Raw genomic sequence first — 46,323 nt, 5'->3', positions numbered from 1 at the left:
CATTTGGTCGGATCAACGGCGGCCAAATGTTCACCGCCTCCAACATCAACGGCAGCGCAGTCAGGGTGGATGACCTCAAAACGTTTTTGGTTCTTGCGCGTCATGACAATTCCTCGCAGGATTGAATGACGCGGGCGGGGTACACGGTGGCGAGCGGATTCACTCTCTTATACGTGGTCACAGCTTGCTGTGCCGACAATGACTCCACGCCGATACCGTGCAGGCCACTCTCCCACTCGGGTGCTGACACACCAGTGCTGGTTACGGCCTTTGCCCCGCCCGCGTTCTTCAACCTTACGATGAACCAGTTTGATGCGCGACAGCGCTACATCGAAGAGGTGGCGGGTCCTCCCACAGTAGATCTGCGGCGTTTTTCAGGCAGGTGTAAAAAAGCCCCGGTTGTTGCCAGCCGGGGCTTTTTGCGTTTCAGGCGATTACAACGCCAGCGTCGGGTAGTCGATGTAACCCACCGGGCCTTTAGCGTAGAAGGTTTCCGGGTGCGGTTCGTTCAACGGCGCATCGGCCTTCAAACGCGCCGGCAGGTCCGGGTTGGCAATGAACGGCACGCCGAAGGCCACCGCATCGGCCTTGCCGGCCGCCAGCCAGGCGTTGGCGCTGTCTTTGGTGAAGCGTTCGTTGGCGATGTACGCGCCGCCGAAGGCTTTTTTCAGCTGTGGGCCGAGGCTGTCGCCGGCTTCTTTTTCACGGGAGCAGATAAACGCGATGCCACGCTTGCCCAGCTCGCTGGCGACGTAGGTGAAGGTTTCCGCCAGGTTATCGTCGCCCATGTCATGGGAGTCGGCGCGGGGGGCCAGGTGCACACCCACACGGCCGGCGCCCCAGACTTCGATGGCCGCGTCGGTCACTTCCAGCAGCAGGCGAGCGCGGTTTTCCAGGGAGCCGCCGTAGTTATCGGTGCGCTGGTTGGTGCTGCTTTGCAGGAACTGGTCGAGCAGGTAGCCGTTGGCGCCGTGGATCTCCACGCCGTCAAAGCCTGCCGCCTTGGCGTTCTCGGCACCGACGCGGTAAGCGTCAACGATGTCGGCGATTTCAGCGCTTTCCAGGGCGCGCGGCGTCGGGTAGTCGGCCAGCGGGCGAACCAGGCTGACGTGGCCTTTAGGCTGGATGGCACTCGGCGCCACCGGGGTTTCGCCGTTCAGGTACGACTCATGGGAGATACGGCCCACGTGCCACAGCTGCAGGAAGATCTTGCCGCCCGCGCCGTGGATGGCCTTGGTGACATTGGCCCAGCCGCGTACCTGGTCGTTGGACCAGATGCCGGGAGTGTCCGGGTAGCCAACGCCCAGCGGCGTCACGGAGGTGGCTTCGCTGAGGATCAGCCCGGCGGAAGCGCGTTGCACGTAGTACTCGGCCATCAGCGCATTGGGTACGCGGCCTTCATCGGCGCGGCAGCGGGTCAGCGGCGCCATGATGATGCGGTTGGACAATTGCAGGTCGCCCAGTGTGATCGGATCGAAAATAGTCGTCATGGGAAAACACCCTTCTCTTTAAGTGGATTGATCAGTTGGTCGCAGGGGCCAGGTCGGCATCGCCGCTCTGACGGAAAGTCATCAAGGTCACCAGCAGGGCCAGGATCGCCAGGGCCGCTGCCGCCAAAGGCACGCTGGTCAGGCCGAAACCGTGGGCAATCACGCTGCCGCCGACCCAGGCGCCGAGGGCGTTGCCGATGTTGAAGGCGCCGATATTCAAGGTGGACACCAGGTTCGGAGCGGCCTTGCCGAAGGTCACCACGTTGATCTGCAGCGCCGGTACGGCGGCAAACGAGGCGGTGGCCCACAGGAACAGGGTGATTTCCGTCGGGATCACCGCGACGCTCGTCCAGGTCAGCACCGTGGAGACCACTGCCATGCTGATAAACACGCCGATCAGGGTGGCCGCCAGGCGTTTATCCGCCAGCTTGCCGCCGATGATGTTGCCGACGGTCAGGCCCAGGCCGATCAGCAGCAGGGTCCAGGTCACGCCCTTGGGCGACACGCCGGTGACATCGCCGAGCAGCGGCGCGACGTACGTATAGAGGGTGAACATCGACGCGGAGAACAATGCCGTCATGGTCAGCGACAACCAGATGCCGGCGCCTTTAAGGGCTTTAAGTTCGGCGCGCATGTCGAGTTTTTCTTCGTCACGCTTGGCGGGCAGAAAGCGGATCAGGCCGATCAGCGCGATTACGCCGATCACCGTGACGGCAAAGAACGTGGAGCGCCAGCCGGTGGCCTGGCCCAGCGCGGTGCCCAGCGGCACGCCGAGCACGTTGGCCAGGGTCAAACCGGTGAACATCAACGCCACGGCCGAAGCCCGTTTGTTGGCCGGCACCAGGTTGGCCGCCACCACCGAACCGATACCGAAGAACGCACCGTGGCACAGCGCGGTGACCACACGGGCAAACATCAGCACGTTGTAGTCACTGGCCAGGGCGCAGAGCAGGTTGCCGACAATAAAGATGCCCATCAACGCTACCAGCGCGGCCTTGCGTGGCAGCCTGGCGGTGGCCAGTGCCATGAACGGCGCGCCGATGGCCACGCCCAGGGCGTAGCCGGTCACCAGCCAGCCGGCGCCGGGGATCGACACGCCCAAGTCCGCCGCCACATCGGGCAGCAAGCCCATGATGACGAACTCGGTGGTGCCGATGGCAAAGGCGCTGAGGGCCAGTATGAGTAGCGAGAGAGGCATGGGTATTTCCTTGTTACAGCGCTGCGTTTTCGTCAGCGCTGAGTTCGGTGATGAGCGCCGCGAGGAAGGCCTGGATGGTTGCCTCGTTGCGTTTGAAAAAGTGCCACTGCCCGGCCTTTTGGCTGCTGATCAACCCGGCGCGTTGCAAGGTGGCCAGGTGCGCCGATACGGTCGATTGGGACAAGCCGCAACGCTGGTCGATCTGCCCGGCACAAATGCCGTATTCATGGTTGTGCACCTGCTCGGGGAACTGCACCTTCGGGTCTTTCAGCCAGGTGAGGATGTCTCGTCGTACTGGGTGTGCCAGGGCTTTTATTATTTCGTCGAGGTCGATGGACATGGCGGTTGCTCGGTTTCGTACAGCGTTATATCGCGATGAGGCGAACTTTAAATCGGTCTATCCCGATATACCAATATGATTTTGATCTGAGGTCAGGCTATTTCGGTATATCGGGTTATAACGATACGTAATCGGCAGTGGTAGACTGCGCGGCATGAATTATCTCGCACATCTGCACCTGGGCGGCCAACTTCCTGCTCAATTGCTCGGCAGCCTGTATGGCGACTTTGTAAAAGGCCGCCTGCAAGGCCAGTTCAGCCCGCAAATCGAGTCGGCGATTCAGTTGCACCGCTCGATCGACCGCTTTACCGACAGCCACCCGTTGGTGGGTGAGGCGTTGTCACGCTTCAGCCTGACCCGCAAGCGCTACGCCGGGATTGTCCTCGATGTGTTTTTCGACCACTGCCTGGCGCGGGATTGGGCGCTGTACGCCGACCAGCCGCTGGAGCGCTTCACCGCGCAGGTGTACCGCGTGCTGGCGGCCGAGCCGCAGTTGCCGGGGCGGCTGGCGCAGATTGCACCCTATATGGCGGCGGATGATTGGTTGGGCTCGTACCGCGAGTTTGCGGTGATGGAGCAGGTGCTGCGCGGGATTTCGCGGCGGCTCACCCAGCCACAGGAGCTGGGGTATGCGATGCAGGAGTTGCGGAAGTTGTATGAGCCGTTGAGCGAAGACTTCCGGGTGTTCTACCCCGAATTGCAGAAATTCGCACAAGCCCAACTGATGAGTGGGATCTAAATGTGGGAGCGGGCTTGCTCGCGAATGCGGTGTATCAGTCAGCCTATTTGTTGCTGACAGACTGCATTCGCGAGCAAGCCCGCTCCCACATTTTTTGACCGTGCCCGCTTTAGGCAGCAAACGCCGGTCGCACCGCCACGTGCTCAGTTTCCGGCACCGGCCCAAACAACGCCTTCTGCACCGCCTGCTGCGCCTGATACGCCAGCGCCGCACGTTCCTGCCCGGCACAGGCAATCGGCTGGAGCACATGAATCTCCACATCACCCTGGTCATGACTAAACAGACGCATCAGGTGCGAGAGCAAATCGTCATCGCCAATAAACGGCGCCAGCGCATCCACCTGCCCATCACGCAAATAACGAATCGCCACCGGTTGCAGCGACACATCCGCATCAATCGCACTGGCCAGCAAGCGCCCGTGGAACGTACGCAGGCTGCGCCCGTCGGTGGTGGTGCCTTCGGGGAACATCAGCAGCGGGTGCTGTTGCTCCAGGTGCCGGGTCATCTGCTTGCGGATCAACTGGCTGTCGCCCGAGCCACGGCGAATAAACAAGCTGCCGGCCTTGGCCGCCAACCAGCCGGCCACCGGCCAGGTGCGCACTTCGGCCTTGGACAAAAACGACATCGGCGCCATCGCGCCGAGCAGCGGAATGTCGGTCCAGGACACGTGATTGCTCACCCACAGCATCGGCCGCGTCGGCAGTTCACCGTGTACCGTCACGCGAAAGGGCAGGGCGTTGGTCAGCCGTGCCATAAAAAACCGCGACCAACGCTGGCGCCGCACCATTGAGTTGGCAATGCGCAAACGCTCGAACACACCAAACACACTGGCCATGCTCAACCCCAGCGCCACCACCAGCAGCACCCGGGCAATGCGCCCGTATATGCGCAGGCGGCCCATCACATGGCCGCCTTGAAGTGGCGGGCGTAGCGCGGGCACAACTCATCGCGCTTGAGCAGGATGAACACGTCGGCCACCTGGAAATCCTCATCCCAGCACGGCTCGCCGCAGATTTTCGCACCCAGGCGCATATAAGCCTTGAGCAACGGCGGCATTTCCGCGATCACGTTGGACGGCAGGTCCAGCGCCGGCAGTGGTTTTTTCGGTTCGGCGCGCAGGTGCTCGTTGCACAGGTAGCGTTCGCGCAGGCGCTGCATGATCGCGTGGGCCTGGATGCCGCCGTCGTGCATCGGGATGCTCGCGCAACCCATCAGGTAGCTGTAGCCGCCCTGGTTGAGCACTTCGGCCAACTCGCCCCATAGCACCGCGATGGTGCCGCCGTTGCGATAGGCCGGGTCGACGCAGGTGCGGCCGATCTCCAGGATCGGGCCTTGCAAGTGCAGCAAGCCGTGCAGGCTGAATTCTTCTTCGCTGTAGAACCGGCCCAAGGTGCTGGCGGCCTGGTGGTCGAGCAAACGGGTGGTGGCCACCAGTCGACCGCTGTTCAAATCCCGCACGCCGATGTGGCTGCAGTGAACATCATAGTCATCCATGTCCAGACCCTGTTCCGCGCCTTTCAGCTTGGCGTTGAACTCGCCGCTGAACACGTTGAAACGCAGGGCCTGGGCTTCCTGCAAAGCCTTGGCGCCAACCAGGCGTTCGGCTTGCAGGCGGCGTTCATTGCCGGTGTCGCTGATGCGGGCGATCTGAGTCATGGCGAATCTCCGAGTGCCGGCCACGTACCGGCCGGTCGACTTGTTTGTCCAAACTCAGGCTATGTAGGCTCGGTGTCAGCTCCATGAAGTTATGGTGACGCTTGGATGACAGGCGTTCCTGTCGCAAATCTGTCATGCGCCTGGGCTAGGCTCGCGGGCTTGAATGCCCCCTTGAGTTTGCGTCCATGGTCCGAGGCTTGTTGTGCGTTGCCCTGCTGTTAGTCACCGCTGCCGCCCACGCCGACACCTGGCCGGACAAGGAATGGGCCAAGGACGCGCCCCTCGAAGGCGCGGCGGTCGATGCACTGAATGCCTACGCTTTTCCACCGCGTGACGACGCCACTCGTAAAGGCATCCGCACCGATGCGCTGCTGGTGATCCGCGATGGCGTGATTGTGTACGAGCGCTACGGCGCGCCCACCACCGGCAGCACCCCGCACCTGACCTGGTCGGTGAGCAAAAGCCTGATGGCCACCGTGCTCGGCGTGGCCTATGGCGAAAACCGCTTCAAACTGACTGACCCGGCCGCACGTTTTTACCCGCCGATGAAGCAGCACCCCAAAGTGACCATGGCCGACCTGCTGCACTGGGGCTCGGGCCTGGACTGGCAGGAAGACTACGAATACGCCCCGCTGAAATCCTCGGTGGTGGCGATGCTTTATACCCGTGGCCGCAGCGACATGGCCGAGTTTGCCGCCGCCACCGAGGCCGCCGCCGGACCGGGCCAGGCCTTTCGTTATTCCAGTGGCGACAGCAATATTTTGTCCGCCGCCCTTAAAGGCATGCTCGGCCACAAGGCCTATATGAGTTACCCGTGGGACGCGCTGTTCAAGCCGCTGGGCATTCACAACGCCACCTGGGAAACCGATGCCGACGAAACCTTCGTCGCCTCGTCCTACGCCTACCTGACGGCTCGCGACTTGGCGCGGGTCGGCCTGCTGATGGCGCGCGACGGTCGTTGGGGAGAGCAGCAATTACTGCCTGAAGAGTGGGTGGCCTTCAACCGCCAGCCGTTCGACAAATACCAGGCCGGCCAGGACGAAGCCGTCCCCGGCGGGCAATGGTGGCTCAACCTCGAGGTTCAAGGCGCCCCGAGACCCTGGCCCGATGCGCCCGCCGACACCTTCGCCGCCCTCGGCCACTGGGGCCAGGCGCTGTTCGTGCTGCCCGACGAACACCTGGTGATTGTGCGTTATGGCGATGACCGTGACGGCACTTACCGCCATAACGAACTGCTCAAACGCGTGCTGGCGGCGGTGCAACCATGATCCGACGTCATCCGTTTATCAGCGTGTTTTTGCTGCTGTTACTCGCCCTGCCGGGCTGGGTGTGGCACGAACGCGTCAACCTGCAAGCCTTCCCCGACATCATCGCGGCGTACACGGCCAAGGAGTATTGCTCGTGCCGGTATGTGGAGAACAACCCGGCGGACTATTGCCTGGGGTATGTGAAGCAGTACGTGCCGACCAGCGCGTTCACCGACTCGCCGGAACGCAGTGAAGTCACGGCAAGCGGCTTAGGGCGCACGCACACGGCGCGGTGGCTGGGTGATCGCCAAGGCTGCCGCCTCAACCCCTGACACACCAAGGATTTTCTGTGGGAGCTGGCTTGCCTGCGATGACGGCGGCACAGGCGACAGTGATGTTGACTGACCGGCCGCTATCGCAGGCAAGCCAGCTCCCACATGGGATTTGTGCTGATCATTCACTGTTGCCGGGGCGGGCTACGGATTTAACCTCAGCCTCGTACCCTCGGCCTGGTTTGTGCTGCTTTTGCCGGGCGGTAAGCAACTGCACTTTGAAGAGGGCCTGGTGGAGCATGTGATGGACTACGACGTGGAACAGAACATCTACGGCGTACCGGATTACCTGGGCGGGATGCATGCGTTGTTGCTCAACGAATCGGCCACCTTGTTTCGGCGCCGGTATTACAACAACGGCGCGCACGCGGGGTTCATTTTCTACACCAATGACCCCAACCTGTCGGAAGCGGATGAAGAGCGGATGCAAAGCCAGATTGGTGCGAGCAAGGGGGTGGGAAATTTTCGCTCGTTGTTTGTGAACATTCCGGGGGGAGGGGATAAGGCGATTCAAATCATCCCGGTGGGGGATATCGCGACCAAGGATGAGTTTGAGCGGATCAAGAACATCACGCGTAATGACGTGATTGCAGCCTGGCGGATGAACCCGGCGTTGGCGGGGTGCATGCCGGAGAATGCGGCGGGGTTTGGGGATGTGGAGAAGATTGACCGGGTGTATATGAATAATGAGATACGGCCGATTCAGCAGTTGTTTATACAGGTGAATGAGTGGCTGAGAAATGATCGAAGGATCGGCTGGTAACGCTATGTGGATTGACACTAATGCTGGAGTTGACGGGGCCGCAACAGCCCCGTAGTTTTTTTATAAGCTAGCCTTCATAAGATCTTCTATTTTTTGCTTTGATGCCAAGCCAACGTGTTGCGCAGCTATGGCCCCATTTTTTAAAACTAACACTGTGGGACTTGAACGTATTCCGTATTTTTGTGACGTCGCGGGAGAGTCACCAATGTCAAGGTTGCCCACTTTGAATCTCCCATCATATTCTTCGGCAATTTGATCAATAATTGGACCGAGAGCCTTGCTAGGCCCGCACCAAGTGGCCGTGAAGCTAACTAAAGCAGGGAGGGGTGAATTGATTATATCGCTGTGAAACGTCAAGTCGGAAAGTTGGAGTGTGTACTTGGTCATTTTGGTTCTCTCTTGTAGTTTGCTTTTGTCGGCGTAGATTTAATCTCTGCTTTCGAGATTATGGGTGTTAGCCATTTTGAATGCTGACGTCACAAATTTTCTACTGTGAAAATTGGTAGTTTTTTATAGGTTATAGAGATAATTAATATAGCGAATAGTTTTCCTGAGGCTTGGCAGATGGTGCCGAGCTCGCTTTCACGACACGAGGTTTTTTGGCGCTGGATGATTAAACTAGGCCTGCCTTGATGATTATGCCAAAACTAACCATGACCAATAAAAGGCCAATCATGCACCACTGCAAAATCGCCAGCTTGCGCTTGAGATTTGGAGGGAAGCTTTCCAAATCGTTGGCGCTCAGCTGTCCTTTTTTGAGTTGAAAGCTCGGAAATGTCACGAGTCCGGCAATGCCCCCTATCAGCAGCAATTTACTCCAAGGGCCACCTTGGTTAGGCGACGCCCAACTCGCGGTCGCCGGACTGTTTTTCAGGTGTTCCAGCATCAGGTCTGCCTTCGTATGGGCCAAATGCAGACAGGCACCAATCCAGAGAAAAATACCGACAAAATCAGCCAGAATAATGCTCAACAGCACTTTGTCGCCTAAACCTAAACTCATTTGACGACCTCATAAATTTTTTCCCCGGCCCACTCGCCAGCAGTTCCCCCCAGCGTGCCCCCCGCAGCAGACCCCACCCCAACGGCGACCAGAGCACACGCCAAGGTAGCAGTGCCGCCCGTGGGGACGCCCAGTGCAACGCACAGGCCGGTCGCCACGGAACTGGACATTGCCGCCCCTGCGATTGCACCACCCCCTAATGCGCCGAAAAAGTTACCCGTCTCGGTAAATTTGACCTTCTCGCAGGCGTCAGCATTGCCGGCGGAACAGACGTTTTGCACCTTCATGTATGCAGCACCGCCACCGACCCCCGTGCCAATCCAACCGCCATACTTGATGACCTTTGCGGCCCTCGTTATCCCGTGAATGTGGGTGGCATACCCAGGTATCTGCCCAGGTGCACCCGCCTGTGTCCATTGATGCACGAGGCTTCGGCTGGAGATACCTAACGCCGATTTGAGGTTTGGGTGATCGGGCAAGCCGATGCCTTTGCGCACGAGGGATGACAGCTGCGTATCGAGTTGGGTAAGCAGGCGTTTGCGTTCGCTGAAAAACTCGGCTGAGCGTAGATGCCCATCCTTAAGGAACGCGTTTTGATGCAATGCCTCGATGCCCCGAAGGGTACTTTTAAGGTTTTCGAGGTTCCTGGCAAACATAGCCTCGCCAGCGCCAATGGCGGTCGAACCCAGGGCCAGGAAGCTTTGAATTTCCTCACGATGGCGCTGCATGAAGTCCGCCTCATCTTTACTGAGGGGCGCCAACGCCTTGTTGGTTTGGGCTGCGGCTGCCATCAGTTGGGCGTCTTCACGGGTACATCTAAAGTTGTTCGGATCGCTCAGCACGATCATTGAACCCGCTTTAACGTCGCTGAGATTTGGGTTCAGCGATTGAAACTTTTCAAGCACGGCACTGCTGGGTAATGGGAAAAGTGTGGTCTTTAACTGATCAACCGTTGTGCTTTTCGGCACGATGTAAAAGCCCGGCTCTTGGGGGTGAGGCCTTGATGACGGCGGGCTGGTCGGTAAGGGCAGTGGTTCACTCACTTGGCGCTTATGCAAGCCGCCTCTGCGCCCTTTACCCGTGGTGTGTGAGTACGTTCCCGAGGGGGCTTTGCTTAATGGGCTGAAAGGGTTTTGCATCACCAGCAATAGATCGCCGCGTTCCACTGCTCTTAGCGTTCTCTCACGGGTCCAAGCTTTGCCGTTCGAACGAACATGCAGGCCGTGCATGAGAAAAAATGAAGCACTCATAAAAGCGCTCCTCACACGGGATGCAGCAAAAAAGGCGATTCGACTTGGCTAAGCCGTATTCCTAATTGCTCGCGGTCATTCCGTTGAATCAAACGCATGGCTATCGTCCTGAATTGGTTGAGCCGCATAACGGCGTCCCTATCGATGGGGAAATAGAGAGTAACCATCGTTAGCCAGCGCCAAATTTCAGGGGTATTGCCCGTTATTTCAAAAGTGTTTAAACACCCTGCGGCCCCTTTGATTTTCAGGGTTCGGAGGCTGGATTTAGAAAACTGTTGAAACAGATCGGCGTCGGACGGGGGAGAGATGGGAAGCGCAATGATGAACAGACGCCCGATCGGTCATGCCGGGCGCCAGGCAACGCTATTTACTGCGGGGTTGGGCTGTCTGGCTGCAAGGCCAGGAGCAGGTCATCAATGATCGCCTTGCCCATGTCACACAGGTAGTGCGAGGCAAACGCGAACTTCTCCGCCTTGGGGTCCATGGCGGCTTCAAGCGAGAGCATTTTTGCGTAGTAGAGAACGTGCGCTGCGTGTTCCAGGGCTTCCTGAATCGGCACGCCGGCGTTGACGCGGAACAGCTTTAAATGGGCTTTTTCCTCGCCACAATCTGCGAAGGTTTGGGCGCCAATGGTTTTTGCTGAGGTGGGGGTGCTCATTGCTGACCTCCCACACGATGGGGGGCGGCATTGGTACGTAGGGCACTACGGTAATCAAGCATGGTGTGAAACCTCTGTGATGACCAACTGAGACGGCCACACATCGATTCCAGGCGATGGGTGGCAGCCGTGCGCAGGCTGGAAACCGAGACAGAGACAACTCGGCAGACACGAATGTCTCCCGCACACGGCCGCCAAAAAGCACAAACCGCAGGCACAAAAAAAGCGCCTGCTGATTGCTTGACGACGCTGCGTGCGTCTCGGTGACGGGTTTCCAGGCCCGGTCGCTGATGAGCAGCGACGAGAGGAGGTTAACGCGATGGTTCTTCGGCGGCAACAAAAAATCTAGATACATCTCCTTAAATTATATCTGGCTACAGATAGTAGTTAGTGTTTCTAGTCGAAAGGTTCGGCGAAACCCTAGCTAGCTTATCTCTGCTTCAACTACATAAGCAGGGACCTGCTTTTTATACTCCTTGAAGTCAGTATCAACCTTAAACACGTATGTATCACAAATATGAGTCCTGCTGATTAGAATTAACCTTGCGCCCTTTGCAAACAAAATTTCTTTTTCGTGCGAATGATCTACATCTGTTCCGTAGAGATAGGCTTTAGTGAAAGGGGATACTACCCGCAAAACAATTAAGTCCATTCGACCTGCATCGTAGGCTTTACCTTTCCACTCGGCACTTCGTCGTGCTATTTGAGGGCAGAAAGTAGTCGAAAATGGGCGGTCGGTTATAAACTCATCATGCTCTGTTGGCCAGCATCCCCCGTGAATAAGGGTTTGGTCGTTCGCTAGGAAAACTCCATATTGCTCAATTTCCGATGCGACATCGTTCGCGCTATAAGTTGGATAGTTAGACTTGTAGTCCTTCAGCGCAGGAGGAGTTGAAGTTGGCATTAGGCTCCTAAGTTGTTCCATTGCGCTACTTTTCGATAATGCATTGTCAATAAAGTTTTCCAAACAGTTGTCGGTTAAATGCTCGGCCATATGTTCCGCTGCTTGGTATGTCGACGTGATAGTTTTCAAAAGCTTTGTTTTAATTGGTCCGCCAAAGTAGCCGTGTTGCGTCAAGTGAGCGATATGCTCTTCCTGCGTACGCTCCCGCGTTTCCCATCTTTCAAAGGCAGGCGAAAAAACATCAATAACATTAAGGGTGTCGTGATTTTTACTATTCATCATTAATCCGTACTGTATATGGTGTTAGTGGCGAGTCCTCTTGGACTACATCCTACTGGGTTCTATTCGTTGTTTCGCTCGATGAAATTTGCACTCTTTAAAAAAAGTTTGAGTGGAGGGGTCTTAGTCAATTCGACTGCTTCTTGCTGAGTTAGTCCGAGATGCATAAGTAGTCTTAAGGCGAACAATACGCGCAGACGAAGAATCAAAGATACGAGGTGCGCGCCCTTCACTGCTTTTTTTGCCCCGGCCAGATCATAGTGTGCTTGGTAGTTTCGGGTTCGGACTGTACCCTGAACTATCGCGTCAGCATTATTTTTGCCTTCAAAAACTTCTACTATGTCGTCAATAAGTAGATGCAGCCTTTCCCCAAATGAGAGCTCATAACCAAAGTTAAGCCTCTCCCTTAGCCACGTTCGTTCCACTTCCGGACACGCGGCTAAAATGGGTGCTATCTTTCTTTTGTAATCTTCATTTGACCATTTTTTGATATTCGATGTTCGGCGATGAAAGGCTTCAAGTGCTTGTGCCATAGACAGAAATTTGCTATCGATATAAGCGTGAGTATCGTCCTGAACCGAGAAGTAATGGTGAAGGGCTGGGCCTAAATTTTCATATTCTCTTAACCATAGAGACAGAAGGTCACCTAGACGTGATGAAATACTTGAGAAACTTAGAAGCATCTCGTCTGACCGGAGAGGCTTTTGTACTGAGTTGTTCAGGCTTTGAAAGTAAATTTCCGACCATTGGTGTATCTCGTTTACTTCTGGATCATCGATTTTCGCTTTTAGAGAGTGAATTGCTACAGGTTTGCCGATTGCGAAAGAGAGAAAACGAGTTATTCGATGTGAAAGCGATTTAAAGAAATCCAAATTTTGAGATTCGATGGGCGTTATCTCGATGTACGCCTGCTGATACAATTCCATAGTCGGATATTTTGTTCCGCCTGGAACTCTAGTTATTATGTCAATGATAAATTTTGTACCATCGGATAGCTCGTACTCGATAGGATCAGGCCGTTGTAATTTAATGCTCCACTCGTCAAAGGAACTGCCAATTGAGATTTTGAAGGCCGATTTTCCAAGCCACTCGCTAAGATTGTTTATGCAAAATTGAAATGAGCTAAATTTTGCTGGTTCGGATAGGCCCACGCCAACAAGTGCGAGTTGCGAAGATATTATCGACTTCGAAGCTGTGCCTGGAAGCGAAAGGCTTGATTGTCGATATTCGCATTGTTCCAGGGTTAAATATCCGCCCTCGACTTGGCCGATTAGCCGTCCAATAACCCTTTCATCAAATGTAGTAAACGCGCGCTCATTCGCCGTAATCTCGAGTGATATGAGGCCGCCATTTGAAATCGTTAGTATGCCTGGATACTGTCTATCAACGTTATCGGGCGTAAAGAAGAATCCATTTTTTACTACGTTAGCGGCTAAGTACATTTTCAATTCCTTTTGCTGGATGCTAGCACTTTGCCGCCATTTGTCTCGGTTTGTCTAGTGGACGATTGTGATACGGCCTATCTCGCAGCGGCTATCTGCGAAATGATAAAGTACTATGTACTTTTTTAGCCTGTCGGAGGGCTGATGCGGGTTTATTGCAAAGTCTGTGGCGAGAAAGGGCGAATCGCTTCGCGCGACGAGTTATCCCTCGAATTTGCCCGCCTCTACTCCCAATGCAGCTCCCCCCACTGCGGCCACACCTAGGTAGCCAACCTTACTTTCTCCCATACCCTTAGCCCCTCCGCCCAGGCAGTCGACCGCTTACTGTTCGACCGCCTGCGCAGCTTGTCCAAGGTCCAACAACGCGACCTGTTCGATCAGTTGGGCATGGCGTCCTCCACGTAATCACGCAACCTGGCCTCAGCTTGTTCAAAGCGTTCCAGCTGAGCAACGCCATACTCAAACAGCGCCAATTTCGCCCGCTGCGGCAGCTGCAGGTCACCTCCCAGCAGGTAGACCAACAGGGCAAAGCTGTCGCCGCATTTTTCGAATTCTTCGCGCAATTTCGAGTGCAGACTTTGGAATTCAACACAACGGTTTTTCCTTTTTCGGTGTAGTTGGCCAAGGAATATTGCTCGTGCCGGTATATGGAGAACAACCCGGCGGACTATTGCCTGGGGTATGTGAAGCAGTATGTGCCGACCAGTGCGTTCACTGACTCGCCGGAACGCAGTGAAGTCACGGCAAGCGATTTAGGGCGCACGCATACGGCGCGGTTGCTGGGTGATCGCCAAGGCTGCCGCCTCAACCCCTGACACACCGGAGATTTTCTGTGGGAGCTGGCTGACAATGTTTGAAGGCACCCACATGCCCCCTGTGGCGAGCCTGCTCGCCACAGGAGAAATTGGCTGCCTTCAAAAGTTGTGTAGATACCTATGGCTATCGCAGGCAAGCCAGCTCCCACATTGGATTTGTGCTGATCATGGGAATTGAGGAACTTCAGGCAGGCGCCCGATGCACTGCACCGGGCGCGAACGACTTACTGCGGGGTTGGGCTGCCAGGCTGCAAGGCCAGCAGCAGGTCATCGATGATGGCTTTACCCATTTCACCCAGGTAATGCGAGGCGAATGCAAACTTCTCCGCTTTGGGGTCCATGGCAGCTTCAAGGGCGAGCATTTTTGCGTAATAGAGCACGTGGGATGCGTGTTCGAGGGCTTCTACGAGCGGAACCCCGGCGTTGACGCGGAAGATTTTCAGGTGGCTTTTGTTTTCTCCGCAGTCTGCGAAGGTGGCGGCGCCGATGGTTTCGGCTGAGGGTATTTCGTACGGCATATGCTTGCTCCTTTGGTACAACCAAAAAGAGCTGCCAGTCACGATTCCAAGCATGAGGGTGGCAGCTGTACGCAGGTTGGAATCCGAGAAGAAGCGACTCGGCAGGCACAAGGCCTCCCACGCACAGCCGCCATAAAGCACAAACAGCGGGCACAAAAAAGCGCCGACTGATTGTATGACGACGCTGTAGCGTCTTCTTTCTCGGGATTCCACGCCCGGTCACTGATGAGCAGCGACGGAGACGAGGTTAACCCTATGCACGCGCCGTCGCAACCGGTGGCCAATAGCTGTCCGCAATCTGCGTTGTGTAGCGAGGGAGCTTGTCGGATCGCCGTACCGTCCCGACTGCGTAGCAGTCACCGGCTTTTAGGGGCGCTTCGCACCCCAGCGCAAGCAAGCTTGCTCGCCACAGGGTTATGCGCAGCGGCAGAAGTGTCTATTGTTGTCTTGAAATTTGCCGGGTGCCGCGTTTCCAGTGCGCGCGCCTGTAGTAACCTTGCCCGCGGCCGACCCCACTCACGTCGGCCGTTAACAGGCGTAAAAAGGAGACTTATGACGCAGGGGCGCAAGGCCGAAAACTACTTCAGGAAGATAAGAACGCGAATGCGCCTGGAGAAAAACTATTATTTAAAAAGCTTTGTTATTGCGCTGTTTATTTTTTGCTTGACCGTCTCCGTATTCAAATCAAGCGATAAGGCCGCCCTCTATATCTTGATCTGTGGGGTTAATGCGTTGTTGTTCCCACTGGCCAGGCGTGCAGTCGAAAACGTTGTCTTTCGTTTTACTGGAAAAGAATTTTGGGCGACACATCCTCTACGGGCCGCCGCATCTTATGGTGGTCACGTACTGCTGTGGATGTGTTATTTCGTTTTTGCCATTCCGCTTGGCGCGTGCTATGGGCTTTGGTTGTGGCTGAAAAAATAGTGCCTATTCGCGTGGCCTCTGCTTTCTGAGAGTGGAACCTATATTTGTTGGGCCCCTCGTTTTGGGGCGCAGCGCGCCCCGGCGCAAGCAAGCTTTTTACCGTGAGTTTTACTGTTTTCCGAGCCTTATCACGCGGTCATCCAGTGCTTTAAAGCAACTTAATGTTGCAGACTTACCCATTCCGACGGCCTTGAATGCAAGCTGCAGGGCGCGCAGTGCGGATTCTGCGGGGGGGCGTGTAGGGTATTTTCAGCACAAAACAAACGTGCTGGCCCAAGTATTGTGGATGGAGTGAACGCCCTCGTCATGTAGTAATCTCGAAGACGGTCGGAGGCCCTGAAGGCCAGCCTCAGGCTTAAAGGATGCGTTTGGCTCTCGCTCAAATAGTCGGTAAAGGTTGGTAGGTATGGAAAACAAGTATTATTTTAAAGATCTAATATTTGGTTTGGTTATGTTTTTCATCTGTGCGTTTATTTCCAGAGCAGACGATAATGCTGCGGTTGTTTTTATAGTCGCAGGCGCAAATGCACTATTGTTTCCTTTTGCAAAGCGCGCAGTAGAAAATATAGTTTTTCGTTATATTCGCAAGGGTTTTTGGAGTTCGGGGCCAGTATTGACTGGGGCTGCAAATGGTGGTTATACGCTGGTGTATGGGTTTTATTTTGCATTTGCGATTCCCGTTGGTTTGCTTTTTTTAATAATTTTGTACGTTAAAAAAAGGCCGCTATGTAGTCGGCCTAATGTGTAACTTGTGTGATGAGATAGTTTCTGTTCTGTGCGCTTGCGTTGTTAATGTATAATGTTGGTGGCATAGAGCGTTGAATTGTAATCGAACGTTTGAGTGGTAGGGATATGGAAAGAAACTATTATCTTAAAAGTTTTTTTGTTGGGTTGACGCTGTTCGCCGTATGTGTGTATGTTTTTAAATCAGACGAAAATGCTGTCATTTATTTTTCAGTATCAGCTGTGAATGCCCTTTTGTTCCCGTTTTCCAAGCATTTAGTAGAAAATATAGTCTTTCACTGTACCGGAAAAGATTTTTGGGGTTCAGATTCAATGACAGCGGCCGCTAGAGGGGGGGGTTATACACTGTTATGGATGTTTTATTTTTTGTTTGCTATCCCTTTGGGGCTATTTTATATGATGTGGTTGTGCATAAAGAAATGACGCTGCCATAGTGGCAGCGCATTTTTACAACCCTACGATGAATGAATTTATATTTTCAATTAACTGGTCGTCAATGGCTGCTCCTGTGGCCGCAACCAAAAATGCAAATAATAAGATGCCCAGTGGGGTTACAGCGATAAATCCAAACGTAATAGTAACCAAGTAGGTTGCTGCCATGCCTAGAGCAATGGCTTCTGCCTTTACAAAGAAGGGCTTCCAGTTATCTGATTTCATAGCTTTTTGAAACTCAATAAAGCTATCTTTAGCATTCATGATATGCCCAACGTAGCCCAAGCTTTTTCCGAATTTGGCTGCGGCTTTACCAATCGCTTCAAAGTCCATTGAGTCAATGTAGTTGGCTGCGGCGGCTCTGTCTTTGGCACTGAATTTTTTGTTTAATTCGTTTTTGTATTTGTCGAATGCTTTAAGCGCGTCGCCCGCGGAGCGGATCTTTTTTCCTTTAGCGCTTTCTGCTAATTCTTCTGCCAGTTTAGATGCGCTGTCGCCAAATTTTTTACCAACCTCTGCATAAAAATCGGCTGTAAATTTAATGGCGGTTTCAATGTCGGTGGGCTTTGCAGCAGCTTCGGCAGCAATACGCGCCTCTTCGACGAGGGCGCTCAATTGGGCCTTTTGCTTGTTCGCCAGTTCAGCTAAATCATTAAGTCGTTTTATCTCATAAGCTGCCTTTAGCGATTTTTGCCAATCTTCAAAGCTTTTTTTGGAGTCGGCGATACGGTAGGCCAGTCGCGCGGCGGCTTCTGTAATAAACGCATTGATGGGCTGATCGAAAAAATCACGTTTATAAAAACTGTTTGCTACTGCTTGAAGTGAAATGGTCTCCAGAGCTGTTTGTGAAATAATCGTATCCATAGACCCGATTTCACTCCACAGGTTAGCGACACGGTCATCTGCTTTTACATCACTCTTGCGCTTGTCTTCTTCAATTTTTCTTTGAAGTTCATCGGGTATCAGTTGACGTTTCGCTGCGTAATCAGCTTCTTGCGCAGCGACCGCGTTATTAATCGGTACTTTGTAGTTTTCACTGACTTCTTTGCGGGCATTCGCCGCGACCTTTCTTCCTATCTTGCTGTTGCTAAAATCATCACCGTAGCCACCGCCGCCCACTGGGCCAGTGCCAAAGACCGTTGGTTCATAAGCTCTGATTTCAGTCAAGCCGAGATAGATCGTAATACGATCGCTCATAACGACGCTCCTTTTTTCATATTTGCCGGAATGGTGTTTTGTCGCCTGAGCACCGTATCTGTAGGCCGTCGGTTCGCACTGGACAAGCTGTTTAGTAAGGCGCCTGAACTGTCACGAGAGGTCTTCGCTATAACGATATGAGCGTTTTTTGAGGTGTTCATAATTTATATCCTTATATTAGGCTCTGTGCGTATTTTTCTTTCTGTTTGGAGTGGCTTAGATTTTTAGGTTTTATGAAGTGTTGCGGTTTGAATTTTGGTTAGCTAGTAAGGGTGTTTGTGGTAAAGAACAGTAAGTGCGTTCGGTTTATTTAAACAATAAACATTATGCTAGGGCGTATATCTTGTTACATAAATTAAGGTTCGATTTGAAGCTGTTGTTTCCTGGCTACCAGTAGGGTTGGGCGGTTGCAATATCTGTTGAGTTAACAGCGTTAGCTACCGTTTAACTGCACAGCAGTTATCAGCTTTTTTGGGGGGGCTTCGCACCCCGGCGCAAGCAAGCTCGCTCGCCACAGCAGCAGGTTCCACCCAGTGGAACCACCTTTGATTGTCCTCGCGCCCACATCGCGCTTAGCTGTCGATGTGCCGCCAACAAGAACGGGACCACCCGACTGTGAGGAGAATCACCATGCGCCCACACCAGCACATTCTGGATTGGCTCAGCGACGTCGCCAGCGACTTGCACGCTATGCGCCACGATATTCACGCTCACCCGGAACTCGGCTTTGAAGAGAACCGCACCAGTGCGCTCGTCGCGCACTCCTTGAGGGATTGGGGCTACGAGGTGCACACCGGCATCGGCAAAACCGGTGTGGTCGGCGTGCTGCGCAAGGGCAGCAGCTCGCGCACGCTGGGGATTCGCGCCGATATGGACGCCTTGCCCATCATCGAAAATACCGGCGCGGCCTACACCAGCCAGCACGCTGGTTGCATGCACGCCTGCGGGCATGACGGCCACACCACCATGTTGCTCGGCGCCGCGCGTTACTTGGCGGCGACGCGGCAATTCGACGGCACCTTGAACCTGATTTTTCAACCCGCCGAAGAAGGCCAGGGCGGCGCCGAGGCGATGCTGGCCGGTGGTTTGCTCGAGCGCTTCCCGTGCGACGCTCTGTTCGGCATGCACAATATGCCGGGCTTGCCGGCGGGGCATCTGGGCTTGCGCGTCGGGCCGATGATGGCCTCGCAGGATTTACTCACTGTGACGCTGGAAGGCGTCGGCGGCCACGGTTCCATGCCGCATCTGACGGTGGACCCGCTGGTGGCGGCGGCGAGTATGGTCATGGCCTTGCAGACGGTGGTGGCGCGCAATATCGACACCCAGGAAGCCGCCGTGGTCACCGTCGGTGCGCTGCAAGCGGGGCAGGCCGCCAACGTGATTCCTCAGCAAGCGCTGCTGCGTCTGAGCCTGCGCGCACTGAACCCCAAGGTCAGGGAACAGATGCTCGAGCGCGTCAACGCCATCATCCAGACCCAAGCCGCGAGCTTCGGCTGCACGGTGCAGGTTGAACATCGGCCGGCCTACCCGGTGCTGGTCAACCACGCCGAAGAAACCGAGTTTGCGCGCCAGGTCGGCGTGGCCTTGCTCGGTGCCGACGCGGTAGACGGCAACACCCGCACCTTGATGGGCAGTGAAGACTTTGCCTGGATGCTGCAACGCTGCCCCGGCAGTTACCTGTTTATCGGCAACGGCGTGTCGCGGCCGATGGTGCACAACCCCGCCTATGACTTTAACGACGACATCCTGCTGACCGGCGCCGCCTACTGGGGCGCGCTGGCCGAGAGCTGGCTCAAGCCTGCCTGACGACCTTCCTTTTTCTGCCGTTGGACCCTTGCCCTTATCGGTTGAATGGAGTGTTCCTCATGCAGACTGCACACGCAGGCGTATCGCGCACCCGCCAGGTGGTGGCGGCCGTGATCGGCAATGCGCTGGAATGGTATGACTTTATTGTTTACGGCTTTCTGGCCAGCATCATCGCCCGGCAATTCTTTCCGTCGCAGGATGAGTACGCCTCGCTGCTGATGGCCCTGGCCACCTTCGGCGTGGGCTTTTTCATGCGCCCGGTGGGCGGCATTCTGCTGGGCATCTATGCCGACCGCAAAGGCCGCAAGGCCGCGATGCAGTTGATTATCCGGCTGATGACCGTGTCTATCGCGTTGATCGCCTTCGCACCCAATTACGCCGCCATCGGCATGGGCGCGCCGCTGCTGATTGTGGTGGCGCGCATGCTTCAGGGCTTTGCCACCGGTGGTGAGTACGCGAGCGCCACGGCGTTTCTGGTGGAAAGCGCGCCGGCTCATCGCAAGGGCTTGTATGGCTCCTGGCAGTTGGTGGGGCAGTGCCTGGCGGTGTTCGGCGGTGCGGCGATGGTGGCGCTGGTCACGCACTTCTTTTCGCCCGAAACCCTCGACCTGTGGGGCTGGCGTGTGCCGTTTGTGCTGGGCTTGCTGATCGGCCCGGTGGGCTTGTGGATTCGCCGGCACCTGGAAGACCCGGAAGAATTTATCCAGGCACGCAAGCAGGCCACCGGCCCGGCGCCGAGCCTGATGGACGTGCTGCGCGAGCATCGGCGCAGCATCCTCGTCTCCATGGGCTTGGCCTGTGGCGCGACAGTGTCGTTCTATGTGGTGCTGGTGAACATGCCGACCTTCGCGCACAAGAGCCTTGGCCTGCCGTTGGACCAGGTGCTGATGGTGCAGATGTTCGCGGTGGCGCTGATGACCGTGGTGATTCCGCTGTCCGGCATGCTCTCGGACCGCCTGGGGCGGCGGCCGGTGTTGATGGCCTTCACCCTGGCGTTTTTCGTGATGGTGTACCCGTTGTATGTGTGGGTGGCCGCAGCGCCGTCCATCGAGCGCTTGCTGGTGATGCAAGTGCTGCTGTGCACGGCCATCGGCGGTTTTTTCGGCCCGGCACCGACGGCGCTGGCCGAGCAGTTTCCGATTGGGGTGAGGTCAACGGGTGTGTCGGTGGCCTATAACGTCGCCGTCATGGTGTTCGGCGGTTTCGCACCGTTGATCGTGACCTGGCTGACCAAAGTGCTCGGTACGCCAGTGGCGCCATCGTTTTATGTACTGTTCGCTTGCGTGCTGACGTTGATGGGCACTTACTGCATGCACGAAGCCCCACGGGCGAAGAAACCGCTGCCCTTTTCCAACGAGGTGAAGCCTTGAGCAGTATTGATTGGGATGCCACGCAGCTGTCGCAAGCGATCCATGCGCGACAGGTTTCGTGTGAAGAAGTGATGGGCGAGTACCTGGCGCAGATCCAGCGTTTTAACCCGAGTGTGAATGCGCTGGTGTCGCTGCGCGATGCTGATGAAGTGCTGGCCGAAGCCCGCGCTTGTGATCGCGAACTGGGCCAGGGCAAGTCCCGTGGCTGGATGCACGGCATGCCCCAGGCGATCAAGGATTTGGCGGCCACCAAGGGCTTGCGCACCACCTTGGGCTCGCCGTTGTTCGCCGAACATGTGCCCACCGAAGATGCCATCAGCGTGGCGCGGGTGCGGGCCAGCGGCGCAATTATTATCGGCAAGACCAACGTGCCGGAGTTCGGCCTCGGCTCGCAGACCTACAACACGCTGTTCGGCACCACCGGCAATGCCTATGACCCAAGCCGGGTGGCCGGCGGCAGCAGCGGCGGCGCGGCGGTGGCGCTGGCGTTGCGCATGCTGCCGGTGGCCGATGGCAGCGACATGATGGGCTCGCTGCGCAACCCGGCGGCGTTCAATAACGTGTTTGGTTTGCGCCCTTCACAGGGGCGTGTGCCCCACGGGCCGGCGCCGGAATTGTTTGTGCAGCAATTGGGCACCGAAGGCCCAATGGGCCGCAGCGTCACGGATGTGGCGAAGTTATTGGGCATTCAGGCCGGTTACGACCCACGGGTGCCGCTGTCATCCAGGGACGATCCGTCGGTGTTCGGCCAGCCGTTGCAGCGCGATTTTAAAGGTACGCGCCTGGGCTGGTTGGGGGATTACAACGGCTACCTGCCGATGGACGACGGTGTGATGAGCCTGTGCGAATCGGCCCTTGGCGATTTTGCTGCGCTGGGCTGCGAGGTGGAAAGCTGCCAGCCGGCGTTTTCCCTGGCGCGTCTATGGCGCTGCTGGCTGGTGCATCGCCATTGGTTGGTACACGGTAACCTCGGTGCGGCCTACGCCAACCCGCAAAAACGCGCGTTGCTTAAACCCGAAGCGCAATGGGAAGTGGAGGGCGGCCTGGGCTTGAGTGCGCAGCAGGTGTACCAGGCGTCGGTGGACCGCAGCGAGTGGTATCGTGCCTTGGCCAAACTGTTTGAACGTTACGATTTCCTGCTGTTGCCCACCGCCCAAGTGTTCCCTTTTGATGCACAACAGGCGTGGCCGCGCCGTGTGGGTGGGCGCGAAATGGACACTTATCACCGCTGGATGGAGGTGGTGATCGGCCCTACGTTGGCAGGCTTGCCGAGCATGAGTATTCCGGTGGGCTTCAATCCTCAAGGCTTGCCCATGGGCCTGCAGATTATCGGCCCGGCCCAGGCGGACCGGGCTGTCTTGCAGCTGGCTTATGCCCATGAACAGCTGACGCACTGGGTAAAGCGTCGCCCGCCTGCGTGCCTTGAATCGACGAGTTGATCTGCGATCGGGCCTGTATCTTGCTGTGAAAAATGATCATCCACCGGCAACAGGGAGATCGAACATGGAGACAGGCACGGTACGGTCGGTTGAGCGCGCACTCGCCATCGTCGAATTGCTCGGTGAGCACCAGGCCTTGGGGCTGGAAGAGCTGCATTACCTCACGCGGTTGCCCAAGGCTACGGTGTCGCGCATGTTGCTGGCCCTGCAGGAACGAGGCTGGGTCTATCGCGGCCTCAGCGACCGCCGTTACCGCCTGCGCGCCCAACGTTTGTTCGGCGACACCCAGCAACGTTTCAAGCGCCAGGTGGTGGAAAGCGCCGCGCCCTGGCTGCTGGAACTCAGTGAACGCACCGGGCTGGTGGTGGATCTGTCCTGCTTTGATGGCGAGCGCCTGGAGGTCATGGAAAGTGCGATCCCCAGTGTGTTGCGCAAGTTGTACCCCAATAACTGCCAGATCGTCGGCCAGCACGCCAGCCTGTTTCACTCGGCGATGGGCAAGGCGTGCCTGACGCAATTGCCGGTTGAGGAGGTGCAGCGTCTGGCGGGCCGCGATCATGTCGCTGCGGATGAGCAGGTGCATACCTGCGAGCAAACCCAGCACCAGGGTTTTGGCCAGCGCACTGAAGGCTATTGGGAATACCCGGTGCGCCTGCCGTTTCTGATTCGCGCGGTGGCCTTGCCGGTGCAGGCCAATGGGCGGCTGGTGGGCAGTATGGCGTTGCACTGGCCGATGCATCAGGCGCCGGTGGAGCGCGTATTGAACCTGCACATGGCCAGCCTCGAAGCGACGGTGCGCGATGTGCAGCGGGCGTTGATCTAAAGGCATCCACCGAACCCTGTGGGAGCTGGCTTGCCTGCGATAGCGGCAGGTCAGTCACCATTGCTGTTGCCTGTGCCGCCGTCATCGCAGGCAAGCCCGCTCCCACATTGGATTTGCGCGGTTCATGAGATTGCGCTTAAGGTTCGTGCAGGTTTTTTGCCCCCCGAGTTTCTATGTTCAATGTCAAACCTCTGGCCTTCGTCCTGCTGACGGCGGCCGCCTTGCCGGCCCACGCTGACTGGTACCTGGATAACGAATCCTCGCGCCTGTCGTTCGTCACTACCAAGAACACCGAGATTGCCGAGGTGCATCGCTTCCTGGTGTTGCACGGCAAGGTCGACAGCAAAGGCGCGGCGCAGCTTGAGGTCGAGATGGAGTCGATCAACAGCGGCATTCCGCTGCGCGATGAGCGCATGCGCAATGATCTGTTCCAGATCAAGCCGTTCCCCGAAGCGCAGATCAGCGCGCAGATTAATCTGCAACCGATCAATGACCTGGCCCCCGGCGCGCAAATCGAGTTGCGCCTGCCGTTGTCGGTGACCCTGCGCGGCAAGACCCAGACCTACAGCGCCGAATTGCTTGCCACGCGCCTGGACGACCGGCGCTTCCAGGTGGTGACCCTGGAACCTGTGGTGCTGCATGCCGAGGATTTTGATTTGGTGCCGGGTGTGGCGGCACTGCGCAAGGCGGCCGGCTTGGCGTCGATCAGTTTGTCGGTGCCGGTCGGTGCGGTGCTGATTTTCACGGCGCGCTGACATGAGCGGCGCAGTGTTCCCGTGGCGCAGCGCCAACCGTTTCGAGTTGCTGATCGACGGCCCGAGTTTCTTCCCGCAGATGCTGGTGGGTATTGCCCGGGCCGAGCGCCAGGTCGATCTGGAGTTGTACCTGGTGGAAGCGGGTGCCTGCGCTGAAGCCCTGGTGCAAGCGTTGGTGCAAGCCGCCGAGCGCGGCGTGCAGGTGCGCTGCCTGTTTGATGATTACGGCAGCCTGGCCTTCACGCTGGGCCTGCGTAAGCGCCTCACCGACGCGGGCGTGCAACTGCGCTTCTACAATCGCCTGAGCTGGCGCCGTTGGATGCGTAACCTGTACCGCGATCATCGCAAACTGTTACTGATCGATCAGGGCATCGCCGTGGTCGGCGGCACGGGCGTTACCGATGAGTTCTGGACGCCAGGGCAAGACACCGCCGACTGGCATGAAGTGATGGTGCAGATCAGCGGCCCGCTGGTGCTGGACTGGCAGGCGTTGTTCGACCGGCAATGGCACGCCAACGCGGCGCGCCGCGAATGGAAACCCGCCACCCATTTCGGTTTGCCGCGCTTGCCCAAGGTGCCGGCCACCGGGCCTGGCCTGGGGCGCGTGGCGTATGCCGACGCCCGTCAGCACCGCGATATCCTGCAGTCGCTGATCCGCGCGCTGAACAGCAGCAAGACGCGCATCTGGCTGGCCACCCCGTATTTTCTACCGACCTGGAGCGTGCGCCGTGCCTTGCGCCGCGCAGCCGGGCGTGGCGTGGATGTGCGTTTGTTGCTGACCGGCCCGCGCACCGATCACCCTTCAGTGCGCTACGCCGGGCACCGTTATTACCCACGGTTGTTGCGCGCAGGTGTGCAGATTTTTGAATACCAGCCGTGCTTTTTGCACCTGAAAATGGTGCTGGTGGACGACTGGGTGAGCGTCGGCTCGTGCAATTTCGACCACTGGAATTTGCGCTTCAACCTGGAGGCCAACCTCGAGGCGCTGGACCCTGAGTTGACGGCAGCGGTGGCGGGCAGTTTCGAGCGTGATTTTGCCAAGAGCCAGGCGGTGAGCCTGGAGGCGTGGAAGGCGCGGCCGTTGTGGCGGCGGGTGAAGCAGCGGGTGTGGGGCTGGATTGATCGGTTGGTGGTTAACCTGCTGGATCGACGCGGCTGACACGTGATCATTCCCACGCTCGGCGTGGGAATGCCTCTTGTGACGCTCCGCGTCACGCTGTGGGACGCGGAGCGTCCCGAGTTGCATTCCCACGCGGAGCGTGGGAACGATCATCAGAGCAGTTCGAACGTCTGCTGCTGCACATCCTGGGAATCCAACCCGATCTGTACATTGAACTCACCCGGTTCCGCCGCGAACTTGAGCTGGGTGTTATAGAACTTCAAGTCTTCTTCGGTGATGGTGAAGTGCAGCGTGCGTTCTTCACCGGCCTTGAGCATGACCTTCTGGAAGTTCTTCAGCTCTTTGACCGGGCGGATCATCGAGCCGGCCACGTCCTGGATATACAACTGCACCACGGTTTCGCCATCGACCTTGCCGGTGTTCTTCACAGTGACGCTGGCGTCGAGCTTGCCGGTCTTGTTCAGGGTGGTGGACGACAGCGCCATGTCCGACAGGCTGAACGTGGTGTAGCTCAGGCCATAACCGAACGGGAACAGCGGCCCGGTGACGTCATCGAAGTACTGCGAGGTGTAGTTGCCCGGCTTGCCTGGGGTGAACGGCCGGCCGATGCTCAGGTGGTTGTAGTAAGTCGGAATCTGCCCCACCGAGCGTGGGAAGGTGATCGGCAGCTTGCCTGATGGGTTGTAGTCACCGAACAGCACATCCGCGATGGCGTTGCCGCCTTCGGTGCCGGCGAACCAGGTTTCCAGGATCGCGTCAGCCTCTTTGTTTTCATCCACAATCGACAGCGGGCGGCCGTTCATCAGCACCAAGACCAGTGGTTTGCCGGTGGCTTTGAGCGCCTTGATCAGGTCGCGCTGGCTTTGCGGGATGTTCAGGTCGGTGCGGCTGGAAGACTCGTGGGACATGCCCCGGGACTCGCCCACGGCGGCGACCACTACGTCGGCTGCCTTGGCGGCCTTGACCGCTTCGTCGATCATTACCTGGGCTGGGCGGGTGTCATCCACCACTTCCGGTGCATCGAAATTGAGGAAGTTGAGGTAGTCGACCACGGCCTTGTCATTGGTGATGTTGGCGCCACGGGCGTAGATGATTTTGCCTTTGTCGCCGATCACGTGGTTCATGCCGTCCAGCAGCGTGACGGATTGTTCAGGCTTACCGGCAGCGGCCCAACTGCCCATCATGTCGATCGGGGCCTTGGCCAGCGGGCCGACCAGCGCGATGGTCGCGGATTTTTTCAGCGGCAGGGTGTTGTTGTGGTTTTTCAGCAAGACCTGGCTGCGGCGGGCGATATCGCGGGCATCGCTGCGGTGCAGGCGGCTGTCGGCATAGGTGTCGGCCGGGTCGTCCTCGGCCTTGCCGATGCGCAGGTACGGGTCTTTGAACAGGCCCATGTCGTACTTGGCGCCGAGCACTTCGCGCACCGCATTGTCGATGTCGCTTTGCTCGATTTCGCCGGACTTGAGCAACCCAGGCAATTCCTTGCCATACAGCGAGTCGTTCATGCTCATGTCGATGCCGGCCTTGATCGCCAGCTTGGCGGCTTCACGCCCGTCCTTGGCCACGCCGTGCTTGATCAGCTCGAAGATCGCGCCATGGTCGCTCACCGCCAAACCTTTGAAGCCCCAGTCCTTGCGCAGCAGGTCGTTCATCAGCCAGGTGTTGGCGGTGGCCGGCACGCCGTTGATCGAATTGAGCGCCACCATCACGCCGCCGGAACCGGCCTTGATCGCCGCGTGGTACGGCGGCAGGTAATCCTGGTACATCTTGACCGGGCTCATGTCGACCACGTTGTAGTCACGACCGCCTTCCACCGCGCCATACAGGGCGAAGTGCTTGACGCTGGCCATGATGCTGTCGGCATTTGCCGGGCTTACGCCCTGGAACGCCTTGACCATCACTTCGGCAATGCGCGAGACCAGGTAGGTGTCTTCACCAAAACCTTCGGAGGTGCGGCCCCAGCGTGGGTCGCGGGAAATGTCGACCATCGGCGCAAAGGTGATGTCGAGGCTGTCGGCGGCGGCTTCCTGGGCGGCGATGCGCCCGGAGCGGCCGATGGCGTCCATGTCCCAGCTGGAGGCCAGGGCCAGGCTGATCGGGAAAATCGTGCGGTGGCCGTGGATCACGTCGTAGGCGAAGAACATCGGGATCTTCAACCGGCTGCGCATGGCCGCGTCCTGCATCGGACGGTTTTCCGGGCGGGTGATCGAGTTGAACGTGCCGCCGATGCGCCCGGCGGCGATTTCCTTGCGGATCAGCTCCCGGGGCATTTCCGGGCCGATGCTGATCAGGCGCAATTGGCCGATCTTTTCATCCAGGGTCATCTGCTTGAGCAGGTCGCTGACGAAGGCGTCCTTGTCTTTAAGCGCAGCAGGCTTTGTTTCTGCCCATACGGGGTGACTGGCCAGAGTGGCAACAAGGCCGAGCAAACACAGCTTTTTCATGAATATCCTTTTCGGCTACTGCACAGCGAAAATGCGCTGGTCTGCCAAAATGTGGGGGAACCTATGTTGTTGTTCGAGTGTTATTGCAGTAAATGCACGACACTTGTGAACTCTTATTCGCGCTGGGCATCTTTTTAGCTGATTGGCTCGACGCAATCCAGTGATGGCGGATTATGCCCCAAGCGCGCGGTGTATAGGGTTAGTCGTCACATTCCATTCAGATTGGGCAGGAGAAACACTATGCAAGCAGCACAACATTACCGCTGGGGCTTCAAGGCCGCGGCTTTGCTATTGATCAGCACAGTGCTGAGCGGTTGCGGCATCAACACCATTCCGACCCTGGACGAACAGGCCAAGGCGGCCTGGGGCCAGGTGCAGAACCAGTACCAACGCCGCGCCGACCTGATTCCCAACCTGGTGGAAGTGGTCAAGGGCTATGCGGCCCATGAGCAAGACACCCTCACCGCCGTGATCGAAGCGCGGGCCAAGGCCACCTCGATTCAGGTGGATGCCAGCACCCTCGACAACCCCGAGAAACTCAAGCAGTTCCAGCAAGCCCAGGATGGCCTGAGCGGTGCGCTTAGCCGTTTGATGGTGGTGTCCGAGCGCTACCCGGACCTGAAAGCCAACCAGAACTTCCTGGCGTTGCAGTCTCAGCTTGAAGGCACCGAAAACCGTATCGCCGTGGCCCGTCGCGACTTTATCCAGGCAGTACAGGCTTACAACACCGAGATCCGCACCTTCCCGGGTCGCCTGTGGCACAGCGTGATGTACAGCGACTTGCCGATCCGCGCCACGTTTGAGGCCACCAGTGCCGACGCCGATAAAGCGCCGCAAGTGAAGTTCAAATAAGGCGTCTTTGAGGTGTCGATGCGTTTATTACGGATAGGCTTGGCGCTGTGGCTGCTGGCCTGCGTGGGCGCGGCCCAGGCGGCGCTGACCTTCCCGGCCTTGACCGGGCGGGTGGTGGACACCGCGCAGATGATCGACCCGGCGGTACGTGCGCAGCTGACCCGGCAATTGCAGGCGCTGGAGCAAACCTCGGGCGACCAGATCGTGGTGGTCACCGTGCCCGACCTGCAAGGTGTGCCCATTGAGGACTACGGTTATCAATTGGGCCGCCAGTGGGGCATCGGCCAGAAGGGCAAGGACAATGGCGCGCTGTTGATCGTCGCCCGTGATGAGCGCAAATTGCGCATCGAAGTCGGTTATGGCCTTGAAGGCGTGCTGACCGATGCGCAGTCGTGGGTGATCATCAACCAGGTGATCGCGCCCAGGTTCAAGGCCGGCAATTACAGCCAGGGCATCAGCGACGGCGTTGCGGCCATGATTCAGGTGGTGGGCGGCGAGCCGCTGGCGGTGCCGGCCCATGTGGCGGATGCGAGTTTTGCCAAGGATAATCCGGGGCTTTCCATCGGCCTGTTCATCCTGCTGATCGGCGTGTTGTGGCTGTGCAATCGGCTGGGGCTGCCCGTGGGGGCGATCCTGCTGGCGATTCTCAGCAGCAGTGGACGCGGCGGTGGCGGGGGAGGCGGCGGTGGCGGTGGCTTCAGAGGCGGCGGCGGTGGTTTTGGCGGCGGTGGTGCCTCAGGTGGCTGGTAATGACAATAACTAGAACAGAGCATGCATAACCATGGCATTACTGACTGAACACGAGCAGCGCCAAGTCGCCGAAGCGATTGCCCGCGTCGAAAAAACCACCGACGCCGAACTGGTCACCGTGCTGGCCGCGCGCGCGGATGATTACGCCTATATCCCGCTGCTGTGGGCCAGCCTGATCGCCTTGGTGGTGCCTGGCATCGTGCACTACCTGTCGGGCTACCTGACCATGTACACCTTGCTGTTGGCGCAATGGGCGACCTTCATTGTGCTGTGCCTGGTGTTTCGCCTGCCCAAGGTTACCACCCGCCTGATTCCGCGTTCGGTACGGCATTGGCGCGCATCGAACCTGGCGCGGCGGCAGTTCCTGGAGCAAAACCTGCACCACACACTGGGCAGTACCGGCGTGCTGATTTTTGTCAGCGAGGCGGAGCGGTATGTGGAGATCCTGGTGGACGACGGTATTTCCAAACACCTGGATGACGGCAGTTGGGATGAGATCGTCAAGGCGTTCACCCAGCAGGTGAAGCAGGGGCAGACGCTGGCGGGGTTTATTGCCTGCATCGAAGCGTGTGGTGAATTGCTGAAGGTGCATGTGCCGGTGACGCAGACGCGTAATGAGCTGCCTAACCGCCTGATCGTGCTGGAGTAACGCCAAGCACCGCAAATCTAAATGTGGGAGCGGCGGTGCGACGATTCGACTTGCTCCTACATGGGTTCTGTGCAGCCCACGGGATTTGACCGTTGATCAAATAACCCCGTGCCCTAAACCTTCATCCCCCCTAAAATGCCCGGCATTCTTTGCCCGAGGCGTTTTTGTTCATGTCCGTCACTGCTCAACCTGCCAGCCCTGCGCCGGATCATCACGCCCAGTTCATCGAACTGCTGAGCGCAAGCCTCGCGCAGAACGCGTTTATCAAGCTGGTGCTGGCCAAGTACGTCGGCGAAGAGGCCGAGTTGCAGCGGCTGATCATCAAGCAGGTCGTGGTCAAGGAGCAGGCGTGCCTGTCCTTTGTCTATCGCTACAAGACCCGCGACATCACCAAGAACTTGCCGCTGGCCGACGGCGTGGCGGCGATTGCTGCGCTGCTGCCGGCGTCGTTCAAGAATGCGCACCTGTTGTCGCTGACCGACGAAGCCCAGCTGGAATACAGCAAAAAGAACAAAAGCTCGCTGTTCAAAAGCAAGCCGCAGCAATTGCGCGAGGCGCCTTCGGCTGAGCATAACCGCGAGAAAAACCGCTTTCTTGACCTGAGCCGGCCCTTCCTTGCGGACCTGGGCGTCACCGACGCCAAACAGGCGCTGATCCCGTCGATGTCGCGCAAGTGGAAGCAGATCAACAAGTTCATCGAAGTGTTCAGCCATGCGCTGACCTCCTCGCCGTTGAAGCTCGACCAGCCGGTGCGCGTGGCGGATTTCGGTTCGGGCAAGGGCTACCTCACGTTCGCCATCCACGATTACCTGCGCAACACCCTCAAGGCCGAGGGCGAAGTGACGGGCGTGGAATTGCGTGAAGACATGGTGACCCTGTGCAACACCGCCGCCGCGCGCCTGGAGCATCCGGGGCTGGTGTTCAAATGCGGTGATGTGCGCAGTGTGGCGCCCAGCGAACTGGAGGTGATGATCGCGCTGCATGCCTGCGATATCGCCACCGACTACGCGATCCACACGGGCATCCGTTCCGGCGCGTCGATCATCATGTGTTCGCCGTGCTGCCACAAACAGATCCGCCTGCAGATCCAGAGCCCGGTGCTGCTCAAGCCGATGCTGCAATACGGCCTGCACCTGGGCCAGCAGGCGGAAATGGTCACCGACAGCTTGCGTGCGCTGTTCCTGGAGGCCTGTGGCTACGAGACCAAGGTGTTCGAGTTCATTTCGTTGGAACACACCAACAAGAACAAGATGATTCTGGCGGTCAAGCGCACCGAGCCCGTGGACAATGCGCAACTGTTGGAAAAGATTCAGGAATTGAAGGCGTTCTACCACATCAGCGAACACTGCCTGGAAACCCTGCTGCGTGCGGATGGTTATTTAGGCTGAAAACAGGACCAAAATGTGGGAGCGGGCTTGCTCGCGAAAGCGGAGTGTCAGCCAACCTATCAAGTGACTGATGCACCGCCTTCGCGAGCAAGCCCGCTCCCACATTTAGATCGCATTCATCTTTGAGGTCGGCGCAGGCTGCACCGCCGTCTTGCGCCCGAGCATTACCGTAATGATCACGCCACATGCAAACACCCAGGTAATCGGCTCGATATGTTCACCAAAAAACAACGCCGAAAACGCGATGGTGAAGAAGATCTGCAACAGCTGAATCTGGCTGACCCGCGCAATGCCGCCCATGGCCAACCCGGCGTACCAGGCGAAGAACCCCAAAAACTGCGAGAACAGCGACACATACCCAAACGCCCACCAGGTGCGCGTGGAAATCGCGCCCTGGTGCTGCGCTGCCAAGTACCACACCGGGCCGACCAATACGGGCGTCGACAGCACCAGCGCCCAGCAGATCACTTGCCAGCCGCCCATCTCCTTGGCCAACCGGCCGCCTTCGGCATACCCCAGGCCGCCCACGGCAATCGCACCGAGCATCAGCAAATCGCCGGCTTGAATGCTGCCGGCGCCGGTGATCAACGCGTAACCCAACACCAGCGCGCTGCCCAGCGCCGCGCACGCCCAGAAGGCTTTTGACGGCCGCTCATGGGACAGCCACGCCGCGTACAGTGCCACGCACAGCGGTTGCAGGCCGTTGACCAACGCACCATGGGACGCCGGCAAGGTTTGCATGGCCCAGGCCGAGAGCACTGGGAAGCCCAGGATCACACCGAGGATGACCAGGCTCAGCCCGCGCACCTGGCGCCAGGTTGGCCAGCGCTCACGGCGCCACAGTAACAGCGCCGCTGCCGGGATCGCCGCGAACAAGGCGCGGCCAAGGCCGTTGAGCAAGGGGTGGATCTCTTGCACCACAATGCGAGTGAAGGGCAATGTCAGGCTGAAGATAACGACGCCCAGCAGGCCGAGGGCCATACCGGTGTTTTCGCGCGAGCTCATGAGTGGGGACCCGAATCTGGAGGGCTTCAAGGGAAGCCCATCTAGCCACAACCCCCGCTGATTAAGGGCCTACAGCTGGTCGCAGATTTATCCGTACAGTTCCAATCGCTCTGCAGGCAGTGCCGCCGCCATCGCGTCACCCTGGTCTATTAGAAGAACCGCGTAATGCTGACCTTCGCATCGCGACCCTTGGTGTAGGCACGATCACCGCTCAAGGCCGGGCGGAAGTTGTTGTTGAAGAGGTTGTCCACGGTGAAGTTCACCTCGGTGCCTTTGAGGTAGGCCTGTTGCGGCTTCCATTTGGCGAACAGGCCTTGGGTGTTGTAGGCCTTGTTGCCGTATTGGTCGTAGAACAGGTCACCCACACTGCTGCCCGGGCCGCCGGAGTATTTGTCACTCGGCAAGCGATCGGTGGCGCCAATGAACTGGCCCATCCAGCCCACCTGGGCATCCCAGGCCGGAATATGGGTGCCTAATACCAGCACCCATTTGGTCGGTGGAATATCACGTGCCGGCACATCCGGGCCCCATGGGTTGGTGTAGGCGCCTTCGTGTTCACCCTTGGCGTAGGCGAACGACACCGAGCCGAACAGGTAGGTGGAGTTGTAGAAGGATTCGAGCTCAAAACCCTTGATGGTCAGGCCGCCGATATTGCGGTAGTTGGGCATCGCCCCCGGCGGGCACGCATTGGCAATGGTGCCGCCGTTGACGGCCTGGTTCTGGCAACCCACGCCGGTGGCCTTGAAGATTTCGTCTTCGACTTTGTTGTGGAACAGGGTGGCGCGTACTTGCAGGTTATCGTTCCGGGCGATCAGGTTGTCGAAGCTGGTGACGCTACCCAGGGTGATCGAGGTGATGCGCTCCGGGTCGAGGTCGACACTGGTGGCGGTGCGGCTGCCCAGGCCTTGTACTTCATATTGCTCGTCGATCACCGGCGCACGCCAGGTCTTGCTCCAGTTGGCGAACAGGCCCAGGTTCGGCGTGACGTTCCAGAACAGCGCCAGGCGCGGCGACCAGCCGGTGTAGGTGCGGTCGCTGTAGTCATGGCCGTAGGACGGGTCCGGGTTGTTGTAGTACGGCGCGTCATTGCCTTCGCCACGGTTACGCACATGGTCGTAGCGCAGCGACGGGGTGATGGTCACGTCGCCCACGGTGACTGCGTCTTGGACGAAGAAACTGTTGGTGTCGACCTTGCCGTGGGGCATGAAGCCCGGCTGGAAGCGCCCGTAGTTGTAGCGCGCAGTGTTGTAGGTGGTGCCGGGCATCCACATCTCGGTTTCGCGGATGTGCTTGCGGATCTGCCCGCCGACGGTCAGCGCATGCTGCAAGGGGCCGGTGTCAAACAGGCTGACGTTGCGGATGTCGAGGTTCTTGTCGGTGTAGGCGGTGTCCATCTTGCGCCCGCCGGAGGCCAGTTGGAAAAACGCGGTGGCGTCGCGTTCGTCGGTCTGGTCGGTGTTGGACTGGGAATATTTGACGGTCAGGTCGATCAGCGGGTTATTCACCGGCGTGTATTCGTACTTGCCCGACCAGGTGGTGTCGGTGGTGTCACGCTGGGCTAAAAAACGCTTCAGCGCGTTTTCGTAACCGTAGCGGTCGATGTTGGCCTGAGTCGGCGGCGTCGGGTAGCTGGCGGCGGAGAATGGCGTCCAGCGGTTGCTGTGGGAGCGTGAGTAAGACAGACCAACGCTGTGCTCCTCGGTGAAGTGGGCGTTGACCTTGAACAGTTTGCCGTCCACATCCTGGGCGCTGTTGGGCAGGCGCTGAGGGTTGACCGGGTATTCGTTGTTGTCGTTGGGCAGTTTGCCGGCCACCTTCATGTCGCCGCCATCGCGCTGGGTCAGGTAGGCCAGCGCGTCGAAACGGCCGTCGTCGGTGCGGCCGTACACGGCACTGCTGTAGATCTGTTCGTGGTCGTTGCTGGAGTAGCCGTATTTGAGCATCGCGCCGCTGTTGCGACCGTCCTGCAACAGGTCCGGGGCATCCTTGGTGGTCATGTTGACCGTGCCGCCAAAGCCGCCGTTGCCGGTGAATGGCGAGTTGGGGCCTTTCTCGACCTCGATGCTCTTGATCAGCTCCGGCTCGATAAACACGGTGCCTTGCTGGTAGCGCTCAAAGCCGGTCTTGGTGGCGCCGTCGACGGTCATCGGCACGTCTTCGGCGTCGCCGAAACCACGGATATTGATGGTCTGGCCACCGGGCTTGAGCGAGCCGCCCTGGCTTACGCCGGGCAAGGTCTGCAACAGGCTGGGGATGTTGTTGGACTGGTAGCGGTCAATGTCGGCCTGGGTCATGGTCGAGCGGTTGACGGTGCTGGAGTCGACTTCGTTACCGGTGCCGATCACGCTGAGGGCATCGAGCTGGATGGCGCCGCTGTGGGTGGTCTTGCCCTCGTCGGGGCGCACCACGTAGGTGTTGCCGACTTTGATCAGGGTGAACTCGCCGTTTTTCAGCAAGCTGCGAATCGCCACTTCCGGGCTGAACTCGCCGTTGAGCGCCGGCGCCTGCACATGCTTGAGCAGTGTTTCATCGAACAACAGCTGGATTTTCGCCTGCTGCGCCACAAAGCTCAGGGACGTGGCCAGCGATTGGGCGGGCAGTTGCAGCGTGAGCGACTCGGCCTGGGCGCTGAGGCTCAAGGCCATGCAGGTGGCAATAAGGGTCGGTCGAAGCAACAGGTGCGAAGCGTGGCAAGGCGCGCGAAACATGAAATCCCCCGGGGTGGCTAAATAGCCAAAAAGGTGTGCGTATCCAACACAGTCGGGAGGAAGACGGGGCAGCTGCAAAAAACCACACATGCGAATGCAAAATATTCTCAAGTGTGATTTTTGCAGGCCTTACTTGAGTGGTTCGATGCGGACGATGCCATCGGCCGAGGCCACGGTTTTAACCGGCAGCAGGGCGGGCAGGGCGTTGAGCAGGGCGTCCGGGTCATTCACATCCAGATTGCCCGAGACCTTCAGTTGCGCCACGGCTTTGTTGACCTGCAAGGGCGCTTGAGGCCGGTAGAGGCTCAGTTCATCGATCAGGCTGGCCAATTCTCGATTGCGAAACGACAGGTGCCCGCTGCGCCAATCGGCCACTTCTTCGGTGGTGAGTGTCTGCTGCTGCACGGTGCCCTTGGCGTAGTTGTACGCGGCACGTTGCTGGGCGCCGAGCACCGCCACCGGGCTTTTGGCGTCCGGCTCGAAGGCAACCTGGCCGTGGGCGACGCTGACCACCAGTTGTTGCTGGCTGCGCCGCACGTCAAACCCGGTGCCGACCACCCGCACATTCGCCTCGCCGGCTTGCACGTAGAGCGGGCGCTCTTTGTCGGCGGCAACTTCGATAAACACCTGGCCCTTGTCCAGATGCAGGATGCGTTGATACGCGCTGAAATCCACGCGCAGATGGGTGTTGGCATTCACATACAGCGTGCTGCCGTCGGGCAGGGCGAGGGTGCGCATGCCTTTGACGTGCCCGGCAATCTGGCTGTGATAGAGCTCGCGGGGCGCGCCGATAGTCGTCGTCAGCACGGCGCACACCAGCGCGGCGGCCACGGCCAGGGCCGGGCGCATTATCGAGGGTTTGCGCTGGGGCAGCGGTACGGGTTTGTTCAGTTGCTGCAACTGGGCGAGGTCGTCCCACAGCTGTTCGAATTCGGCATAGGCGCGGGCGTGGGCGGGCGTTGCCTGCCAGGCGGCAAAGGCTTTGCGCTCGGCCCGTGCGGCGCCATTGCGGTTGCGGGCAAACCAGCTGGCGGCTTGGGCATCGATGGAGTCGCTCGCCTCGATGTCCAGGGCGTCGATGTCGCTCAGGCGGTTCATTCTGGCTGCTCCGTGCCGGGTTCTGGTTGAAGGCGTCGCTTGCAATGCAGCAGGGCAAAAGCAATGTGCTTTTCTACCATGCTGGTGGAAATGCCCATGCGCTCGGCGATCTGCGCCTGGCTCAGGCCTTCGAAGCGGTGCAGCATAAGGGCTTCTCGCCTGCGGGGCGAGAGTTCGGCGAGGACTTCTTTCAACTGTTCCAGGCGTTGCAGGCGCTGCGCAGCGGCCATGGGGTCGTTTTGCGCGTCGGTGACCGGCTCCGTGTCAGCGTCGGCCGCGTCGGAATGGGCGCTCTGGCGTACCTTCTGCTTACGCCAGTGATCGCGCAGCAGGTTGCGCGCCATCTGAAACAGAAACGCCCGTGGCTGCTCGACCTTGGCGCGGTCGCGGTAGTTGAGCCATTGGGTGAAGACATCCTGGGTCATGTCTGCCGCGTCGCTGGCGTTGTCCGTGCGTTTGCGCAGGAAATGCAGGATATCTGCATAAAACCCGCGAAAGGCATCGGCCGACAACGGGTCGGGCTTGGGACGAGACATGGATATCCTTCTTGACGAAGCACGACGTAGAAAAGTCGCGAATGATATCGAGAACTATTGTCATTTGTCTCTATGTAACGGGTTTACCCAATCAAAAAAGTGGGAGCGAGCAAGCCCGCTCCCACATGGATTGTGGCTCTAGCTCAATAGTGTCTTCAGCTGTTCGATTCCTGCCTCACCCAGCGGGAATACCGGCAAGCGCGGATCGCCCACCTCAAGGCCGGTCAGCCGCAACCCGGCCTTGATCGTCGCGGGCAAACCACCTTTGAGGATGAACTCCAGCAACGGCAACTGGCGATAGAACAGCTCCCGCGCTTTATTCAGGTCATTGGCCAGCACCGCGTTATACAAATCCAGGTTCAACTGCGGGATCAGGTTCGGCGCGGCCGTGCACCAACCCTTGGCACCCGCCGCGAAGGCTTCCAGCGCCAGTGGGTTGCAGCCGTTGTAGAACGGCACGTCGCTGTGACGGCGCAACTGATGCATGCGCTGAATATCGCCGGTGCTTTCCTTGACCATGGTCACGTTCGCCACCTGCTTGACGATGCGCAGGATCAAGTCCACCGACATGTCCGTGCCACTGGTGGCCGGGTTGTTGTAAAGCATGATCGGCACGCCGATGCTGTCGCCAATTGCGGCGTAGTGGGCAAGAATTTCCGCCTCGCTGAGTTTCCAGTACGAGGCCGGCAGCACCATCACCACATCGGCGCCATTGGCTTCGGCATAACGGGCGCGACGCACGGCTTTGGCGGTGGTCAGGTCAGACACGCTGACAACAGTGGGTACGCGCCTGGCGATTTTCGCAAGGCTGTAGGCGCTGACCTCATCCCACTCCGCATCGCTCAAATACGCGCCTTCGCCGGTGCTGCCCAAGGGCGCGATGGCGTGTACGCCGCTGTCGATCAGGCGGTCGATGGAGCGGCCGAGGGCGTCGAGGTCAATGCGCTGGCCGTCGGCGCTGAACGGGGTAATGGTGTAGCCGATGATGCCGTGAATAGTGGGATTGGACATGGGAAGTCTCCGCGTGAAAAAGGGCAATCAGTTCAGGCAATCGGCGTGTTTGCGCAGGTTCTGCCGGGCGTAGTAGTTGAAGGCGGCGCCATGACGCTTGGGCTTGGAGATCCAGTCGTGGGCCTCGCGACCCAATTCCGGCAGAATCGGCTTGATGCTGCCCGCCGACATCGCCAGCAACTGCAACCTGGCCGCCCGCTCAATCAACTGCGCGATGACGCAGGCTTGCTCGATGCTCGCGCCGGTGGACAATTGGCCGTGGTGCGAGAGCAGAATCGCGCGCTTGTCGCCCAAAGCTGCTGTGATGATTTCGCCTTCTTCATTGCCCACCGGCACGCCCGGCCAGGCCTCCAGGAAGGCGCAGTCTTCGTACAGCGGGCACAGGTCCATATGCGACACCTGCAGCGGCACTTCAAGCATCGACAGCGCGGCAATATGCGTGGGGTGCGTATGGATGATGCAATTCACATCCGGCCGCCCACGGTAGACCCAGGTGTGAAAACGGTTGGCCGGGTTGGGGATGCCATGCCCTTCGAGTACTTCCAGATCTTCGTTGACCAGCAACAGATTACTGGCCGTGATTTCATCGAAACCCAGGCCCAGTTGCTGAGTGTAATAGGTGCCAGGCGTGGGCCCGCGTGCGGTGATCTGCCCGGCCAGGCCGGAGTCGTGGCCGTGTTCGAACAGGATGCGGCAAGTGAGCGCCAGCTTTTGCCGGTCGGTCCACGTATTATCCGCCAGGCTGTTTTGCATCTGGATCAGTGCTTGCTTGACCAGTTGGTCTTTGGGAAGTGCTAATGTCTTGGCCATATCGGTGTCCTTTGGGTTAGAGCAAATGACACTAAAGATGCTATATGACACTTTGTGTCGTTAGCAAGCATGATTCTGCCTTTTCTGCAGGGATTAACCGCAGCACATGTCTATTCGTTTGAAATTATTGAGAAAAAAACTTGGCGTAACCCTGGAGTCCCTGGCCGAAAAATCCGGGATGACCAAGAGTTATCTGTCCAAGGTCGAGCGTGGGCTCAACACGCCGTCGATTGCCGCCGCACTGAAACTGGCCAAGGCGTTGAACGTGAAGGTCGAAGAACTGTTCAGCGAAGATAACGTCCGCCTAGACAGCTACAGCCTGGTGCGCAGCCACGAACGCCCCGACACCGCGCCGGGTTATGCCGTGCTGGCCCATCAGGTCAGCGAGCGCAGCCTGCTGCCATTCATCATCTACCCGCCGGCGGAATTCACCGACAAGACCTTCAAGGAACATCTGGGTGAGGAGTTTCTGTTTGTGCACGAAGGCCAGGTGGAAGTGGACTTCATGAACGAGCGGGTGATTCTGGAGCGGGGCGATGCGCTGCACTTCAATGCACAGAAACCTCACCGGATTCGTTCGGTGGGGGAGGTGCAGGCGCAGTTGTTGGTGGTGGTGCACAGCGGCGACGAGTGACCCTGATTGCTATTTGAAATGCAGCCTAAATGTGGGAGCGAGCAAGCCCGCTCCCACATTGGATCTTCTTTGTTTAGAGAATCAGCGTTCGACCGGCACGGACAACGCGGCACTACCCAACGGATGCGTACGCGCCGCAAAGAACTTCAGCTCCACGCCACTGCCCTCGAACAACTGCGAGTAACGGCGCTTCTGCTGGCGGATAAACCCGTCACTGCGCCCCGACACCGAGATTGCCAATGTCGTCAGCTTGGCCTGGCGAAGCGCATCCACCAGGTGCTGATCCTGCGGCCCCAGGTCATGACCGAAGATGCACAGCGCGCCATCATGACTCAGCAACTGCTCGTAGCAGAACGACAAGTAGTCCGAGCTGCGAATGGTCTTGAGCTTCTCCTCCACCTTGCCTTCGCTGACAAACAGCGGCACGTCGTCCAGGGTCTTGATCGTATTGTTGATCGCAAAGCTGCTGAGCAAGGTGCTGTCGGTGGTTGGCAATTTGCGCGCGGTGCCGTCGAGGTTGCGCACCAGGTGCAGGCCGCCGTGCAGGTAGAGGATGCGTGTGGCTTGGGTGCGGGTGTTGCGCAGGTCGAAGCTGGCGTCGGCGCTGCGAAACAGGTCATCGATGCCCGGCGTGTGCAGGATCGCCCAGTAGTTGAGCAGGTCGTAATTGCTGGTGAACACCGTGGCGTAGTGCTTCAACTCAGTGTTGATCGTCGCCAGGGTTGAGGGCTGCACCAGGCGCCACGGAATGTGCACGGCGTGGATGGTGTTGATCAGCGCTTCCTTGATCGCGTAGTAGCGGTTGCGCGGCGCCGCCGAGCTGACCGCCAGCGCCTTGTTGACCCGGCTGGTGGTTTTCAATGCGCCCAGCGCTTGCTCGAAACTGCGGGTTTGCAGGGCATCGAACACGCTGAGTTCGGAGGGGCTCAGGGGCTTTTCTTCGACGGTGCGGGCGTTTTCGAACAGCGAGTCGTAGGCAAAGTCTTCCCAAATCGCACGGCTGGCGCCATTGCCGATCAGAATCCCATTGAAGTCGATGGCGCTGCGCAGGGCGCTCCAGTCTTCAAGGTGGGCGTCAATATCCTGGAAATCCTTCATTGCGGCGGGTCTACTCGAAATCGGCTGGGCGGTGACTTTATCACGAGCGTGCGTTGATCCTGATCAAGATGCGCCACGCGTTATCGGTTGATTCTGTCGGCATACCGCCTCCGAGGATTGACCATGATCAGCACCTTTTTTATTCCCGCCGTCAACATCATGGGCACCGACTGCCTCGACGAAGCCATGGTAGCCATCCGCAACTACGGTTTTCGCAAGGCGCTGATCGTCACCGACGCCGGGCTGGCCAGGGCCGGCGTGGCCAGCATGATCGCCGAGAAGCTGGCGATGCAGGACATCGACTCGGTGATCTACGACGGCGCCAAACCCAACCCCAATGTGGAAAACGTCGAGAAAGGCCTGGCGATGCTGGAGGCCACGGCCTGTGATTTTGTCGTGTCCCTGGGCGGCGGCTCGCCCCATGACTGCGCCAAGGGCATCGCGTTGTGCGCCACCAATGGCGGGCATATCGGCGACTACGAAGGTGTCGACCAATCGAGCAAACCGCAATTGCCGCTGGTGGCGATCAACACCACCGCCGGCACGGCCAGCGAGATGACCCGTTTCTGCATCATCACCGATGAAACCCGCCATGTGAAAATGGCCATCGTCGACCGCAATGTCACGCCGCTGCTGTCGGTCAACGACCCGACGCTGATGGTCGGCATGCCCAAGGGGCTGACGGCGGCCACCGGCATGGACGCGCTGACCCATGCGATCGAAGCCTATGTGTCGACGGCTGCCACGCCAATCACCGACGCCTGCGCGATCAAGGCCATGGAGCTGATCAGCGCCAACCTGCGCCTGGCCGTGCGTGATGGCAGCGACAAAGCCGCGCGGGAAAACATGGCTTACGCGCAGTTCCTCGCCGGGATGGCCTTCAACAATGCGTCGCTGGGGTTTGTGCATGCCATGGCCCACCAGCTTGGCGGCCTCTACGACCTGCCCCACGGCGTGTGCAACGCGGTGTTGCTGCCCCATGTGCAAAGCTTCAACGCCAGCGTCTGCGCCAAACGCTTGAGCGACGTGGCGCGCGCCTTGGGCGCCGATATCAAGGGCATTACCCCGGAAGAGGGCGCTCAGGCGGCCATCGTCGCTATTCGCGCCTTGGCCCATGACGTTGAGATCCCGGCCGGTTTGCGCGAATTGGGCGCCAAGTTGCAGGATATTCCGCTGCTGGCCACCAATGCGTTGAAGGATGCCTGCGGTCTGACCAACCCCCGCCGGGCGGATCAGCGACAAATTGAGGAGATCTTTCGCAGCGCGTTCTAAAGGCGGCAGCCGCACGCCGCAAGCGTTAAGCTACAAGTTGAACGGTATTTAACTTGAGTATGAAGCTTGCGGCTTGCCGCTGAGGTCCCCTGATGAGAGTTCTATTATTCGGCGCCACCGGCATGGTCGGCCAAGGCGTGCTGCGTGAGTGCCTGCTGGCCGCTGACGTGCAGGAAGTGGTCGCCGTCGGCCGCACCCCTCTGACCCAGGAGCACGGCAAGCTGCACCAGGTGTTGCACAGCGACATGCTGGACTTCCAACCGCTGGAAAACCTGCTGCAAGGCTTTGATGCGTGCTTTTTCTGCCTCGGCGTATCGTCGGCGGGCATGAAGGAAGCCAAGTACACCCACCTCACCTATGACCTCACCCTGGTCGCGGCCAGCACCTTGGCGCGGCTCAATCCGCAGATGACCTTTATCTATGTGTCCGGCGCCGGCACCGACAGCTCCGAGGCGGGCAAGTCGATGTGGGCGCGGGTCAAGGGCAAGACCGAAAACGCCTTGCTGCGCCTGCCGTTCAAGGCGGTGTACCTGTTTCGGCCTGGGGTGATTCAGCCGTTGCATGGCGTGCGTTCAAAGACGCCGCTGTATCAATCCTTCTATACCGTGCTCGGGCCGCTGCTGTCGTTTTTTCGCCGGATCAAACCCAACTGGGTGGTGAGCACCGAGACCGTCGGCCAGGCGATGTTGGCGGTGGCGCGTCAGGGCGCGCCGCAGGCCGTGGTGGAGCAGGCCGAGATCAATCGCCTGGCCAGCGAGACGCGCTGATGCTGCACAAAAGCCTGGTGCGTCGCCTTGACCTGATCACCCTGCAACTGTTCGTTGCGGTGTTTGAAGAAGGCACGCTGACCCGCGCTGCGGCCCGTGAGGCCATCGCCGTGTCGGCGGCCAGCAAGCGCCTGATGGAGTTGGAGCAGGTATTGGGCGTGAGCCTGTTCGTGCGGCGTGCCAAGGGCATGGACTTGACCGCCGCCGGCGAAACCTTGCTGCACCATGCGCGGCAGATGCTGTTCAACGTCGAGAAAATGGGCCTTGAACTGGGCGAGCACAGCCACGGCGTGCGTGGTTATGTGCGCATGCTGGCGAATCTGTCGGCGATTATTCAGTTTCTTCCGGAAGACCTGCGCGACTTTTCCCAGCGACACCCCGAGGTCAAGACGGATCTGGAAGAGCGCCCCAGCAACGGCGTGGTCCAGGGCGTGCTGGACGGGGTGGCGGACCTGGGCATTTGCTCCAGCGACACCGACACCAAAGGCTTGCCCGGTGTACTGTATCGCCACGACAAACTGGTGGTGCTGATGCCGGCGGAGCATCCCTTGGCCGCACGCCACACCCTGGCGTTCGACGAAACCCTGGGCAGCGATTACGTCGGCCTGCACGCCGCCAGCTCGATCAATATGCGCACCCATGCCGCAGCGCGTGAGGCCGGCAAGATGCTGCGCCTGCGTATCCATGTGCCGGGGTTTGATGCGATGTGCCGGATGGTCCAGGCGAATATGGGCATCGGCATCCTGCCGCAAAAGGCCTATGAGCTGTTTGGTCGCGCGTTGGGGTTGCATGCGGTGCCGCTGACTGACACGTGGTCGGATCGCAGCTTGATTGTGGTGGTGCGTGATGAGGCGCAGTTGTCGCCGGTGAGCCGGTTGTTGTTTGACTACCTGCGCACGCCACTGAAGTAAGCAAACCCTATGCCCGCGATAGCGATCTGACTGACGCCGACACTCGCCAACCGTTCGCATTTCGCGAACGCTCCTTGCCAACTGACGGTTGGATTTATCGCCCGTCTGTCCTCTAGCCTTGGCTGCACATTCCAAGAATAAGAGGACCACCCCATGACGGCGCCGTTGAGCGGTATCAAGGTGATTGAAATCGGCACGCTGATTGCCGCCCCGTTCGCCGCGCGGATGCTGGCCGAGTTCGGCGCCGAGGTGATCAAGATCGAAGCCATGGGCCAGGGCGACCCGCTTCGCAAATGGCGAAAGCTGCACGAAGGCACGTCGCTGTGGTGGTACTTGCAATCGCGTAACAAAAAGTCGCTCGCACTGGACCTCAAGTCCCCGGAGGGCCTGGGGCTGATCAAGCAACTGCTGGGCGACGCCGACGTGTTGATCGAAAACCTGCGCCCCGGCGGCCTGGAGAAACTTGGCCTGGGTTGGGACGTGTTGCATGCGTTGAACCCCAAGCTGACCCTGGTGCGCATCTCCGGCTACGGCCAGACCGGGCCTTACCGCGATCGCCCAGGATTTGGTGCCATCGGTGAGGCCATGGGCGGCATTCGCTACACCACCGGCAACCCCGACTCGCCACCGGCGCGAGTGGGCGTGAGCCTGGGTGACTCGCTCGCCTCGCTGCACGCGGTGATCGGCGCGCTGATGTCGTTGTTGCGGGTCAAGACCGGGCAGGGCGAGGGGCAAGTGGTCGATGTGTCACTGGCCGAAAGTGTGTTCAACCTGATGGAAAGCCTGGTGCCCGAATACGACATGCTCGGCCATGTGCGTGAGCGCAGTGGCGGCGCCTTGCCGGGTATCGCGCCGTCCAACACCTACCTGACCGCCGACGGCGCCTATGTGGTGATCGCCGGCAACAGCGACCCGATCTACAAGCGCCTGATGCACACCATCGGCCGTGCCGACCTGGCCGAAGCGCCGGAGTTTGCCCACAACGACGGCCGCGCCGCCAAAAGTGGCCTGCTCGACGCGGCCATCACCCACTGGACCAGCAGCCTGCCTATCGACCAGGTACTCAGCGCGCTCGAAGCCGCCGAGGTGCCGGCCGGGCGCATTTACTCGGTGGCCGATATCGTCAGCGACCCGCACTACCAGGCCCGTGACATGCTGCTTAATGCCCAGCTGCCCGGCGGCGTGTCGGTGAAGATGCCCGGCATTGTGCCCAAACTCTCCGAAACCCCCGGTGGTGTGAACTGGCAGGGCCCGAGCCTGGGCCAGCATACCGATGACATCCTCGGCAGCCTGGGCCTCACCGGTGCCGATATCCAACGCCTGAAAACCGCGGGAGTGGTGCAATGATTACTGATTATTCCGACACGCTGATCGTGCAGGAAGTGTCGCCGCGCGATGGCTTGCAGATCGAACCGACCTGGGTTGAAACCGCCGACAAGATTGCGCTGATCAACGGGCTGGCCCTGGCCGGTTTTTCGCGAATCGAGGCGGGTTCCTTTGTGTCGCCCAAAGCCATTCCCGCATTGCGTGATGGCGAGCAGGTGTTCCAGGGGATTGAGCGCCGGGCCGGTGTGATTTATGTCGCGCTGATCCCCAACCTCAAGGGCGCCCAGCGCGCCATCGAGTCGCGCGCCGATGAGCTGAACCTGGTGATGTCGGCCAGCCAGACCCACAACCTGGCCAATATGCGCATGCGTTGCGAGGCGTCGTTGGCCGCCTTTGGCGACATCGTCAGCTTTGCCGCCGACCACCCGGTGCGCCTTAACGGCAGCATTGCCACCACCTTCGGCTGCCCGTTCGAAGGCAAGATCGATGAAGACCGCGTGCTGCAAATGGTCGACGCCTATCGCGAGCTGGGCATTGCGGGCATCACGTTGGCCGACACCACCGGCATGGCCAATCCGCGTCAGGTCGAACGTTTGGTCAAGCGCGTGCTGCAACAGGTGCCGGCCAGCGATTTGACCCTGCATTTTCACAACACCCGTGGCCTGGGGTTGTGCAATGTGCTGGCCGCTTACGAGGCCGGAGCCCGGCGGTTTGACGCGGCCTTGGGTGGCCTCGGCGGTTGCCCGTTTGCGCCGGGGGCGTCGGGCAATATCTGCACCGAAGATTTGGTCAACCTGTGCGAGGAGGTCGGCATTCACACCGGCATCGACCTGCCGCACCTGTTGCAAATGTCCCGCCGCTTGCCGGCCTTGCTGGGGCATGAACTGCCCGGCCAAGTGGCCAAGGCCGGGCGCAATGGCGACCTGCACCCGCCACCGGCTTACATCGCCACGCTGTAACGCGCGACCAGACAACAAAAACAATCGGGCGCCTGTGAGCAGCCCGCTGGAGAGAAACCATGAGCACTAATACGTTAGAGGCCGGCGTGCGCCCGGCCGCTGAAATCGATGCCGAAAAAGCCCTGGTCAGCAAGGTCGCCTGGCGCCTGATGCCGCTGATCATGGTGTGCTACCTGTTCGCATTTTTTGACCGTATCAACATCAGCTTCGCCAAGTTCCAGCTGCAAACCGACCTGAGCCTGAGCGACACCGCTTATGGCCTGGGCGCCGGGTTGTTTGTGGTGGGTTACGTGCTGTTCGAAGTGCCGAGCAACATGATGCTCTACAAGGTCGGTGCCCGCCGCTGGATCGCACGCATCATGATGTCGTGGGGCCTGGCCACGGCGGCCATGGTATTTGTCACCGCCGAATGGCAGTTCTATGGCCTGCGCTTCATCATTGGCGCCATGGAGGCGGGGTTTGCGCCGGGCGTGCTGTATTACCTGACGCTGTGGTTCCCGCAGCACTTTCGTGGGCGCATCACCTCGATGCTGTTCCTGGCCTCGGCGTTCGCCGGTTTGGTCGGCGCGCCATTTTCCGGGCTGGTGCTGGAGCACCTCGACGGCGTGCTGCAAATGCGCGGCTGGCACTGGCTGTTCCTGCTCGGCGGCTTGCCCTGCATCGGCCTGGGTTTTCTGGTGCTGACCTTGCTCAAGGACCGCATTGAAGACGCGCATTGGCTGACGCCTGCCGAGAAAACCCTGCTGTCGAGCCGCATCGCCAAGCATGAGCCGAACCAGCACGGTGGCTCGCTGCTTTCGGCGATCCGCATTCCTGGGTTTTTGATGCTTGGGTTTATCTACTTTCTGATCCAGGTGGCGTCCT

At 58.8% G+C, this 46,323-nt stretch carries 45 protein-coding genes and 3 pseudogenes (1 of these 48 only partly in view); 26 read left to right on the top strand and 22 right to left on the bottom strand.

Annotated features, from left to right (window positions below):
- Positions 1-434: 434 nt before the first annotated feature.
- The 3 genes from BLV67_RS09985 to BLV67_RS09975 are packed head-to-tail and all read right to left on the bottom strand — an operon-like array spanning position 435 to position 3,028.
- Positions 435-1,490 carry an alkene reductase gene (locus BLV67_RS09985; RefSeq protein WP_069788488.1) on the bottom strand — a complete coding sequence of 352 codons (1,056 nt, stop codon included), beginning with the start codon at positions 1,488-1,490 and terminating at the stop codon, positions 435-437.
- A 31-nt stretch (positions 1,491-1,521) separates the two neighbouring features.
- A complete protein-coding gene (locus BLV67_RS09980) occupies positions 1,522-2,688 on the bottom strand; it encodes an MFS transporter (RefSeq protein WP_069788489.1) in 1,167 nt (388 codons plus the stop codon).
- Positions 2,689-2,701: 13 nt separating this feature from the next.
- A complete protein-coding gene (locus BLV67_RS09975; RefSeq protein ID WP_017137252.1) occupies positions 2,702-3,028 on the bottom strand; it encodes an ArsR/SmtB family transcription factor in 327 nt (108 codons plus the stop codon).
- A 154-nt stretch (positions 3,029-3,182) separates the two neighbouring features.
- On the opposite strand from BLV67_RS09975, the gene BLV67_RS09970 reads away from it, so the two are divergent.
- The gene (locus tag BLV67_RS09970; RefSeq protein ID WP_069788490.1) at positions 3,183-3,767 is read left to right on the top strand and encodes an acyl carrier protein phosphodiesterase; all 585 of its coding nucleotides are present in this window, start codon (positions 3,183-3,185) and stop codon (positions 3,765-3,767) included.
- Between the two features lie 109 nt (positions 3,768-3,876).
- On the opposite strand, the gene BLV67_RS09965 is transcribed toward BLV67_RS09970, so the two are convergent.
- Together BLV67_RS09965 and olsB are read right to left on the bottom strand one after the other, a co-directional pair.
- A complete protein-coding gene (locus BLV67_RS09965; RefSeq protein ID WP_069788491.1) occupies positions 3,877-4,668 on the bottom strand; it encodes a lysophospholipid acyltransferase family protein in 792 nt (263 codons plus the stop codon).
- On the bottom strand, positions 4,668-5,423 hold the full coding sequence (olsB, locus tag BLV67_RS09960; RefSeq protein WP_017137255.1) for an L-ornithine N(alpha)-acyltransferase: 756 nt from the start codon (positions 5,421-5,423) through the stop codon (positions 4,668-4,670). The genes BLV67_RS09965 and olsB overlap by 1 nt, the downstream gene beginning before the upstream one ends.
- Before the next feature lie 185 nt (positions 5,424-5,608).
- Between olsB and BLV67_RS09955 the strand changes: the two genes are divergently transcribed.
- The 3 genes and pseudogenes from BLV67_RS09955 to BLV67_RS09945 form a co-directional block, all read left to right on the top strand.
- Entirely contained in the window at positions 5,609-6,691 is a 1,083-nt protein-coding gene (locus BLV67_RS09955; protein ID WP_069788492.1) for a serine hydrolase domain-containing protein, read from the top strand.
- Complete coding sequence (locus tag BLV67_RS09950; protein WP_069788493.1) at positions 6,688-7,002, top strand: amidase; 315 nt, start codon at positions 6,688-6,690, stop codon at positions 7,000-7,002. The genes BLV67_RS09955 and BLV67_RS09950 overlap by 4 nt, the downstream gene beginning before the upstream one ends.
- A 181-nt stretch (positions 7,003-7,183) precedes the next feature.
- Positions 7,184-7,765 (top strand): annotated as a pseudogene (locus BLV67_RS09945) (phage portal protein); the annotation flags it as partial.
- A gap of 60 nt (positions 7,766-7,825) precedes the next feature.
- Here BLV67_RS09945 and BLV67_RS09940 read toward each other — a convergent pair.
- The 6 genes from BLV67_RS09940 to BLV67_RS09915 all read right to left on the bottom strand — a co-directional run bounded on the left by BLV67_RS09940 (position 7,826) and on the right by BLV67_RS09915 (position 13,298).
- Entirely contained in the window at positions 7,826-8,152 is a 327-nt protein-coding gene (locus BLV67_RS09940) for a thioredoxin family protein (protein WP_069788494.1), read from the bottom strand.
- A gap of 226 nt (positions 8,153-8,378) precedes the next feature.
- Positions 8,379-8,765 carry a hypothetical protein gene (locus BLV67_RS09935; protein WP_069788495.1) on the bottom strand — a complete coding sequence of 129 codons (387 nt, stop codon included), beginning with the start codon at positions 8,763-8,765 and terminating at the stop codon, positions 8,379-8,381.
- Positions 8,762-10,015: a hypothetical protein gene (locus BLV67_RS09930; RefSeq protein WP_244160708.1), complete on the bottom strand. Its 1,254-nt coding sequence runs from the start codon at positions 10,013-10,015 to the stop codon at positions 8,762-8,764. The genes BLV67_RS09935 and BLV67_RS09930 overlap by 4 nt, the downstream gene beginning before the upstream one ends.
- 367 nt (positions 10,016-10,382) lie before the next feature.
- Positions 10,383-10,673, bottom strand: a complete 291-nt coding sequence (locus tag BLV67_RS09925) for a DUF3077 domain-containing protein (RefSeq protein ID WP_069788496.1) — start codon at positions 10,671-10,673, stop codon at positions 10,383-10,385.
- A 424-nt stretch (positions 10,674-11,097) separates the two neighbouring features.
- Entirely contained in the window at positions 11,098-11,856 is a 759-nt protein-coding gene (locus BLV67_RS09920; protein ID WP_069788497.1) for a hypothetical protein, read from the bottom strand.
- A gap of 62 nt (positions 11,857-11,918) precedes the next feature.
- Positions 11,919-13,298 carry an ApeA N-terminal domain 1-containing protein gene (locus tag BLV67_RS09915; RefSeq protein ID WP_069788498.1) on the bottom strand — a complete coding sequence of 460 codons (1,380 nt, stop codon included), beginning with the start codon at positions 13,296-13,298 and terminating at the stop codon, positions 11,919-11,921.
- Between the two features lie 144 nt (positions 13,299-13,442).
- Here BLV67_RS09915 and BLV67_RS09910 point away from each other — a divergent pair.
- Positions 13,443-13,703 (top strand): annotated as a pseudogene (locus tag BLV67_RS09910) (ogr/Delta-like zinc finger family protein).
- Here the strand turns inward: BLV67_RS09910 and BLV67_RS32360 are convergent.
- Entirely contained in the window at positions 13,676-13,861 is a 186-nt protein-coding gene (locus BLV67_RS32360) for a hypothetical protein (RefSeq protein ID WP_141722774.1), read from the bottom strand. The pseudogene BLV67_RS09910 and the gene BLV67_RS32360 sit on opposite strands and share 28 nt — an antisense overlap.
- A 57-nt stretch (positions 13,862-13,918) precedes the next feature.
- On the opposite strand from BLV67_RS32360, the pseudogene BLV67_RS09905 reads away from it, so the two are divergent.
- Positions 13,919-14,113 (top strand): annotated as a pseudogene (locus BLV67_RS09905) (amidase); the annotation flags it as partial.
- Between the two features lie 224 nt (positions 14,114-14,337).
- Here the strand turns inward: BLV67_RS09905 and BLV67_RS09900 are convergent.
- The gene (locus tag BLV67_RS09900) at positions 14,338-14,631 is read right to left on the bottom strand and encodes a DUF3077 domain-containing protein (protein WP_069788499.1); all 294 of its coding nucleotides are present in this window, start codon (positions 14,629-14,631) and stop codon (positions 14,338-14,340) included.
- A 552-nt stretch (positions 14,632-15,183) separates the two neighbouring features.
- Here BLV67_RS09900 and BLV67_RS09895 point away from each other — a divergent pair.
- The 3 genes from BLV67_RS09895 (at position 15,184) to BLV67_RS09885 (ending at position 16,722) form a co-directional block, all read left to right on the top strand.
- Positions 15,184-15,555, top strand: a complete 372-nt coding sequence (locus BLV67_RS09895; protein WP_065929057.1) for a colicin E1 family microcin immunity protein — start codon at positions 15,184-15,186, stop codon at positions 15,553-15,555.
- A gap of 406 nt (positions 15,556-15,961) precedes the next feature.
- Positions 15,962-16,303, top strand: coding sequence for a Cki family colicin immunity protein (locus BLV67_RS09890; RefSeq protein WP_074854450.1), 342 nt, complete (start codon positions 15,962-15,964; stop codon positions 16,301-16,303).
- 104 nt (positions 16,304-16,407) lie between these two features.
- Entirely contained in the window at positions 16,408-16,722 is a 315-nt protein-coding gene (locus tag BLV67_RS09885; RefSeq protein ID WP_074854449.1) for a colicin E1 family microcin immunity protein, read from the top strand.
- A 24-nt stretch (positions 16,723-16,746) separates the two neighbouring features.
- Here the strand turns inward: BLV67_RS09885 and BLV67_RS09880 are convergent, their stop codons facing one another.
- Complete coding sequence (locus BLV67_RS09880; RefSeq protein ID WP_069788500.1) at positions 16,747-17,928, bottom strand: colicin-like pore-forming protein; 1,182 nt, start codon at positions 17,926-17,928, stop codon at positions 16,747-16,749.
- Between the two features lie 630 nt (positions 17,929-18,558).
- Between BLV67_RS09880 and BLV67_RS09875 the strand changes: the two genes are divergently transcribed.
- The 6 genes from BLV67_RS09875 to BLV67_RS09850 all read left to right on the top strand — a co-directional run bounded on the left by BLV67_RS09875 (position 18,559) and on the right by BLV67_RS09850 (position 25,280).
- Positions 18,559-19,734, top strand: coding sequence for a M20 aminoacylase family protein (locus BLV67_RS09875; protein WP_069788501.1), 1,176 nt, complete (start codon positions 18,559-18,561; stop codon positions 19,732-19,734).
- 59 nt (positions 19,735-19,793) lie between these two features.
- Positions 19,794-21,104 (top strand): citrate-proton symporter, encoded by a 1,311-nt coding sequence (locus BLV67_RS09870; RefSeq protein WP_069788502.1) that lies wholly within the window; start codon positions 19,794-19,796, stop codon positions 21,102-21,104.
- Positions 21,101-22,543 (top strand): amidase, encoded by a 1,443-nt coding sequence (locus BLV67_RS09865; RefSeq protein ID WP_069788503.1) that lies wholly within the window; start codon positions 21,101-21,103, stop codon positions 22,541-22,543. The genes BLV67_RS09870 and BLV67_RS09865 overlap by 4 nt, the downstream gene beginning before the upstream one ends.
- Before the next feature lie 64 nt (positions 22,544-22,607).
- Positions 22,608-23,366, top strand: a complete 759-nt coding sequence (locus tag BLV67_RS09860) for an IclR family transcriptional regulator (protein WP_069788504.1) — start codon at positions 22,608-22,610, stop codon at positions 23,364-23,366.
- Between the two features lie 173 nt (positions 23,367-23,539).
- Positions 23,540-24,121: a YceI family protein gene (locus tag BLV67_RS09855; RefSeq protein ID WP_069788505.1), complete on the top strand. Its 582-nt coding sequence runs from the start codon at positions 23,540-23,542 to the stop codon at positions 24,119-24,121.
- Between the two features lies 1 nt (position 24,122).
- The gene (locus BLV67_RS09850) at positions 24,123-25,280 is read left to right on the top strand and encodes a phospholipase D-like domain-containing protein (RefSeq protein WP_069788506.1); all 1,158 of its coding nucleotides are present in this window, start codon (positions 24,123-24,125) and stop codon (positions 25,278-25,280) included.
- 113 nt (positions 25,281-25,393) lie between these two features.
- Here BLV67_RS09850 and bglX read toward each other — a convergent pair whose 3' ends face one another.
- On the bottom strand, positions 25,394-27,685 hold the full coding sequence (gene bglX, locus BLV67_RS09840; RefSeq protein WP_069788507.1) for a beta-glucosidase BglX: 2,292 nt from the start codon (positions 27,683-27,685) through the stop codon (positions 25,394-25,396).
- Positions 27,686-27,925: 240 nt separating this feature from the next.
- Here bglX and BLV67_RS09835 point away from each other — a divergent pair, with 240 nt between their 5' ends.
- From BLV67_RS09835 to BLV67_RS09820, 4 genes are all read left to right on the top strand, one after another.
- Positions 27,926-28,537 (top strand): LemA family protein, encoded by a 612-nt coding sequence (locus tag BLV67_RS09835; RefSeq protein ID WP_017137266.1) that lies wholly within the window; start codon positions 27,926-27,928, stop codon positions 28,535-28,537.
- Positions 28,538-28,555: 18 nt separating this feature from the next.
- Positions 28,556-29,287, top strand: coding sequence for a TPM domain-containing protein (locus tag BLV67_RS09830; RefSeq protein WP_069788508.1), 732 nt, complete (start codon positions 28,556-28,558; stop codon positions 29,285-29,287).
- Positions 29,288-29,318: 31 nt separating this feature from the next.
- Positions 29,319-29,936, top strand: a complete 618-nt coding sequence (locus BLV67_RS09825; RefSeq protein WP_056857428.1) for a TPM domain-containing protein — start codon at positions 29,319-29,321, stop codon at positions 29,934-29,936.
- A gap of 170 nt (positions 29,937-30,106) precedes the next feature.
- Positions 30,107-31,324 (top strand): class I SAM-dependent methyltransferase, encoded by a 1,218-nt coding sequence (locus BLV67_RS09820; RefSeq protein WP_065929065.1) that lies wholly within the window; start codon positions 30,107-30,109, stop codon positions 31,322-31,324.
- Between the two features lie 105 nt (positions 31,325-31,429).
- Here BLV67_RS09820 and BLV67_RS09815 read toward each other — a convergent pair whose 3' ends face one another.
- The 6 genes from BLV67_RS09815 to BLV67_RS09790 form a co-directional block, all read right to left on the bottom strand.
- Entirely contained in the window at positions 31,430-32,329 is a 900-nt protein-coding gene (locus BLV67_RS09815; RefSeq protein ID WP_069788509.1) for a DMT family transporter, read from the bottom strand.
- Positions 32,330-32,478: 149 nt separating this feature from the next.
- A complete protein-coding gene (locus BLV67_RS09810) occupies positions 32,479-35,037 on the bottom strand; it encodes a TonB-dependent receptor (protein ID WP_069788510.1) in 2,559 nt (852 codons plus the stop codon).
- Between the two features lie 129 nt (positions 35,038-35,166).
- Positions 35,167-36,135 (bottom strand): FecR family protein, encoded by a 969-nt coding sequence (locus BLV67_RS09805; RefSeq protein WP_065929068.1) that lies wholly within the window; start codon positions 36,133-36,135, stop codon positions 35,167-35,169.
- Positions 36,132-36,671 (bottom strand): RNA polymerase sigma factor, encoded by a 540-nt coding sequence (locus BLV67_RS09800; RefSeq protein ID WP_065929069.1) that lies wholly within the window; start codon positions 36,669-36,671, stop codon positions 36,132-36,134. Before BLV67_RS09800 ends, BLV67_RS09805 begins: the two co-directional genes overlap by 4 nt.
- Before the next feature lie 138 nt (positions 36,672-36,809).
- The gene (locus tag BLV67_RS09795) at positions 36,810-37,682 is read right to left on the bottom strand and encodes a dihydrodipicolinate synthase family protein (protein WP_069788511.1); all 873 of its coding nucleotides are present in this window, start codon (positions 37,680-37,682) and stop codon (positions 36,810-36,812) included.
- Positions 37,683-37,709: 27 nt separating this feature from the next.
- On the bottom strand, positions 37,710-38,492 hold the full coding sequence (locus BLV67_RS09790; protein WP_065929071.1) for an aldolase: 783 nt from the start codon (positions 38,490-38,492) through the stop codon (positions 37,710-37,712).
- A gap of 106 nt (positions 38,493-38,598) precedes the next feature.
- On the opposite strand from BLV67_RS09790, the gene BLV67_RS09785 reads away from it, so the two are divergent.
- Positions 38,599-39,126, top strand: a complete 528-nt coding sequence (locus tag BLV67_RS09785; RefSeq protein ID WP_065929072.1) for a helix-turn-helix domain-containing protein — start codon at positions 38,599-38,601, stop codon at positions 39,124-39,126.
- Positions 39,127-39,207: 81 nt separating this feature from the next.
- Here BLV67_RS09785 and BLV67_RS09780 read toward each other — a convergent pair whose 3' ends face one another.
- Entirely contained in the window at positions 39,208-40,224 is a 1,017-nt protein-coding gene (locus BLV67_RS09780) for a DUF4917 family protein (protein WP_069788512.1), read from the bottom strand.
- A gap of 123 nt (positions 40,225-40,347) precedes the next feature.
- Between BLV67_RS09780 and yiaY the strand changes: the two genes are divergently transcribed.
- The 6 genes from yiaY to BLV67_RS09750 form a co-directional block, all read left to right on the top strand.
- Positions 40,348-41,496 (top strand): L-threonine dehydrogenase, encoded by a 1,149-nt coding sequence (yiaY, locus tag BLV67_RS09775; RefSeq protein ID WP_065929074.1) that lies wholly within the window; start codon positions 40,348-40,350, stop codon positions 41,494-41,496.
- A gap of 92 nt (positions 41,497-41,588) precedes the next feature.
- On the top strand, positions 41,589-42,263 hold the full coding sequence (locus BLV67_RS09770) for an NAD(P)H-binding protein (RefSeq protein ID WP_069788513.1): 675 nt from the start codon (positions 41,589-41,591) through the stop codon (positions 42,261-42,263).
- Complete coding sequence (locus BLV67_RS09765) at positions 42,263-43,174, top strand: LysR family transcriptional regulator (protein ID WP_069788514.1); 912 nt, start codon at positions 42,263-42,265, stop codon at positions 43,172-43,174. Before BLV67_RS09770 ends, BLV67_RS09765 begins: the two co-directional genes overlap by 1 nt.
- Positions 43,175-43,327: 153 nt before the next feature.
- Positions 43,328-44,521 carry a CaiB/BaiF CoA transferase family protein gene (locus BLV67_RS09760; RefSeq protein ID WP_065929077.1) on the top strand — a complete coding sequence of 398 codons (1,194 nt, stop codon included), beginning with the start codon at positions 43,328-43,330 and terminating at the stop codon, positions 44,519-44,521.
- Entirely contained in the window at positions 44,518-45,459 is a 942-nt protein-coding gene (locus BLV67_RS09755; RefSeq protein WP_065929078.1) for a hydroxymethylglutaryl-CoA lyase, read from the top strand. Before BLV67_RS09760 ends, BLV67_RS09755 begins: the two co-directional genes overlap by 4 nt.
- Positions 45,460-45,518: 59 nt before the next feature.
- On the top strand, positions 45,519-46,323 hold the 5' portion of the coding sequence (locus BLV67_RS09750; RefSeq protein ID WP_069788515.1) for an MFS transporter. It continues 527 nt past the right edge of the window; 805 of the gene's 1,332 nt are visible here — the first part of the coding sequence; its start codon is at positions 45,519-45,521; the stop codon falls past the right edge of the window.

Source organism: Pseudomonas salomonii, from assembly GCF_900107155.1.
GTDB lineage: Bacteria > Pseudomonadota > Gammaproteobacteria > Pseudomonadales > Pseudomonadaceae > Aquipseudomonas > Aquipseudomonas salomonii.
This window is presented reverse-complemented; position numbering and strand designations above follow the sequence as displayed.

Bases quoted from the DNA above. Each gene is read 5' to 3' on its own strand.
- BLV67_RS09855 (WP_069788505.1), top strand. From the start codon at position 23,540: ATGTTCAATGTCAAACCTCTGGCCTTCGTCCTGCTGACGGCGGCCGCC.
- BLV67_RS09875 (WP_069788501.1), top strand. From the start codon at position 18,559: ATGCGCCCACACCAGCACATTCTGGATTGGCTCAGCGACGTCGCCAGC.
- BLV67_RS09920 (WP_069788497.1), bottom strand. From the start codon at position 11,856: ATGAATAGTAAAAATCACGACACCCTTAATGTTATTGATGTTTTTTCG.
- BLV67_RS09765 (WP_069788514.1), top strand. From the start codon at position 42,263: ATGCTGCACAAAAGCCTGGTGCGTCGCCTTGACCTGATCACCCTGCAA.
- bglX (WP_069788507.1), bottom strand. From the start codon at position 27,685: ATGAAAAAGCTGTGTTTGCTCGGCCTTGTTGCCACTCTGGCCAGTCAC.
- BLV67_RS09805 (WP_065929068.1), bottom strand. From the start codon at position 36,135: ATGAACCGCCTGAGCGACATCGACGCCCTGGACATCGAGGCGAGCGAC.
- BLV67_RS09935 (WP_069788495.1), bottom strand. From the start codon at position 8,765: ATGAGTTTAGGTTTAGGCGACAAAGTGCTGTTGAGCATTATTCTGGCT.
- BLV67_RS09950 (WP_069788493.1), top strand. From the start codon at position 6,688: ATGATCCGACGTCATCCGTTTATCAGCGTGTTTTTGCTGCTGTTACTC.
- BLV67_RS09790 (WP_065929071.1), bottom strand. From the start codon at position 38,492: ATGGCCAAGACATTAGCACTTCCCAAAGACCAACTGGTCAAGCAAGCA.
- BLV67_RS09915 (WP_069788498.1), bottom strand. From the start codon at position 13,298: ATGTACTTAGCCGCTAACGTAGTAAAAAATGGATTCTTCTTTACGCCC.
- BLV67_RS09965 (WP_069788491.1), bottom strand. From the start codon at position 4,668: ATGGGCCGCCTGCGCATATACGGGCGCATTGCCCGGGTGCTGCTGGTG.
- BLV67_RS09770 (WP_069788513.1), top strand. From the start codon at position 41,589: ATGAGAGTTCTATTATTCGGCGCCACCGGCATGGTCGGCCAAGGCGTG.
- BLV67_RS09985 (WP_069788488.1), bottom strand. From the start codon at position 1,490: ATGACGACTATTTTCGATCCGATCACACTGGGCGACCTGCAATTGTCC.
- BLV67_RS09760 (WP_065929077.1), top strand. From the start codon at position 43,328: ATGACGGCGCCGTTGAGCGGTATCAAGGTGATTGAAATCGGCACGCTG.
- BLV67_RS09785 (WP_065929072.1), top strand. From the start codon at position 38,599: ATGTCTATTCGTTTGAAATTATTGAGAAAAAAACTTGGCGTAACCCTG.
- BLV67_RS09795 (WP_069788511.1), bottom strand. From the start codon at position 37,682: ATGTCCAATCCCACTATTCACGGCATCATCGGCTACACCATTACCCCG.
- BLV67_RS09815 (WP_069788509.1), bottom strand. From the start codon at position 32,329: ATGAGCTCGCGCGAAAACACCGGTATGGCCCTCGGCCTGCTGGGCGTC.
- BLV67_RS09900 (WP_069788499.1), bottom strand. From the start codon at position 14,631: ATGCCGTACGAAATACCCTCAGCCGAAACCATCGGCGCCGCCACCTTC.
- BLV67_RS09835 (WP_017137266.1), top strand. From the start codon at position 27,926: ATGCAAGCAGCACAACATTACCGCTGGGGCTTCAAGGCCGCGGCTTTG.
- BLV67_RS09800 (WP_065929069.1), bottom strand. From the start codon at position 36,671: ATGTCTCGTCCCAAGCCCGACCCGTTGTCGGCCGATGCCTTTCGCGGG.
- BLV67_RS09860 (WP_069788504.1), top strand. From the start codon at position 22,608: ATGGAGACAGGCACGGTACGGTCGGTTGAGCGCGCACTCGCCATCGTC.
- BLV67_RS09850 (WP_069788506.1), top strand. From the start codon at position 24,123: ATGAGCGGCGCAGTGTTCCCGTGGCGCAGCGCCAACCGTTTCGAGTTG.
- BLV67_RS09925 (WP_069788496.1), bottom strand. From the start codon at position 10,673: ATGAGCACCCCCACCTCAGCAAAAACCATTGGCGCCCAAACCTTCGCA.
- BLV67_RS09955 (WP_069788492.1), top strand. From the start codon at position 5,609: ATGGTCCGAGGCTTGTTGTGCGTTGCCCTGCTGTTAGTCACCGCTGCC.
- BLV67_RS09830 (WP_069788508.1), top strand. From the start codon at position 28,556: ATGCGTTTATTACGGATAGGCTTGGCGCTGTGGCTGCTGGCCTGCGTG.
- yiaY (WP_065929074.1), top strand. From the start codon at position 40,348: ATGATCAGCACCTTTTTTATTCCCGCCGTCAACATCATGGGCACCGAC.
- BLV67_RS09870 (WP_069788502.1), top strand. From the start codon at position 19,794: ATGCAGACTGCACACGCAGGCGTATCGCGCACCCGCCAGGTGGTGGCG.
- BLV67_RS09895 (WP_065929057.1), top strand. From the start codon at position 15,184: ATGACGCAGGGGCGCAAGGCCGAAAACTACTTCAGGAAGATAAGAACG.
- BLV67_RS09930 (WP_244160708.1), bottom strand. From the start codon at position 10,015: ATGAGTGCTTCATTTTTTCTCATGCACGGCCTGCATGTTCGTTCGAAC.
- BLV67_RS09810 (WP_069788510.1), bottom strand. From the start codon at position 35,037: ATGTTTCGCGCGCCTTGCCACGCTTCGCACCTGTTGCTTCGACCGACC.
- BLV67_RS09880 (WP_069788500.1), bottom strand. From the start codon at position 17,928: ATGAGCGATCGTATTACGATCTATCTCGGCTTGACTGAAATCAGAGCT.
- BLV67_RS09885 (WP_074854449.1), top strand. From the start codon at position 16,408: ATGGAAAGAAACTATTATCTTAAAAGTTTTTTTGTTGGGTTGACGCTG.
- BLV67_RS09780 (WP_069788512.1), bottom strand. From the start codon at position 40,224: ATGAAGGATTTCCAGGATATTGACGCCCACCTTGAAGACTGGAGCGCC.
- olsB (WP_017137255.1), bottom strand. From the start codon at position 5,423: ATGACTCAGATCGCCCGCATCAGCGACACCGGCAATGAACGCCGCCTG.
- BLV67_RS09940 (WP_069788494.1), bottom strand. From the start codon at position 8,152: ATGACCAAGTACACACTCCAACTTTCCGACTTGACGTTTCACAGCGAT.
- BLV67_RS09755 (WP_065929078.1), top strand. From the start codon at position 44,518: ATGATTACTGATTATTCCGACACGCTGATCGTGCAGGAAGTGTCGCCG.
- BLV67_RS09970 (WP_069788490.1), top strand. From the start codon at position 3,183: ATGAATTATCTCGCACATCTGCACCTGGGCGGCCAACTTCCTGCTCAA.
- BLV67_RS09975 (WP_017137252.1), bottom strand. From the start codon at position 3,028: ATGTCCATCGACCTCGACGAAATAATAAAAGCCCTGGCACACCCAGTA.
- BLV67_RS09820 (WP_065929065.1), top strand. From the start codon at position 30,107: ATGTCCGTCACTGCTCAACCTGCCAGCCCTGCGCCGGATCATCACGCC.
- BLV67_RS09825 (WP_056857428.1), top strand. From the start codon at position 29,319: ATGGCATTACTGACTGAACACGAGCAGCGCCAAGTCGCCGAAGCGATT.
- BLV67_RS09980 (WP_069788489.1), bottom strand. From the start codon at position 2,688: ATGCCTCTCTCGCTACTCATACTGGCCCTCAGCGCCTTTGCCATCGGC.
- BLV67_RS09890 (WP_074854450.1), top strand. From the start codon at position 15,962: ATGGAAAACAAGTATTATTTTAAAGATCTAATATTTGGTTTGGTTATG.